This window comes from Marinovum sp. (assembly GCF_034669705.1).
Taxonomy (GTDB): Bacteria; Pseudomonadota; Alphaproteobacteria; order Rhodobacterales; family Rhodobacteraceae; genus Marinovum.
In genome coordinates this window covers 54,549-110,791 of record NZ_JAXMOR010000010.1, presented here as the reverse complement: position 1 = coordinate 110,791, position 56,243 = coordinate 54,549, and the positions used below count along the sequence as shown (strand labels likewise).

Below are 56,243 nucleotides of genomic sequence, written 5' to 3'. Positions count from 1 at the left end.
GAGAAAGTCGATGTAGCGGGTGCCGTCCTCGGCCGTCATCTCGGAGCCGCTGGCCTTGGTAAAGACGGCGGGCATCGAGCGGCAGTAGGAACGGGCGGCGCTCTCGCGGCGTTCGAAGATGGTCTGTGTGTCTGTCTCTGTCATGTCTTTGGGCATGAGGTATCCTTTCGCACTTGGTGCGTTGGTAAATTCCGGGAATGTCGGTGTGCTTCAGGCAGCGCGTGCCAGCATTTCGGGCGCCGGCAGGGTGATCGTCACCATGTGCTCGGTGTCGTGATGCCCGTCGAAATGCGCATCGCGTTCGAAATGCGGTTCATCTGCCAGTTCGCCGCCGATTTCGCGGGCAAAGCTCTTGAAGAGCCCCCAGGATGCGGCGTTGTCCTTGGTGATCGTGGTCTTGAGATGGTCGGCGCCGTCGCAGGCGTCGCGCTGGACCAGTTCCAGCAACATCTTCTTGCCGAGACCGAGGCCCCGCGCGGTCGCGCTGACCGCGACCTGCCAGACGAAGAGCTCGTCCTTGGCAGGAATCATGTGGCCGGAGATCCAGCCGACGATTTCGCCGTCGAGCTCTGCCACCACGCAGGTATCGCGGAAGTGATCCGCCTGGATCAGGTTCGCGTACATGGAATTCTCGTCGAGCGGCTTGCAGCTTTTGACAAGCGCCCAGATGTCGGCTCCGTCCGTCGCGTCGGGCTTGCGCAAACGGAGCTTACGCGTTCGGGGTTCGGTCATGTCTTTCGGCATTGGGCTTTCGCCTCCCTGATCGTTCGAGACTTTAAATAGCTGCAGAGCAGCAAAACTTCAACATGCGAAGTAGATTTATCTGGGTTTGCGGCGCTCATAGCGGGCTTTGCGGCAAATATGTGCCGAAACTGGAAAGGCTATCGAAGGAGGTTGACCCGTGGTTTCTTCGCCACGTGAACGAATATCCCATGATAGTTTGCCGATTGAAGCAACGGGCCGCTTCATGCGACACTGTGCGCCATGACAGAGCTGCCGCCCATCCGTGTCGACGAATGCCTGATCGCCCTGCGGCGAATCCTGCGGGCAACGACGCTTTATGAGCGCAATCTCGCGCTGGCGGCGGGAATCACCCCGGCGCAGCTGCGGGTGCTGCAGATCCTGCACGGCCAGCGCGACGGCAGCACCACGCCCAAGGTGCTGGCCACCCAGATGGGGGTGGTGCAGGCGACGGTGACCGCGCTGATCGACAAGCTCGAGGCCGGCCGGATGGTGTCGCGGCAGCGCTCAGAGACTGACCGGCGCCAGACCCATGTGGTGATCACCGACAAGGGCCGCAGCGTGGTCAAGGACGTGCCCGATGCACTGCAACAGCGATTCGTCGGCGCCTTCGAGCGGATGCAGGACTGGGAGCAGGCGCAGCTCTTGTCCTCGCTCGAGCGGGTCGCCGCGATGCTCGATGCCGAGGATATCGATGCCTCGCCGGTGCTGGCCGCCGGCGATTTCCACGCGACGCCGAAGCCGCAATAGCCTCAGGTATCGCGGAAGGCGCGGTCAAAGTAGTGCTTGATCGGCCGCAGCACGTATTGAATGGCAATCTGGCTGTTGGTCGACATGAACGCCTCGACCGGCATGCCGGGCACAAGGTCACGGTCGCCCAGCTTGGCCATCTCCGGCGTGCGCAGGGTGACCTTGACGTCGTAGTAGAAGGATTTGGTCACCGGGTCCGAGATCGCATCGGCCGAGATGCGCGCCACGTCGCCGAGGATGATCGGCAGTTCGCGCTGGCTGAAGGCCTTGAACTTGATCGAGGCCTCCTGACCGACATGCACCTGATCGATGTCGGTGGCATCAACCCGCACCGCCACTTGCACCGGTTCGCTGCTGGGCACGATCATCATCAGCGGCTTGGCCGCTACTACCACAGAACGTGCGCCAAACAGCGCCGACTGGTGGATCGTGCCATCGACCGGCGCGCGAATTTCCAGTTTGCTCAGCGTGTCGGTGAGCTGCAGCCGCTTTTCCATGTAACGGGTGCGCAGGGGTCGCAGCTTGCTCAGCGCATCCTCGGCCTTTTCCTGCGCCACCGGCACCACCGCCAGCCGCTTGAGCGTCAGCTCCGAGATCTTGCCGCGCAGCTCGGCGATCTTGGCCTCGAGCCGACCAATGTCGCCCCGCATGGCGACGTCTTCCTTCTTGAGCTTGTAGACGTCAGAGCCCTTGATCAGATTGCGTTCAGCGAGGATGTCGGCGTTGGCGATCTCCTCGGCCAGCAGTGTCAGCTCGTCGCGGGTCGCCTCCAGTTGCGAGGTGACACCGGCGATCTCGGCGCGGATCTGCTGGGCCTGTTCGTCGAGCAGTCCCATGCCCGAAGTCACCGCCTCGAAATGCGCGGTCAGCTGGCGGTGCTGGCGTTCCACCAGCAGGGCGATGTCCTCGCGCGCGGCTGCGGCCTCGGTGAGCAGCGGGTGCAGATCGAGCCGCTCGCGGTTGTCGATCACCGCCTCGAGCCGGGCGATATTGGCCAGCGTCTCGAACAGCTCGCCCTCGGTGACGGTGAGATCAGAGCGCGGCTGGCTGCTGTCGAGCCGCACCAGCAGGTCGCCGGCGTGCACCCGGTCTCCGTTGCGGGCAAAGATCTGGTCGACCACGCCACCCACCGGATGCTGCACCGCCGTCATGGTGGTCGAGACCTCGAGTGCGCCCTTGCCGATCACCGCGCCGGAGATGCGCGCCTGGGTCGACCAGTAGCCCAGCCCGGCCAGCCCGAGGATCATCGTCAGCACCACGATGGTGAAGGGGCGGCCGGTGGTCCAGGTTCGGCGGCTGCGGTCCGGGGTGTCGGTCATCGCCTAGCGCCTCGCGATCTTGGGCTTGGCCCGCGCGTCTTCGTCCGGCGCGCTGCTGACCGCCACCACATGCGGCCGTTGCGGGCCGGCGGCGGGTTTGGCCTCGGCCATCTTGCGGTTCTGGTTCGACGAGGCCGATCCTCTGGTCTCGGTCAAACGGCCATCCTTGAGCTGGAACTGCCGGTCGACATAATCCAGACCCAGCGGCGCGCGGGCGGTCATCACGATCAGCGCACCCTCGTCCTTGAGCGCGGTCAGGGTCTGCTTCAGCTTTCTCGGGATGCGGACCAGCATATCGGAATCGAGCTGGTCGATGATCAGGATCTCTGGGTTGTGATAGAGCGCCCGGGCCAGCCCCAGCTGATAGCGCTCGAAGGACGAGAAACAGGTGCCGCGGGCATCGATCTGGGTCTTGAAACCTTCGGGCAGCGAGCAGATCGAGGCGTGCATCCGCGCCCGCCTTGCGGCATCGCCGACCCGCTCGGCATCGGGGTTGGCCTCAAAGCCCGAGATGTTCTCTTCGATGGTGCCGGCAACGAAGCCGGGGGCCTCTGGCGCATAGCCGAAGATCCGCTGCGCCTCGGCATCGGTCAGCCGCGCGGTGTTGCGACCGTTGATCAGGACCGCGCCGGCGCTCTGCTGCCAGATGCCGAGGATGGTTTCCATCAGCACCGTCTTGCCCTGGCTCGACAGCCCGTTGATCTCGATCACCTCACCGGCATTGGCGGTCAGCGAGACCGACCGCAGGATCAGGTCGCCGGTCAGCGGCGAGCGGACCGAGAGGTTCTGCAGCACCATCCGGTAGGGCGCGCCGGGCTGTTCGGCGTAGTCATCCTCAAGCTCCTCGGCGCGATTGGCGAGGATGCGGGTCAGCCGCTGCCAATGCTGCCGTGCCTCGATCATGCGCGGGAACTGGGTGAAGAACCGGTCGACCGGCCCGAGGATTCGGGTCACCAGGAAAGTGGCGGCCACCATCGCACCCACCGTCAGCTCGCCCTGCAGGGTCAGCAGGGCCCCGGTGGCCAGCACCGCGTAGCGCACCAGCATGGTGGTGATCCGCGACATGGTCTCGAACCAGCTTGTCCAGTCGCGCAGGGCAATGGAGTCGTCGCGCGCCTGGTTGCGGGCCTGCTGCCAGCGCGGGTTGAAGCCGACGCCCATGTCCTGCGACCGGACGGTATCGCGCGAGGCGATGAGCACGTTCTTGAGCTGGTTGACAAGGCCGCCGGCGGCGCGAGAGCGTTCCTGCCGCCCGCCCATGAAGATCGCCTGCAGCGCCGCCAGCAGGGCAATGATGCCGACCCCGGCCATGCAGGCCCAGCCCAGCAGAGGGTGCAGCACAAAGACCACTGCGACGAACATCGGCGCCCAGATGAAATCGAAGATCGCGATCAGCGAACCGGAGTGGAAGAAGCCGCGCAGCCCATCGACCTCGTCGAGCCCGACGGCGGGCTTGGCCTTGTTGTGCTGGAACACGTGGTTGCGGCCAGAGTGGCGCAGCAGGGTCTGTTCCATCTTTTCCTGGAACTGCGCGCCGAACCGCGCCAGCAGCCGCTTTCGGGCGTAGTCGAGCACGCCGAGCACCAGCAGCAGCCCCATCACCAGCACCACCAGCGCCACCAGCGTCTCGACCGAGCGTGAGGTCAGCACCCGGTCGTAGATCAAGATCATGAACATCGGCCCGGCCAGCCGCAGCACATTGACCAGAAAGCTGAGCAGGAAGGAGGACGTGAGGATGAACCCGCCCTTGCGGACGGCGGCGCGCGCCGATCCTCGGAGTGCCTTGGCTGAATTCACCGTTCAAAGTCCTTCCGTCGTTGCCGAACCGGACCGGACCGCCTCGGACGATCCCATGTGGGGCCGTGCCGCATGGCACCGCCGCGCAGGTGCTCCGGAAGAGCTATGTCTTCTTGTTCGGCTTCTTCACCTGGTTGAGGTTGAAGCTGATGATGATGCGGTTGGCGTCGTTGCCCTCGGCCTTGGATTCGTTGATGTCGACCGAGTGATAGAGCCAGCTGGGGAAAATCAGCATCCGACCTGCGACCGGCGTGAAGCGGACCTTGGTCCAGCATTCCTTGGGTCGTTTCTTGTTCGGCTGAAATTTCGCCTGGTTCATCAAATGCACCGTTCGGGGTTCAATGAACTCGATGTTACCACAATTCTCGGGTGCCTGGATATAGTAGACCCCGCTCCACATGCAGCCGGGGTGGACATGCGCCTTGTTCACGCAGCCCGGCGGGTTGATGATCGACCACATGGTGCCGATCTTCATCTCGTGGCTGTCGGCATATCCCATGTTGGCCGACATCTTGGCCGTGGCCCGGTTCACCTTTTCCACCAGCGGGGCGTAATCCTCGGACTTGTGCAGGTCGTTGTGACTGTGCCAGCCGCCGAGCGCGGTGATGTTCGACCGGCTGATGCCTTTCTGGTCGCGCATGCGTTCGGTGTAAATGTTTTCAATCAGGGTTTCGTTCAGCGTTTCGGGGTTTTTCACATCGATTTGAAAAACCATTGTCGGAAAGTACATGCGCCGTGTGAAATCGAGGTCGTCGTTCGCCATTCCATCTCTCACTTGTTTTCAAATACAGCATCTTGGTAGCATGGCGGCCTGTTTCCGCCGGCTTCGATCATACCAGCGAAGCGCTCCAAACCAATTGGTTATTTTCACGTGTCAGAAATGCAACTTCAGGGTGAATTGCCGCGCCGGGTGGTCCGGGAGTTTGTGTCGGGTTCTCCTGACGTTACGGCAGGCTGCTCTGCTTGTGGTTGCGGGTTGGGACGGTGAGTGCCGCCTCGCCCCCCAACCTGCAGGACTGGCTTGCGCTGCACGGGCTGACGGTGCAGAACTGCGCCGATCTGCTGGCGCTGACCCCTCCGATGCCCGCGCCCGTCGCACCGGCCGGGGCGGCTGCGGCGGGGCTGGACGGTCCGGCGCTCTGGGCGCTGGTTGCCAGCGCTTTGGCCGAGGCCCTGCCAGAGCTTGCCCCCGAGATCGCGCGAACCGCCGCTGAAACGGTGGTGAACTTTGCGCCTGACAGGGCCCGTCACCCCCGGCCCTTCGCGCTTTATATCGAGAAAAAAGCCATGGTTTACGTCTCTTGCCCGCTGTCAGGGGGGGCTAGGGACATGGTCATTGCGGCCCATGAATTCGGACATGCGCTGCAACTGCACTGTATCGCCGGGGCACCGGTGGCGCCCGTTCTGCGCGAAACCTGCGCCTTCCTCGCAGAGGAACTCCTGCCCCAGGCGCTGACCGGCACCGCGCCGGAGCAGGCCGGCGCGGCAGCCGAGGTACTGGTCCGGTCTCGCCGCCGCAACCTCGGTCCGATGCGCCGGGATTTGCTGGCCAGCCTCGCCGAGGGCGCGGCCCTCTACGACTACGGATGGAACTACCCCCCGGCCCGGATCCTGGCGCTCTTCATGCAGCGCGACGCCCCGGCGAGCCTGCGCCGAGCCGTGTTTCACGGCAGGGTGACGGTATCCGAACTCATCGCAGAGACACACGTTTAACGATAGTTGCGCGTCACGCCGGAGGCACGGACCCGCCTGAGGATCGGCCGGGTGACGCAGCGAATTTTGCCATGATTTACCGGATCTGCTGCGATGCAGGAATTCGGAGAACCCTAATTTTACGTTGACAGAACGCCGATTCGTACCGAACATTGGACCCAAATATGCATTACTTGGGGCCGTGGCGTCTTCGCATCACTTTGGTCCGCATTTGATGAATTATCTATTCCGTTGATTTCATAGTTCAAATGCACATCAGCAATGCCTTTCGCAAACATCTGCATTTTTGAATTCTTTCGGCGACTCGCGCCGACTCCAAAACGACTTCCGTTTAATCACCGCCTGCACGGCAGGTGCAATTTTACAATCTCACCAAGAGATTTTCCCAGGAGACTACCCATGACCGCCATCATCGCCACCCCCGCCTCGCTGACCGCCGCTCTGACCGAAGAGCTTGCCGCGCTGATTGATGTGGCACTCGAGGCGCGTGACCTCTCGGCCTCGCTGAGCTTCGTCGATTACTTCGACGGCGACGAAGGCAACGAACACGATGAAGGCAACGAAGGCGACGAACACGACGAAGACGACGAGGGCGATGAGTTCGACGAAGGCGACGAGAACGACGAAGGCAACGAGGACAACGAAGGCAACGAAGGCGACGAACAGAACGAGCCCGATGGCGGCAATGAGGGCAACGAGGGCGACGAGGGCAACGAAGGCAACGAAGGCAACGAGGACAACGAAGGCAACGAAGCTGACGAAGGCGACGAAGGCAACGAAGGCGACGAAGGCAGCGAGGACGACGAGGGCAACGAAGGCGACGAGGGCAACGAAGGCAACGAAGGCGACGAGGCCAACGAAGGCAACGAGGGCAACGAGGACGACGAAGGCAACGAAGGCGACGAGGACTTCGAGGGCAACGAAGGCAACGAGGGCAACGAAAACAACGAGGGCGACGAGGGCAACGAGGACGACGAAGGCAACGAAACCTCGGCCAACGGTGACGAAGGCAACGAAGGCAACGAGGACAACGAAGGCAACGAAGCCGACGAAGGCAACGAGGGCAACGAAGGCAACGAAGGCAACGAGGGCAACGAAGGCGACGAGGACGACGAAGGCAACGAAGGCGACGAGGCCAACGAAGGCAACGAGGGCGACGAAGGCGACGAAGGCAACGAGGGCGACGAAGGCAACGAGGACAACGAAGGCAACGAGGGCGACGAGGGCAACGAGTCCGACGGCGACGAAGGCAACGAGGGCAACGAGCAGGACGAGCGTGACGAAGGCGACGAGCACGACGAGGGCGACGAAGGCAACGAGGCCGACGAAGACGATGAGGGCAACGAGGACAACGAAGGCAACGAGGGCGACGAGGACTTCAACGAGGGTGACGAGAGCAACGAGGGCGACGAGGGCGACGAAGGCAACGAGGACGACGAGGGCAACGAGAACAACGAAGGCAATGAGGGCGACGAGGGCAACGAGGGCGACGAAGACGACATAAACCCCCAGGATGAGGGGGATGAATACAACGAAGGCGACGAACACGACGAGGACGACGAAGGCGACGAGGGCGGCGAGGCCGACACGCTCGACGACGAAGGCGACGAAGGCAACGAGGACGACGAAGCCGACGAGGGCGACGAGAACAACGAAGAAGACGAGTACGACTTCAACCGCGACGACGACGGTGACGAAGGCAACGAAGGCGACGAAGGCAACGAAGTCGCGGGCCAGGAAGACGACGAAGACGACGAAGGCGACGAGGGCAACGAAAGCAACGAAGCCGACGAGGATGACGAAGGCGACGAAGCCAACGAAGGCGATGAACTCGACGAAGACGACGAGGGCAACGAAGCCGACGAAGGCGACGAGGACGACGAAGGCGACGAGGGCGACGAAGGCGACGAAGTCGAAGGCAACGAAGGCGACGAAGGCGACGAGGACAACGAAGGCTTCGAAGACGACGAAAACAACGAAGACAACGAAGGTAACGAAGGCGACGAACTCGACGAAGGCAACGAAGGCGACGAAGCCAACGAAGGCGACGAGGATGACGAATTCGACGAGGGCACTGTCCCCAACAACAACAATGAAGGCGACGAAGCCAACGAGGACGATGAAGGCGACGAGAACGACGAGAATGACGAGGACGACGAAGGCGACGAAAACGACGAAAACGACGAATGGGACGAAGACAACGAGTACGACGAGAACGACGAGGATGACGAAGGCGACGAAGGTGACGAATTCGACGAAGGCGACGAATACGATGAGTACGACGAAGACAACGAGAACGACGAGAACGACGAGGACGATGAGGGCGACGAAGCCAACGAAGCCAACGAAAACGACGAGGTTGACGAGGGTGACGAAGGTGATGAAGAGGACGAGGGCAACGAAGGTGATGAGCCCGAAGACAGTGACGGAGATGAAGGCAACGAAGCCAATGAGGGCAATGAGCCTGGCATAGACAACAACGGCGACGAAGCCGACGAGCACGACGAAGGCGACGAAGCCGACGAGCACGACGAAGGTGACGAACACGACGAGAACGACGAAGGCGACGAACACGACGAATACGACGAAGGCAACGAGGACAACGAGGGTAACGAAGAGGACGAAGACGACGAGGACAACGAAAGCGACGAAGCCGACGAGGACAACGAGGGTGACGAACACGACGAAGGTGACGAAGGCGACGAAGCTAACGAATACAACGAGGGTGACGAATACGACGAAGGTGACGAGTCTGACGAGGATGATGAAAACGATGAGGGCGATGAAGACGACGAGTACGACGAGAACGATGAAGACAACGAAGGCGACGAGATAGCCGGCGACAACGGTGACGAAGGCGACGAGAGCGACGAGGACAACGAAGCGGACGAGGGCGACGAATCGGACGAGGGCGACGAAGGCGACGAAAGCGACGAAGGCGACGAGGGCGACGAAGGCGGCGAAAACAACGAAGGCGACGAAAACGACGAAGAGGACGAAGGCAACGAGAACGACGAACACAACGAGGATAACGAATACGACGAAAACGATGAAGGCGACGAAGAAGACGAAGCCAACGAAGGAGACGAGGACGACGAAGGCGACGAAGATGATGAGTACGACGAAGCCGACGAAGGTAACGAGGGCGACGAAGGTGACGAAGGCAACGAAGGCGACGAAGCCGACGAAAACGACGAAGGCGACGAATTCGACGAGAACGATGAGTTGAACGAGGAAGACCTCGGCGACGAGGGCGACGAAGGCAACGAAGGCTTCGAAGGCGACGAGGGCGACGAGGGCGACGAAGCCAACGAAGGCGACGAAAACGACGAAGGCGACGAAGGTGACGAAGTCGGCAACGACGAAGACGACGAAGGCGACGAAGACGACGAAGCCGATGAGGGCGACGAAGGCGACGAAAACAACGAAGGCAACGAAGGCGACGAAGACGACGAAGACGACGAAGGCAATGAAAACGACGAAGGCGATGAGGGCGACGAAGGCAACGAAGCTCCCTGATCACCCTCCCCTGCCTGCGGCCCCCTTCGCGCAGGCAGCCTGACCGAAACCACAAAAAGGCGGCGCAACCAGCGCCGCCTTTTCTCTTGCGGTCCCGGCGCCCGTCGCGGGGCGCGCAGGATCGGGCGCGGTGGTCGGTTGGCCTTGGCGGCACTGCGAGAGCCGGGCTGCGGGGCTTGGCGTTGGGCCGTGTGCTAGCGCGCGCGCAGCAACCTCAGCTGTGTCAGCCCGACACCCGACAGGATGATCGCCGCGGCGACATAGGTGCTGGGCCGCAGGGATTCGCCCAGCAGGAGGACGCCCAGCAGCACCGCCCAGAGCGGCACGACATAGGCCACGAGGCTCATGAACACCGGCCCCGCAGATCGGATCAGCACCACCCGCAGCAGAAAGGCCAGCCCGGTGGGCAGTATCCCGGCATAGAGCAAGGCCCAGGTCGCCCGCGTGGCGGTGATCTCGGGCCGCCCCTCCAGCAACAGCGCCAGCGGCGTCAGAACAAGCGCCCCCGCCGTCAGCATGCCGGCGGTAAAGACCATCGGCGGCACCTGCGGCGCGCGGCGGATCAGGATGGCGCCGACCGAATAGCACAGCGCCGCCCCGACGCAGGCGATGCGTGCGGCAACCGTTCCGCCCTCGCCAAGATTGGCCGAAGCGCCCGGCAGGATCAGCACCAGCAGCCCGGCAAAACCGAGGATGACGCCGGCAATCCGGCGCGGGCCGATCTCCTCTTCCGGGACGAAGAGATAGGCCAGCAGCAGCACAAAGATCGGCGAGGCGCCCATGGCGATGCCGGCAAAGGCCGAGGGCACCTGTTGCAGCCCCCAGGCCAGCAGGCTGAACGGCAGGGCGAAATTGAGAACCCCCAAGAGGAGGATGAAGCCCAGCGTCCTGAGGTCGCGGATCGCCAGGTCGCCGGGGCGGGTGACCGCGACGATGACCAGAAGCGCCAGCGCGCCGATGCCGATCCGGCCGGCCGCCACGGTGAAGGGACCGTAGTGTTCCAGCGCCACCGCCATCGACATGAAGGCCCCGCCCCAGACGAAGCTGAGAAACAGGAGCAGCCCCCAGTTGCGGGCGGCGGGCGTGACTTTGGGGGTGGCGGTCATGGCGTGGCACTCGTGTCGGGTCTGCCGACCCTATGACCTGTTTCCCGCCCGCCCGCCAGCCCGGAGGTCCACAGGCACCGGACGCGCCCGTTGCATCGGTCCGGGGCCTCGCCTAGAGCTTGGGCGTATCTGCGGAGCCTCTCCATGCTGACGATCTTCCTGGCGATTGCACCGGTCTTCGTGCTGATCCTGATGGGCTATGGCCTGCGGCGCGGCGGCATCCCCTCGACCGAGTTCTGGAACCTCAACGACCGGCTGGTCTACTGGGTCCTGATGCCGGCACTGTTCTTTGCCAAGATCTCTGCCGCCGACCTGAGCGGGGGCTTGGGGGATTATGCCGTGCTGCTCTATGCCGGGTTCCTTGCCGCGATCTTCTGTGGCTGGCTTCTGGGCCGCGGCATCGCGCCGCCGCAGGCCAGTTCGCTGATGCAGGGCAGCGCGCGGTTCAACACCTTCGTCGGGCTCGCCATCGCCGAGGCGCTGTATGGCGCGCCGGGGTTGCAGATCGCGGTGCTGGGCTCTGCGCTGCTGGTGCCGGGGGTGAATGTCGCGGTGGTCATGCTGATGACCCGGCAGCTGGGTGGCGGCGGCAAATCCGTGGTGTTCGGACTGGTCAGAAACCCGCTGATCCTCAGCATCTGTGCCGGCGCGCTGTTCAACCTTGCCGGGATGGGCGAGGTGCCGGTGCTGCATGAAATTGCCCGCATTCTGGGCGATGCCGCGCTGCCGATCATGCTGCTCTGCGTCGGCGCCAATCTCAAGCTGCGCGGGCTGGGCGGGTCGCGCCGGACCATCGGGCTGGCGATGATCGGCAAGTTCGTGATCAACCCCGCCGCGATCGTTCTTGCCGCGCTGATCCTCGCGCCCGATCCGCTGGTGGCCCAGATCGCCCTGATCTTTGCGGCGCTGCCGACCGGCGTGGCCGCCTATACGCTGGCCCGCGAGATGCAGGGCGACGCGCCGCTGATGGCGGCGATCATCACGACGCAAACCCTGGTCAGTTTCGTCACCTTGCCCGTGACGCTGCTGATCGGACGGGCGCTGCTGTCAGGCGGCTGACCGGGGCCAAGCCGCGCTGCAGAGCTGCTGGCGTCACTTGCCCATCTCTTCCAGCAGGGCCGAGATCTCGCGTACCACGTCGCCTGTCGCCTCGCCCAGTCCGTTGCCGCGGCAGATCGAGAGGCTCAGGGTCTCGGTCAACCGGCGGTTCTCGAGCGGGCGGAAGACCAGCCTGCCCTCAGTCACGTCGCTGCAGACATCCGCCCAGGTCAGAAACCCAACGCCCTTGCCCGCGCGCAGATAGGTCAGCAGCGCACCGATCGAATTGCTGCTGACATTGACCCGGGGGTTGACACGGACGCTGAGGATTTCTGCCAGAAGCCGGGTGTGCATCGACAGGGCAGACGACGGCAGGCAGAGTGGATGCTGCAGCGCCTCCGCCAGCGAGATCGGACCCTCGCCCGTGATCGGAAACCCGGCGGCATAGACCGCGCCGAGATGGTATTCCTCGGTCTGCACCACCACCAGCCGCGACAGCCGCGGCATGTTGAAGGCGACGATCAGGTCAAGCGCCAGCGCCTCGGCCCGGTCGATGATGTCATGGGTGGTGCCCACCGCAAGCTCCAGCTCCACCACGCCGAAGCGCTGTTCCAGCCGTTCGGTCAGCCGCGGGATCAGCGTGCCCACGAGCCCCTCCATCACGCCGATGCGCAGCCGCAGGTCGGTGGCGTTGCGCTGCTGGCGCAACCGCTTGGAAAACGCCGCGTCGGAGGCCATCCAGCGCATCGCCTCGTCGCGCAGCGCCTCGCCCTCGGCGGTGAGAGCAACCCCGCTGGCACTGCGTACCAGCAGCTGCGTGCCGTAGCTGCGCTCCAGCAGTTGCAACTGTCGGCTGAGTGCAGGCGCGGACATGTTCAGCCGGTCTGCCGCCGCCCGGATCGAATCCGATTGCGACACCACCAGAAATGACCTGATTTCACGGGAAAAAGCTGACATGGGTCTCCGGGTGTAAGGTTTTTTGCACGGCCATGTGAGATTCTTTCTACTTTTTCTTACAGCAGGCAATCCCTTAACCTCTGTGCAACTGCAGAAAGACAGGGCTGCCCATGACCCGCGACCACGCACTTCTTCTTGAAACCGTCAAACTGGCCGAGCAATCGCGGGCCGATGGCAACCATCCCTTCGGGGCGCTGCTGGCCGATGCCGAGGGGGCAGTCCTGCTGACCAGCGGCAACACCCACGCCACCGACGGCGGCACCGGCCATGCCGAGCTGAACGTCGCCCGCGCCGCGGCGGCCAAATACCCTCCCGAGTTCCTCGAAAGCTGCACGCTCTATACCTCGGTCGAGCCCTGTTCGATGTGTTCCGGCGGGCTTTACTGGGCCGGGATCGGCCGGCTTGTCTATGGCATGTCCGAGGTCCGGCTGGCCGAGCTGACCGGCGACAACCCCGAGAACCTGACCATGTCGCTGCCCTGCCGCCAGGTGCTGGGTGCCGGTCAGCGCGAGATCGCGGTCGAAGGGCCGTTTGCCGATCTCGAAGACGCCATCGTTCACGCGCACCGGGATTTCTGGTGACCCCCGTTTTCCACTTCCCTGAAAGGTTTTTATCTATGACAACGCCCCCCCGCACCTTGCTCGCCTCGGCAGCGCTTGCCGCCGGCCTCGCCCTGCCGGCCGCGGCACAGGACCAGGTGACCTATCAGCTCGACTGGCTGCCCGGCGGTGACAAATCGCCGATCTACGTCTGCATCGAGGAAGGCTTCTGCGCCGAGGCCGGCATCGAGGTGAGCATCGAGCCCGGACGCGGCTCCTCAGAGGCAATCACCAAGATCGCCACCGGCTCGTCCGACATCGGCAGCGCCGGGATGGGCGCGCTGATGGCAGCGGTCTCTGGCGAGAATGTGCCGGTGACGGCCGTCATGTCGATCTTCAACACCGGGCCGCATGCCTTCTACACCACGGCAGACTCCGGCATCACCACGCTGGCCGACATCAAGGGCAAATCCGTCGCCACCTCGCCCTTCACCTCGTCGAATGTCTTTCTGCCGCTGGTGCTGGCCGACAACGGCCTGAGCGAAGACGACATCACGCTCACCAAATCCGATCCCGGCGCGCTGGGGCCGCTGCTGATGACCGGACAGGCCGACGCGATCATCGCCTGGCTGACGGATGTGTCGCGCTACACCGGCCAAGCCGCGGAAGCCGGCAAGGAGATCGTGATCCTGCCTTGGTCCGACGCCGGGCTGGAGCTTTATTCCGCCGCACTCGTCGCCAATGACAGCTTCCTGGCCGACCGCCCCGACGTGGCGAAACGGTTTGTCGCGGCGTTCCAGAAATCGCTCGTCTTTGCCTACGAGAACCCCGACAAGGCCGCCGCAGCGGTGGCGGCACAGGTGCCCGAGCTTTCGGCAGAAGACGTCAAGGGCAGTTGGCTCGACGCCTCCAAGCTGGCCTTCAACGAGGTCTCCGACGAATTCGGTCTCGGCACTTTTGACGCCGATCGGCTGGCCGCCACCTGGACCCGCGTCTCGGCGGCGCAGGGGCTCGATCCGGCCTCGCTCGACCCCGAGAGCGTGGTCAACCGTTCCTTCCTGCCGGCGGAATAAGCGCATGGCCCTCGTCAAGGATGCGATTTCGTTCAATGGCGTGGGCCAGACCTTCGCCACCGAGAGCGGGCCTCTGACCGCGCTCGATGGCGTCGATCTCACCATTGCCCAGCACCAGTTCGTCGCGGTGCTGGGGCCGTCGGGCTGCGGCAAGTCCACCCTGCTGCGGCTCACCGCCGGGCTGATGGCCGCCACCAGCGGCACCGTGTCGGTCCACGGCCTGCCGGTGACCGCGCCGCGCGACGACGTGGGCATCGTCTTTCAACAGGCGACGCTCCTGCCCTGGGCCACGGTCGCGGACAACGTGACCTTTCCGGCCCGCCACAAACGCGGCCGGGTCGATGACAAGGACCGCGCCCGCGCCGCCGAGGTGATCGCCGCCGTGGGCCTCTCGGGGTTCGAAAAACGCCTGCCCTCCGAACTTTCGGGCGGAATGCAGCAGCGGGTGGGCATCGCGCGCGCGCTGTTTCTCAACCCCGACATCCTGCTGATGGACGAGCCGTTCTCGGCGCTCGATGCGCTGACCCGCGATGCCATGGGCTATGAGCTGCTCAAGCTCTGGCAGGCCAGCCCCAAGACGGTGATGTTCATCACCCATTCCATCCCCGAGGCCGTCCTGCTGGCCGACCGCGTCGTGGTGATGAGCGCGCGCCCCGGCCGGATCATCGCCGACCTCGAGGTGCCGCTCGGCCGGCCGCGCGACGAGGCCTCTTTGCGCGCGCCGGAGGTGCAGGATTTTGCCGCCCATCTGCGCGAGCTGCTGATCGCCAAGGAGCCTGTTCTTTGACCACCTCTGCCGATATCGCCGCCCCCGAGGCGCAGCGCACCCGCCCGCCACGGCTGCCCCTGGGCGACCGGCTGATTGCCATGCCGGTGGCGCTGCCGCTTCTGACCTTTGCCACGATCCTGATCGTCTGGGAGGCCGCCGCGCGGCTCTTTGCCATCCCCAGCTTCATCCTGCCCGCGCCGACCCGCATCCTGCAGGGCTTCGGCGCCGTCGACGTCGGGCGCTGGGTGGAGCACGTCTGGGCCACCTTGCGGGTGGCGCTGATCGGCTATGGCGTGGCCATCGCGGTATCGCTGCCGATTGCCGTCGGGCTGGCGAAATCCAGGCTCTTGAGCCGGGCGCTCTATCCGCTGCTGGTGGTGATCCAGTCGGTGCCGGTGGTGGCGGTGGCGCCGATCATCATCGTCGTGCTGGGCACCGATGATGCGCCGCGCGTGGTCATCACCTTCATGATCGCCTTCTTCCCGCTGGTGGTCTCGATGACCACCGGGCTGATGGCGACCCCGCCCGAGCTGATCGAGCTGTCGCGCTCGCTGCGCGCGCCGCAGCATCGCGAGATCTCGCAGATCCGGCTGCCCTACGCAGTGCCCTATATCTTCTCTGGCCTCAAGATCTCGATCACCCTTGCGGTGATCGGCGCGGTGGTCTCGGAATTCGTCGCCGCCGATGTGGGGATCGGCTATTTCATCCAGTTTTCCACCTCGATGTTCAAGCTGCCGCAGGCCTGGGCCGGGCTGGTGATCCTCGTGGCGCTGTCGCTGAGCCTGTTCCAGCTGGTCAGCCTGGCACAGCGGCTGTTGTTTCCCTGGTCGTTGCCGAAAGCGCGCACATGAGCCTGCTGATCGCCAATATCGCCCACGGCTGGATCGGCGATGCCGCCGGCACCCGTCTGACTGGCGCCATCCGCGTGGCGGACGGCCGGATCGCCGAGATCGGCGCGCTCACCCCGCGCCCCGGCGAAGAGGTGCTGGATGCCACCGGCTGCGTGGTGGCGCCGGGGCTGGTGAACACCCATCACCACCTGTTCCAGTCGGCGCTCAAAGGGCTGGCCCTCAACAGTGCGCTCGATGCCTGGCTCGAGGCGGTGCCCTATACCTATTGGCCGCGGCTCGACGAAGAGGCGCTGCGGATCTCGGCACGGATCGGTCTGGCCGAGCTGGCGTTGAGCGGCGCGACCACGGTCTGCGACCATCACTACGTGTTCTCCGACCGCTACGATTATGACCCGGCAGAGGTGCTGTTTGACGAGGCCCGGCGTCTGGGCCTGCGTTTTGTGCTGGCCCGTGGCGGCATGGCGCGGGGCCGCGATTTCGGGCCCGGCGTGCCACCCGCCCCGACCGAGAGCGTGGCGGCCTTTCTCGACGGGATCGCCCGCGCGGCGGGGCGCTGGCATGACCCATCGGAGGCGGCACTGACGCGGGTGGCCTGCGCCCCGACGACGCCGAATTTCAACTTCGCGCCCGACGCCTTGCCCGAGATCGCGCAGGAGGCCCGCCGGCTTGGCCTGCGGCTGCACGCGCATCTGTCGGAAAACACCGCCTATGCCGCCCAGACCCTGCGCGCGTTCGGCCAGCGCCCGGTGCCGTGGCTCGCAGATTGCGGCTGGCTGGGCGAGGATGTGTGGTTCGCCCATCTGGTCGATCTCAGCCCCGAGGAGGTCGCGCTGCTGGCCGAGTCCGGCACGGCGATGGCGCATTGCCCGCAGGCCAATGCGCGCCTCGGCTCGGGGATCGCGCCTGCTCCGGCCCTGCACCGCGCCGGCGGCGTGGTGTCGCTGGCGGTGGACGGTGCCGGCGCCAACGAGGCCGCCGACATGGGCGCCGCGCTCTACAGCGCCTTCACGCTGCACCGCGCCTCCCAGGGTGTGCCGGCGATCGACCCGGCGACCGCCCTGCACTGGGCGACGATGGGCGGCGCGCGGGCGCTGGGGCTGCCCGCCATCGGCGCGCTCGCGCCCGGCATGGCGGCCGATATCGCGCTCTTTGATCTGTCCGCGCCGCGCAACTTCGGCCTGCACGACCCGGCCACCGCCCCCGTGGTGACCGGCGCCGCCCGGGTCCGCCACAGCCTCATCGGTGGCCGCATTGTGGTGCGCGACGGGCAGCTGCCCGGCCTCGACCTCGGCACTCTGTCCGAGGACGCGGCCCGCCTTACCGCCCGGCTCGCCCGCGCCCCGGAACCGGAGCCCGCCTGAATTGACCCGGAGTAGAAGCTGTCAGCGCCACGGTGGCGTCGGTCATTGCTCCCCTTACCCCAAGGAGACCAAGGAATGAGCACAGCGAAACAACATGATCTTGCCGAGCTGACCAAAGAGGCCGGCATGGGCGCCTATGGCGAGGAGATCAACCGGGACATCCCGCAGATCGACATGTCCGACTATTTCAACCGCCGCGACGAGATCACCGACGCGCTCTGGGAGGCCGCCACCGGCATCGGCTTTTTCCAGCTGGTGAACCACGGCATCCCGCAGGGCCTGATCAATGACGCCTTCGCCTTGTCAGAGGGCTTCTTCGAGATGCCCACCGCCACCAAGGAGCAATATCCGCTCAAACCCGGCACCAACGCCGGCTGGGAATACATGGCGCAGGTGCGCCCCTCGACCGGCACCGCCGACCGCAAGGAAAGCTACCAGATCACCCTGCCGCGGATGCGCGACCTCTGGCCCACTGGCAAGGAGCTGTTCGGCTTCAAGGAGACCATGCTGGCCTTCGAGCGGCACAACTGGGCGGTGGCGATGAAGGTGCTCGACTGCTTCGCCGCGCGGTTGTCGTTTCCGCCGGGGTTCTTCACCGACGGCCACACCCCCGACACGCCCGAATACCAGTCCACCCTGCGGCTGATCCACTATCTCGGGATGGAAGACGCCAAGCCCGAGGATTTCCGCTTCTGGCGCGCCGGGGCGCATACCGATTTCGACTGCCTGACGCTGCTCCACCAGAAGCACGGGCAAGGCGGGCTTCAGGTCTGCCCCGGCAAGGACGAAAAGGGCCGTGCCACGCAATGGACCGACGTGCCGCCGATCGGCGGGGTGATCACCTGCAACATCGGCGACATGCTGATGCGCTGGTCGGATGACAAACTGCTGTCGAACCTGCACCGGGTGCGGATGCCCAAGCCGCAGGAGTCGCTCGGCCCGCGCTATTCCATCGCCTATTTCGCCCAGGCGAACATGGACACGATGCTGGCAGGCCCCGAAGGGAAATACGAACCGATGACCGCGCATGACTATATCCAGATGCGGCTGGGGGCGAATTTCGGCAAGAAGTGAGCCGCGCCGAGGCTGGCCGTGACACGGGCTGCGACCGGCCACCAACGGGCCGGTCTTCTGCGGTCGCCGGGATGTGATCGCGGTCCCGAAAGGCTCTTGCCGATCCTGCGACACGCCGGGCAACCCGCAGGGGCCCGGTCACCTCACGGCTCTTCGCGAAGCGCAGCTGTGCGCGCTGCACCGAAAAGTCCCGCTTGATCGCACGCTCGGGCGGGACATCGCGGCTTTGCAGCTCCTGACGCGCTCCGGCTGAAGGCGCAGCGGCGTCAGCCGACCCCGGCGGCTTACTCGCAGGCCAAACGGCGCAGGTGTCGTAAGAGCGTCTCCAAAGGCTCCCGACTTTGCCGGGCGCGGCTTTCGCACCGGGTTTGGCGTGAGCGGCACGGCAGCGGACGGTACATGCGGCCGGTGGGGCGGTGGGTGGACCGCGTGGGAGGAGGCTTGGTGATGACGCATGACCTGATACGCGCCGAAAGGCCCGCCGATCACGACGCGGTGCGCGCCTTGCATGTCGCGGCGTTCGACGGGGATGCCGCCGTCTCCGACCTTGTCGACGACCTGAGGCATCTGGACGCGGCCTTTCCTGTCGTGTCGCTCGTTGCCGTCGACGAGAAGGATACGGTCAAGGGCCATGTCATGCTGTCTCACGCCTGGCTCGATACCTGGGAGCGGCTGCTCGACGTGACGGTGCTGACACCGCTGGGCGTCCGTCCCGACGTTCAGGGCAACGGCCTTGGCACCCGCCTGATCGAGGCCGCGATGGGCGAGGCGGAACGGCTTGGCGCGCCGATGGTCTTTCTGGAAGGCAACGATCGGTACTACGGTCCCAGGGGCTTTGACCCGGCGGTGAAATTCAATATCCGGCGCCCGTCGCTCCGGATGCCGGAACGGGCCTTTCAGATCAGGCGGCTCAGCGGCTACAGCCCCGAGATGACCGGCACCTTCGTCTATCACGATGTGCATTGGATGCATGGCGTCGGGCTCTACCGGTAAGTCTTGTCACCTCGGGGGCCAAGGCACGCGCCCCCGTCGAGCCGACCCCTCGGCCCGCCAAGGCGAGGCGCCTACCGCCGTGACAGCACGTGGTAGATATGGGTGAAGGTGGCGGCGCCCAGGATCGGCACCAGCAGGTTGACGATCGGCACGCTGAGCGGCATCGCCATCAGGATGCCGGCAATCCAGATCGTCGAGGCGTGCTTGCGGCGCATCGTCCGCGCGCCCTCCCGGCCGATCCGGCGCATGGCGGCGAGGGTGAAATACTCCCGCCCCAGCAGAAAGCCGTTCATCCCCCAGAAGATGAAGGGCGTCGCCGGCGGAAAGAAGACGTAGAGCACGAAGGCCAGCAGGTTGGCCCCGATCAGCAGCCCGAGAAAGCTGATGGTGTCGCGCGCCGCATCGGCGAAGGGCACCGGGGTGGCAGGGGGCAGGCCGGGGTAGTGGCGGTCTTCGACCGCCTGCGCCACCTCGTCGAGAAACAGCGAGGTGATCGCCGAGGCCACCGGGATCATCAGAAAGACCGAGAGCACGATCATGAAGATCAGCGAGCCGACGCCGAGCAGGTCGCCCACCCAGGTGACCTCGCCGACCAGCGGCAGGGTCATGCTCTCGCCGGTGAGCCATTCGATCACCCAGAGCAGCCCGGCATAGGCCCCAAAAAGCAGCGCCACGGTCAGCCCGATGCCCATCCACAGCACCTTGCGAAAGCGCGAATCGCTGAGCTGGCTCAGTGACTTGAGGAAGGCGGCGAAGATCATTGGTCCATCCAGGTGATCTTGGCGGCGGGGTCGGGGCGTGGCCGTTCGGGCGGGGCGGCGCGCTCGGTGCCGATGTGGATGATGCCGGCGACGCTCTCGCCAGGCGCCAGCTGCAGGCCCGCTTCGACGAAGCCGCGGTCATGGCTGGCCCAGCCCGAGAGCCAGTTCGCCCCCCAGCCCGAGGCCAGCGCCGCGTTGAGCAGCGCCAGACAGACGGCGCCGGCGGAATAGAGCTGTTCGACCTCCGGCACCTTCTCCGACGCCACCGGGCAGGACACCACGGCCACCGCCAGCGGGCTGTCGGCATAGCTGGTGCGGGTCTTCTCGACCTGCTCGGGGTCGAGGCCGAGCGCCCTGCCGCGTGCCACCGCGAGGTCGGCCAGCCGGGCCAGCGCGGCGCGCTCCAGCACGATCAGCCGCCAGGGTTCAAGCTTGCCGTGATCGGGGCTGCGCAGGGCGGCGGTGAGCATCGGCGCCAGTGCCGCGCGGTCCGGCGCCGGCGCCTGCAGCGTCTTGGCCGGGCGCGAGCGGCGGCTGAGCAGAAAATCGACGGCGGCGGGGTTGGGATCGGGCATGCGGCTCTCCTGACGTGTCGCCGCTTATGTCACCTGTCGGGGCGGGGTTTTCAAGCCCGGGCGTGGTGCCGCGGCCCGCTCACTCGGCTTTGCCGGCCCGGCGATAGACGCCTTCGGGCAGGTCGATGGCGGTGGCCAGATCGCGCATCTGGGCAATCGACAGGGTGATCGTGTGAACACGGTCCTCGCGCGGGTCGTATTGCTCGACGGTGATGCATTCGGCAAAGCCGTTGACGACGACATCCTCCTGCAGCGGTGCCGCGCCCTCATCCACCAGCGTGACCACCGTGGCATCGAATTCGTGCTCGATCGTGAACATGGCCCCAGACTAAAGGCTGGCAGGGCATTTGCAACCGGATGCGGTGCCGGAACAGGCAATTCCCCGCCTTGCGCATTTTTCCTGTCTGGTCCCTGCCGGTGCCGCGCCCTAGGTTCTGGGTGATATGACTCGTTTTTCGCTTCTCTTCTTCACCCTGTTTCTCTCGGCCTGTGCCGCGATTGCGCCTCTGCCGCCGCTGCCGGACGAGGCCGACGCGCCGCTGAGCGATGCGCAGGTGCAGCGACGCGCCGATGCCGCGGCGCGGCAGTTCGTCGCCGTGGTCGAGGCCGTCGAGCCGGTGGCCGAGGCCGAATGCCGCCGGGTGCGCCGGCGCGGACCCTGCGATTTCCAGATCGTGGTCGACGATCGGCCGGGCCAGGCCCCCAATGCCTTTCACACGCTCGACCGGCAGGGCCGGCCGATCATCGCCTTCAACCTCGGGCTGATCCTCGCCGTGCGCAATGCCGACGAGCTGGCCTTTGTCATGGGGCACGAGGCGGCCCATCACATCGGCGGCCATATCGAGCGAGCGCAGCGCAATGCGACGCTGGGTTCGGAGATCTTCGGCCGCGCGGCCGGGGCGATCTCTGGCGGTGACAGTGGCGCGATCTCGGCCGGGCTGGAATTGGGGGCGGCGATCGGACGGCGCAGCTTCACCAAGGATTTTGAGCTCGAGGCCGATGCGATCGGCACCATCATCGCCCACAAGGCCGGCTTCAACCCGGTGCGCGGGGCCGAGTTCTTTACCCGCATCCCGGACCCCGGCAACCGGTTCCTCGGCACCCATCCGCCCAATGGCGCGCGGATCGAGACCGTGCGCCGGGTGGCCGCCGGGCTGAGATGACCTCTGAAACGAAAAAGCCCCGCGGGATTCCGCGGGGCTTTCGGTGTCCGAGAGGCGCGGCTCAGTCGAGCCTGGCGTCGCGGTGCAGCAGCGGCGTGATCCGGCGCACGGTGGCGCGGCGGTTGGCGCGCTCCGGGCCTTCGCGCGGCACCAGCAGGTCGCTTTCGCCATAGCCCTGGATCACCAGGTTTTCCGGCGGCACGTTGAAATATTCCACCAGCGCGAGAGCCACCGATTCCGCCCGACGGTCCGACAGGGCAAGGTTGTAGGCCGCGTCGCCCACGGTATCGGTATGACCTTCGACGAGGAACAGCTCGTCGGGGTTGGCCGCGATGAAATCCGCCAGCTGGGTGCCCAGGTCGGCCAGTTCCTCGGCCTCCACCGGCTGGATCACCGCCGAGCCGGTCTGGAAGTTGACCGCGTCCAGCGTGACTTCGGGCATCAGGTGGCGCACTTCGCGGATCTGTCGCACCTGGCGCAGGGTAAAGCGCCGGTCGACATCAGCCGCGAGTTGCGCATTCAGTGCCGCCTCGAGCGCAGACCGGCCGTTGGTGGTAACCTCCGGGGCGCGGCGCGGCTCTGGCAGGGTGCTCACATCGACCGGGGCGGTGTCTTGTTCGGTGTCGTCGAAGATCACGATGCGGGTGCCGTCTGCACGCACCTGAACCCGGCGCACGACGGTACCGTCTGCCGAACGCACGGTGATCACCTGGCTGCCATCGGGGCGGGTGACGACGACGCGCGACGAGCCATCGTCGAAGTTGCGGGTCTCGACCTCGGCGCCGGGGCGACGCAGCAGCACATCATCATCCTTGATGACCTCGAGATCATTGCCGCGGCGCACGACCACGCGGTCGCCGGAGTTCGACACCACCTCGTCGGCGCTGCCGAGGATCTGGCTCAGTGCCAGCACACCAAGGCCCAGCGCGGCGGCGGTTTCGGCATTGCTCAGCCCACGTCGGTCATCGTCATCGTCATCGTCGTCATTGGAGGTGCCGGATTGTTCCGGCTGCTCGACGATGACCTCGGACTGGAATTCCTCGCTGCTCGAGCGCACGTCATCCTCGGTCAGGGTCTCGACCACGACGTCGCCCTCGGCCGTCGCGGCGTCGTCCTCGGCCGCCATTGGCGTGCCGTCGGTGACCACCGGCTCCGGTTGGCTGTCGTCGACTACTTCGACCGGCATGCCGAGCGCGGCTTTCACCTCGGTGCGCAGCTGCGCTTCGGTCAGGTCCTCGGTGGCGCCGATGTCGAGCGAGAGGTCTGAGGCCAGTGCCAGCAGTTGCTCCCGGCCCATGGCGTCAATGTCGCTTTCGCTGACCAACCCGGTGGTCGCGGGTTCGCTCTCGGCCGGGGTTTCAACGTCGACTTCGGCCGTGGTTTCGGTGTCCACCTCGGCTTCCGCTTCTGCCTCGGCTTCCGCTTCTGCCTCGGCTTCAGCTTCTGCCTCTGCCTCTGCCTCGGCTTCCGCTTCTGCCACGGCTTCCGCCTCAGCTTCCGCCTCCGCTTCAGCTTCTGCTTCAGCTTCTGCTTCTGCCTCGGCTTCTGCCTCGGTGTCGGCATCCTCCTGCGCCGCGTCGCGCGCTGCTTCGAGCGACTCGCGCAGGCCATCGACCTCTTCGGCCGCCTGTTCGGCGACCTCCTCGGCCTGCCCGGCGGCATCGTCTGCCAATTCCTCGGCCTGTTCGACGGCTGGCTCAACGGCCTCCTCGGCCTGCGCTGCCGCGGCCTCTTCGGCTTCGGCAGAAACCTCGGCACCCTCTCCAGCGGCCTCGGCGGCCGCCTCGTCAACCGGCAAGCCAAGCTCCGTCTTCACAGCGATGCGCAGCTCTTCGAGCTCCATTGCGGCCATCGCGTCACCGTCGAGCCCGAGCACCACCGCCAGCCGCTCCAGCAAGGCGCGGTCCATGTCGTTGATCTGTTCGACCGACGGCGCCGCGCCGCCCTGAAGGGCATTCAGGTCAATGTTCTGGGCCGGGGCGACCGAGGGAACGGTCAGCGCAAGGCACAGCGCCATGGCGGTGCTTTTCATCAGTGTCGTTCTGGTCATATCGGTTCCTCTTCTACGCTTGGCGGCACAACGCCTTGTGCGCGCGCATGTTCCACCGCGCCGCGCCACGGCGCGCAATTCGGCGTGATCGGGCTGCGGAGGCGCGCTGCGCGAGGCTGTCGCGCCGGACCCAAACGCCGGGCGAGAGAGGCAGGGAAACCTGCCACCGACAGAGGCTGTCCGTCGGGATAGGTCGCATTTTCCCCAATTTTCTCTGACAGATGCGGGTTTACATGTTATGAAGAGATCCGGGTGCCGAGGATGCATTCAGGAGGTCGCCGCCAGATCGGCGGTCGGTCCTGCGACCCGCGTCTGGCCACGAGCGCTTGCAACGGCCAGCGAGGGTGCGGCGCGCGATATCATTGCGCGCATTGCCCAGGGTCGCTTTGGCAGCACGGCGCGTCTTGCGTGCCCTGCGCACCGCGCGCAGGCCCGGGGTGGTGGCGCCCGTTCGAGGGGAGCGGACGCCACTTCCACCTTCGGGCGCATTTCCGTCGGGTTCATTTAAGTCTGGCGTGTACATGTCCGGTGGCATCACGCCCGGCGCATGCTCGTCCGGTGTGAGCCGACAGGCTTTAAGTGCGTCTGGCTGCCGATTGCCGAGGCGGTCAGCGCGTCAGGCTCAGGCGGTCGTCAGGCTGCACTTCCCGCAGACGCCCTCCGCGGCCCGCCCTCAGTCCGCCTCGACCGGGCTCATGCGCTGGTACATCCAGCCGTCGATGTCACGCACGGTGATCACCTCGAACTGGATCACCACGAGGGCCACCGCCCAGATCGCGACCGAGATCACCGTGGTCAGCCACGCCTTGCGGGTGAGGTTGTGCACCTGCGGCGCGCCGGCATGGGTGCCCTCGACCACCTCGCCCAGATCGCCCTGGGTCTGGATGCGAAAGGGAATCACCACCAGAAAGGTGAGAAACCAGATGACCGCGAAAAGCACGATGCCCGAGGTAATGCCCATGTCGTTCTCCTTTGTGACGGACCGACCCGCCTAGACCTGTTCCAGCTCGATCAGGCAGCCGTTGAAATCCTTGGGATGCAGGAACAGCACCGGCTTGCCATGGGCGCCGGTCTTGGGCTCGCCGCTGCCCAGGACCCGGGCGCCGGTGGATTTCAGATGGTCGCGCGCCGCCAGGATGTCATCGACCTCGTAACAGACATGATGGATGCCGCCAGAGGGATTCTTGTCGAGAAAGCCCTGGATCGGAGAATTGTCGCCCAACGGGTAGAGCAGCTCGATCTTGGTGTTCGGCAGCGCGATAAAGACCACCGTGACGCCGTGATCGGGCTCGTCCTGCGGCGCACCGACGGTGGCGCCAAGCGCGTCGCGGTACTGCGCCACGGCGGCGTCGAGGTCGGGAACGGCAATGGCAACGTGGTTGAGACGTCCGATCATGTGAGGCTCCTGGATTGCGGTGTCGCGGGCTTTATCGCGCGGCCGGGCAGGGGGCGCAATCGGACAGGAGCGCGCATTAAAGACTTGGTAACCTCCATTGGCGAAAGTGACGGTGAAAGCCTGGAGGGATCGCCGTGGAAGACCTTGAAGACCTGAGCCGGACACCTGCACCATCCGCCGACAGGCCCCTGTTGGGGCTCACCATCCTCGTGGTCGAGGACAGCCGGTTCGCCTGCGAGGCGATGCGCCTGCTTTGCCTGCGCTCAGGCGCGCGGATCAGGCGGGCCGACTGCCTGCGCTCGGCGCGGCGCCATCTCAGGGTCTACCGGCCTTCGGTGGTGATCGTCGACCTCGGGCTGCCGGATGGCTCCGGCGCCGACCTGATCAGCGAACTCAACGCGGCCTGCCCGCGCATCCCGGCGATCCTCGGCACCAGCGGCGATGATTTCTCCGAGGATCTTGCGGTCGCCGCCGGCGCAGACGGGTTCCTGCGCAAGCCGATCACTTCGCTGCTCATCTTTCAGGAGCATATCCTGTCGCTGCTGCCACCCGAACGCCAGCCGCTCGGGCCACGCCCGCTCAACGAGATCGAGGTCATCCCGGACCGCATCGCCTATCAGGACGACATGGCGCATATCGCCGGCATCCTTTGCGATGACACCGACGAGCGGACCATCGATTATATCGGCCAGTTTCTCAGCGGCGTGGCGCGGATCGCCCATGACCAGACGCTCAGCGATGCCGCCGACCGGCTGATCGCGCTGCGCCGCAAGGGCCAACCCACCGGCTCTCAGGCGGCACGGATCGCCGGGCTGGTTCAGGAACGGCTGACCCAGCGGGCGGCGATGTAGGCGCCGATGGCGCGGGGGGGGCAGTCAGAGCGTCGGGTCGCTGCCGGGGCGGACCAGTCGGGTCAGGTCGCTCAGCCGCTCCCTTTGCCGGCCGTCCGGATCGAAGTTCGTGGGCGAGAGCCAGGCGGCAAAGGCCTCCTGCAGGGCCGGCCATTCCTTGTCGATACAGGCAAACCAGGCAGTGTCGCGGTTGCGCCCCTTGACCACCATCGCCTGCCGGAAAACGCCCTCGTAGCTGAACCCCAGTCGTTGGGCGGCCCGCCGCGACGCCCGGTTCAGCGCGTTGCATTTCCATTCGTAGCGGCGATAGCCGGCGTCGAAGGCCCAGCGCATCATCAGGTACATCGCCTCGGTTGCGGCCGGTGTGCCGGCAAGACCGGGGGCAAAGTGGATATTGCCGACCTCGATCGACCCGGCCTCGGGTGCGATGCGCAGGAAACTGGCGACCCCGCCGAAACCGCCGGTGGCCCGATCCTGGATGGCATAGAAACTGTGCTCCGGCCTGGCCACGGTCTCGCGCACCCAGCGGTGAAACTGCGCCGAAGAATGGAACGGACCATAGGGCAGGTAGGTCCAGCGGTCGTCATGCCCCTCAAAGGCCTGGAACAACAGCGCCGCGTGAGGCTCGGCCTCCAGCGGCTCGAGCCTGGCAAAGCGGCCCTGCAGCACTGCGCCGCTCGGGTGCGGCGGCGCCGACCAGTTCGGCACGGTCTCCCCGACGGGGAACAAATCGTTCATATCTCGGGCCTTTGCACGGATTTCCGCAAGGATAGGCGCTTGCTGCGAAAAGGGAAACCGCAAGATCGCCGCCGCCGGGGAACCGCGGCGCGGCTGCGGCGTTGGACCTGCGTCCAGACAGGAGATCCGACAGATGAGCGATATCTATTCCGCCTTGAAATCCGACCACGACCGCCACCGGGAGCTGCTCGACACGATCGAGAACACCGAGGGCGCCTCGGACAAACGCAAGGACGCCTGGGAGGAATTCTATCGCGACGTCAAGGCGCATGGCGCGGCGGAAGAGGAGACCTTCTATTCCAAGCTGATCTCCAAGACCTGGGGCCAGGACAGCGCGCGCCATTCGGTGCACGAACACCAGCAGATCGACGACCTGCTGGAAGAGTTGCGCGAGATGGAAATGAGCGAAGGTGCCTGGCTGCAGAAGTTCAAGCAGTTGCGTCACGACTACGAGCATCACATCGACGAGGAAGAGGACGAAGTGTTCTCTCGCGCCAAGGAGGTGATCCCCGAGGACGAAATCAACGGCTACGGCGAGCGGTTCCGCGACCGCAAGTCCAAGGAGCTGAAGATCATCGAGGAAAAACGCGAAGACTCCCTCGAGGATTGAGCCATGTCTGACAAGCCGCGCCTGGTGGGGGTCAATCACATCGTGCTCGAGGTCGGTGACATCGAGCATGCCATGGCCTTCTGGCACAATATCTTTGCGTTCGAGGTGCGCGGCACCGGCGACGGGCATGTATTTCTCGACCTCGGCGATCAGTTCATCGGGCTGGTCGAGGGCAAGAGCCAGCCGGCAGATGTGGAGCGCCACTTCGGCCTTGTGGTCGATGACCGCAGCCGGGTGATGGCGCTGGCCGAACAGGCCGGGGCGCAGATCATGGACACCGGCTTCATGGATTTCCGCGACCCCTGGGGCAATCGCATTCAGGTGGTGGAGTACCGCGACCTGCAGTTCTCCAAGACGCCGGCGGTGCTGCGCGGCATGGGGCTCGATCTGGACAAGACCGAAGACGCCAGGGACGAGCTGCGCAAGAAGGGGATGGGATGACGCCAGGCGCGCCGGGCATGCACCGGGGCAATAAAGACGAAAGGCCGGGACTGTGCCCGGCCTTTGTCATCTGCGGCGAAAGAAGCGGCGAAACAGCTTCCAGAGCGCCATGTATTTCAACAATCGTCTCATCTTGCGTCCTCCATGAGGAGGTAACGCCGTGATGGCCGATTGGTTTCCGGGTTATTCCTGCGGAATGACCCGCAGCCCCAGTTCCATCAGCTGGTCCGACATCGGCTCTGAGGGTGCCTGCATCATCAGGTCCTCGGCGCGCTGGTTCATCGGGAACATGATGACTTCGCGGATGTTCTCCTGCTCGGCCAAGAGCATGACGATGCGGTCGATGCCGGCGGCGCAGCCGCCGTGCGGCGGGGCGCCGTACTGGAAGGCGTTGACCAGCCCGCCGAAGCGCTTGCGCACCTCATCCTCGCCATAGCCCGCGATCTCGAAGGCCTTGAACATGATCTCGGGCTTGTGGTTCCGGATCGCGCCGGAGACCAGCTCGTAGCCGTTGCAAGCCAGGTCGTACTGGTAGCCCTTGACCTCGAGCGGATCGCCCTCGAGCGCCGCCATCCCGCCCTGCGGCATGGAAAACGGGTTGTGTTCGAAGTCGATCTTGCCGGTCTCCGCATCCTTTTCATAGATCGGGAAGTCGACGATCCAGGCAAAGGCGAAGCGGTCCTTGTCGGTCAGGCCAAGCTCCTCGCCGATCACGGTGCGGGCGCGGCCGGCGACCGCCTCGAAGGTCTTGGGTTTGCCGCCGAGAAAGAAGGCGGCATCGCCGACCTCGAGACCGAGCTGCTGGCGGATCGCCTCGGTGCGCTCGGGGCCGATGTTCTTGGCGAGCGGGCCGGCTGGCTCTACTCCGCTTTCCAAGAGCTTAGATAGAAGTTCAACTTTTTCCGAGTTGTTTTTGTCTTTGGCCTCTTCAAGCAGGGCGATTACGTCCGGCCAGTAGTTTTGCGGCAGTGCGTCCTCAAACCAGATACCCCATGCTTTGTCCTTCACCTCCGCTGCCGGAAGCTCTCGGATCTTTTTCATCCTCTCCTCAGCGTCAGACGATGAAACCTTGGAGCCCCTTTCACGCCAGAAGATATAGCCCATGCCGGGCAGGCCCTGCTCCTGGGCGAACTTGTTCATGCGGTCACAGAACTTGCGGCTGCCGCCCTTGGGCGCGGGAATGGCGCGGATTTCGGTGCCCTCCTGCTCCAAGAGCTTGGCAAAGATCGCAAAGCCGGAGCCCGCGAAATGCTCGGAGACCACCTGCATCTTGATCGGGTTGCGCAGGTCGGGCTTGTCGGTGCCATACCACAGCGCGGCGTCCTTGTAGGAGATCTGCGGCCAGTCCTGGTCGACCTTGCGGCCGCCGCCGAACTCCTCGAAGACGCCGGCCAGCACCGGCTGGATGGTGTCGAAGACATCCTGCTGGGTGACGAAGCTCATCTCCATGTCGAGCTGGTAGAAATCGGTGGGCGAGCGGTCGGCGCGCGGGTCCTCGTCGCGGAAACAGGGGGCGATCTGGAAATACTTGTCGAAGCCAGAGACCATGATCAGCTGCTTGAACTGCTGCGGCGCCTGCGGCAGGGCATAGAACTTGCCGGGGTGCAGCCGTGACGGCACCAGGAAGTCGCGCGCGCCCTCGGGCGAGGAGGCGGTGATGATCGGGGTCTGGAACTCGCGGAAATCGGCCTCCCACATCCGGCGGCGCATCGCGGCCACCACGTCCGAGCGCAGCTTCATGTTGCGCTGCATCACCTCGCGGCGCAGGTCGAGATAGCGATAGCGCAGGCGGGTTTCCTCGGGGTATTCCTGATCGCCGAAGACGATCAGCGGCAGCTCGTCGGCGCTGCCCAGCACTTCCATGTCGCGGACATAGACCTCGATCTCGCCGGTGGGCAGCTTGGGGTTGACCAGGCTCTCGTCGCGCGCCTTGACGGTGCCGTCGATGCGGATGCACCACTCGGAGCGGACCTTTTCCATCTGGCTGAACACCGGGCTGTCGCTGTCGCAGAGCACCTGGGTGATGCCATAGGTGTCGCGCAGGTCGATGAAGAGCACCCCGCCGTGATCGCGCACGCGATGGACCCAGCCGGACAGGCGGACGGTCTCGCCGACGTTGGATTTGTTCAGTTCGGCGCAGGTATGGCTGCGGTAGGGGTGCATCTGGCGGCTCCGGGGGTCATTCGAGGTTCGCGCCGATACACCTTGCCTGTGGCTGAAAGTCAAGCAAAGAGGGGCTCCTCCGCCCCGGTGGGGCGTCCTCGCGAGGAGGGCCCCCCAAGGGGCCCGAGGAGCGCCCGCCTCACATCTCCATGATCGGGGCGATCTCGATCGTGCCCTTGCCGCCCTCGAGGATCGGGCAGCCCTTGCCGAGTTCGGCGGCCTCTTCGACCGAGCCGGCCTCGACGATCGACCAGCCAGAGAGCGGATTGGCCCCGCCGCCATCCTTGAGCCCGCCGTCGGTCAGGGTCGAGGACATGCCCACCGGGTTGCCGCCTTCGACCAGCTTGTCGCCCAGCCCTTCCATCCAGGAGCCCCAGGCCGCCATTGCCTTCTTGCCCTCTTCTTCGGTCTCCGGCATGCCGCCACCGTGATAAGCAAACATGTATTTCGTCATAATGACCTCCTTTTTGATCGGTCGGGTTGAAATCAGTCGGTAAACTGCCGCTCCAGCCGCGCCAGCACCGCAGCCCAGCCGCCCGCGTGAGAGCTTGCGGTCTCGGCGTCCGGCAGGCCGGTGTGATGCAGGGTAAAGACCGTGACATCACCGGCCGGCGCGATGGTGAAGCTGACCCGGCTTTCATGCCCGCGGGCGCCCAGGGCATCATGCCAGGCCCAGGTAAAGGCCACGTGACGCGGCGGCGAAACCTCGGTCACCGCGCCGCTGACGTCGAAACGGTTGCCCTCGGCGCTGCGCATGAAGGCGTACCAGGGGCCGGGGCGGGTGAAATCGAGATCGTGGCTCTCCATGGTCCAGCCGTCATGGCCGAACCAGAGCACCATGGTCTCGGGCTGTGTGACCACCTCCCACACCCGGTCCACCGGGGCCTTGAACCGCCGCTCCAGCGTCAGTTCGGTTCTCTCGGCGATGTCACTCATTCTTCTTGGCCTCCTTGCCCAGTACCTTTTCCAGCCGGTCGAGGCTGGCCTCCCAGAACCGCCGGGCCTCATCGGCCCAGTTGGCCACCGCCAGAAGCCCCTCCGGCCGGATCGAATAGAGTCGTTGCTGCGCTCTGGCGCGACGGTTGACCAGCCCGGCCTCGCGCAGCACGCCCAGGTGTTGCGACACCGCCGGTGCCGAGATGTCGAACCCCTCGCCCAGCCGCCCGGCCGGCAATTCACCCTCGGCCAGCAACCGCTCGACCATGGCAAAGCGCACCGGGTCGGAGAGGGCGGAAAAGGTCTGCGGCAGGGCGGTCATGGTCAGCCTGTCTCTGTTCGGTGAGTCGGTACAACGGATTATCCGGCCGGCTCTTATTTAAGTAAAGCCTTAATTAAAGGCACAAGCCGGTCGTTTTGTCCGCGGAACGACCGGCTTTCGGCCTTGAACCCCGGCGGCGCATGTCTATAACCCACGACAATTTGCGCCCTGCGCCCACTCTCCCCCGCGCTGAACCCCGAGGACCGATATGCCCAAAAGAACCGATATCCAGTCGATCATGATCATTGGCGCGGGGCCGATTGTCATTGGACAGGCCTGCGAGTTCGACTACTCCGGCGCCCAGGCCTGCAAGGCGCTGCGCGAAGAGGGCTACCGGGTGATCCTGGTGAACTCCAACCCGGCGACGATCATGACCGACCCGGGACTGGCGGACGCCACCTATATCGAGCCGATCACCCCGGAGGTCGTCGCCAAGATCATCGAGAAGGAGCGCCCCGACGCGCTGTTGCCAACCATGGGCGGCCAGACCGGGCTGAACACCTCGCTGGCGCTGGAAGAGATGGGCGTGCTCGACAAGTACGGCGTCGAGATGATCGGCGCCAAGCGCGAGGCCATCGAGATGGCCGAGGACCGCAAGCTGTTCCGCGAGGCGATGGACCGGATCGGGCTCGAGAACCCCAAGGCCACCATCATCACCGCGCCGAAACGCGCCAATGGGTCTGCCGACCTGGACGCCGGGGTGCAGATGGCGCTCGACGAGCTGGAAGAGATCGGCCTGCCGGCGATCATCCGGCCTGCGTTTACGCTCGGCGGGACCGGTGGCGGCGTGGCCTATAATCGTGAGGATTACATCCACTATTGCCGCACCGGCATGGATGCCTCGCCGGTCAACCAAATCCTCGTCGACGAGTCGCTGCTCGGCTGGAAGGAATTCGAGATGGAGGTCGTCCGCGACAAGGCGGACAATGCGATCATCGTCTGCGCCATCGAGAACGTCGACCCGATGGGCGTGCATACCGGCGATTCGATCACCGTGGCGCCGGCGCTGACGCTGACCGACAAGGAATACCAGATCATGCGCAACGGCTCCATCGCCGTGCTGCGCGAGATCGGCGTCGAGACCGGCGGGTCCAACGTGCAATGGGCGGTCAACCCCGAAGACGGCCGCATGGTGGTGATCGAGATGAACCCGCGGGTGTCGCGGTCCTCGGCGCTGGCATCGAAAGCCACCGGCTTCCCGATCGCCAAGATCGCCGCCAAGTTGGCGGTGGGCTATACGCTCGACGAGTTGGACAATGACATCACCAAGGTCACGCCCGCGTCCTTCGAGCCGACCATCGACTATGTCGTCACCAAGATCCCCAAGTTCGCCTTCGAGAAGTTCCCCGGCTCCAAGCCCTACCTCACCACCGCGATGAAATCGGTGGGCGAGGCGATGGCCATCGGCCGCACCATCCACGAGTCGCTGCAAAAGGCGCTGGCCTCGATGGAATCGGGCCTCACCGGCTTTGACGAGGTCAAGATTGCCGGCGCGCCGGAGAAATCGGCGGTCATCAAGGCGATCAGCCAGCAGACCCCGGACCGGATGCGCACGATTGCCCAGGCGATGCGCCACGGTCTGTCAGACGAGGAAATCCACGCCACCACCATGTTCGACCCCTGGTTCCTTGCCCGCATCCGCGAGATCGTCGAGGCCGAGGAGCGCGTGAAGGCCGAAGGGCTTCCGAGCGATGAGGCCGGCCTGCGCCATCTCAAGATGATGGGCTTCACCGACGCGCGGCTGGCCAAGCTGACCGGCTTTTCCGAGAAGGACGTGCGCAACCGGCGGATTTCCAAGAACGTCGTCGCCGCTTTCAAGCGGATCGACACCTGCGCTGCCGAGTTCGAGGCACAGACGCCCTACATGTATTCGACCTACGAGGCCCCGATGATGGGCGAGGTGGAATGCGAGGCGCGGCCGTCGGACAAGAAGAAGGTCGTCATCCTCGGCGGCGGTCCCAACCGGATCGGGCAGGGGATCGAGTTCGACTATTGCTGCTGTCACGCCTGTTTCGCGCTGACCGACGCGGGCTACGAGACCATCATGGTCAACTGCAACCCCGAGACCGTGTCGACCGACTATGACACGAGCGACAGGCTGTACTTCGAGCCGCTGACCTTCGAGCACGTGATGGAGATCCTCCGCGTCGAGCAGGACAACGGCACCTTGCACGGTGTCATCGTCCAGTTCGGTGGGCAGACGCCGCTGAAGCTGGCCAATGCGCTGGAATCCGAGGGCATCCCGATCCTCGGCACCACGCCGGACGCCATCGACCTGGCCGAGGACCGCGAGCGCTTTCAGGCGCTGGTCAACGAGCTGGGGCTGAAGCAGCCGAAGAACGGCATCGCCTCGACCGACGCGCAGGCATTGGCGATTGCCGAGGATATCGGCTTTCCGCTGGTGATCCGCCCGTCCTACGTGCTGGGCGGCCGCGCGATGGAGATCGTCCGCGACATGGCGCATCTCGAGCGCTACATCGCCGAGGCCGTGGTGGTCTCGGGCGACAGCCCGGTGCTGCTCGACAGCTACCTGTCGGGGGCGGTGGAATTGGACGTCGACGCGCTCTGCGACGGCGAACAGGTGCACGTTGCCGGCATCATGCAGCACATCGAAGAGGCCGGCGTGCACTCGGGCGACAGCGCCTGCTCGCTGCCGCCCTATTCGCTGTCGAAAGAGGTGCTGGCCGAGATCAAGGTGCAGACCGAGGCGCTGGCCCGCGCGCTCAACGTCGTCGGGCTGATGAACATCCAGTTCGCGATCAAGGACGGCGACATCTACTTGATCGAGGTCAACCCGCGCGCCTCGCGCACGGTGCCTTTCGTCGCCAAGGCCACCGACAGCGCCATTGCCTCCATCGCCGCGCGGGTGATGGCCGGCGAAAAGCTTTCGGCCTTTCCGATGCGCCCGCCCTATCCGGAGAACGCCGATTACGACACCGTGCTGCCGCTGGCCGATCCGATGACGCTGGCCGATCCGGACATGCCGTGGTTCTCGGTCAAGGAGGCGGTGCTGCCCTTTGCCCGCTTCCCCGGCGTCGACACCATCCTCGGGCCGGAAATGCGCTCGACCGGCGAGGTCATGGGCTGGGATCGCAGCTTTGCCCGCGCCTTCCTCAAGGCGCAGATGGGCGCCGGGATGGTGCTGCCAGAGGGCGGCCCCGAGGCCGGCAAGGTGTTCTTCTCGATCAAGGACGCCGACAAGACGCCGGAGCTGGTGGAGACCGCGCAGATCCTCGACGGATTGGGCTTTTCCCTTGTCGCGACCGCGGGCACGGCAAAGTTCCTCGCCGAGCACGGGATCAAGGCGGATCTGGTCAAGAAGGTCTACGAGGGCCGGCCGAACATCGTCGACATGCTCAAGAACGGCGAGATTTCCGTGGTGATGAACACCACCGAGGGGGCGGCTGCAGTCGAGGATTCGCGCGATATCCGCTCGGTCGCGCTCTATGACAAGATCCCCTATTTCACCACGGCCGCCGCCGCCCATGCCGCGGCGCGGGCGATGCAGGCCCGCTCGGAAGGCGAGCTGGTGGTGAAGTCGCTGCAGGGGTAGGGTGCGGCGGGCGTGGCAGGTGCGGTGGGTTGCAAACCCACCCTACGCGTGCCGCGCCTCTTCATCGCCCCGTAGGGTGGGTTTTTAACCCACCGCCACCGACCGTCCCGTAGGGTGGGTTTGAAACCCACCCTCGCCAGGGTCAGAACCGCCAGTCGAACTGCCGGATCAGCGACACGCCGACGCGCACCTGATCGCGGCTGCCGGCGCGGGTGACCGGGCTGTCCTCGAAATCGTTCGTCAACCGCTCGTAGCCGAGCGAGCCTTCGATCGACCAGATGTCGGTCAGCTCGCGCCGCGCGCTGATCTCGGCACCGACGGATTTCAGTCCGCCCTCGGCAGAATAGGCGCTAAGGTTGCGGGCGGCGGCCGGCACCGAGAAATAGGTGTCGGCATATTCGTCATTGGCCAGGCTCAGCCGTGGGCCGACCCGGATCGTGGTGCGGGCATCGGGACGCAGGATGGCATCGGCGGCCAGGTCGGCCACCACGCCCTCATGGCCGTTGAACCCCTTGCGCACCGCGGCCGAGACCTCGGCGCTGTCCCAGGTGTATTTCGCCTTGAGCCCGACCTCGACGGTCCAGTCGACATCGTCCATGCCCTTCAGCTCGTCGTAATCCGACGAGTCGCGGGCGCCGACATAGCCGAAGGAGGGCGCGATGCCGAACCCGGTGGCATCGCCGCCGCCAAGTGCCATCGAGCCGAAGCCCAGAGACTGCAGGCTGCCCTGGAAGCTCGGCGTCGAGCTGTACTCGTCAGAGCCCTCATAGGCCGGCGCGTAGGCCAGACCGCCTCCGAGTTCGAAGGCGAGGTGGCGGTCCTGGGCGGCCAGGGTGGCCGGCCCGGCGGCCAGCGTGGTGGCGGCGAGGGCCGCCAGCAGCGGCCGGCGGATGTCCCGTCCTGTCATGGTGGTGTCCTTTCAAATGCAAGAGGGCCCGGTTGCCCGGGCCCGTTCACACCGATCTGCGCGGATTATTGCGCCGGTGTCAATGTCAGCGAGGCCAGCGCCAGCGCCATGTTCACGCCCGAGACGGTCTCGACGCTGACCGGCTGCAGACCGATCTGCTTGCCCGAGCCGCCGACCAGCGCATTGGCGCCAAGGCCGATGCCCAGCGACGCCCCGGCCGAAACGCCAAGGTAGGTGCCGGCCAGCGCCATGTCGCCGGGCTTGTTCTCGGCGGTGGTGAAGACGACCCAGGTCATGTAGCTTTTCTCGGTCATGCCGATGTCGAGCCCTAGCTTGTCCATCGAGCCGGCGTACATCTCTTTCGAGCCGTCACGGTGTTCGAAGGCGCAGTTGACCGCCTTGGACGAGCCGAGGATCATGCCCCAGCCACCCTCGATGGTGCAGTCGAGCATGCCGATCTGCTGGCCACCGACCTCAGAGGCCGGCTTGATCGTGGTCATCTTGTCCTCGACCGTGCCCTGGGCCAGGGCGCCGCCGGCGAGCGAGGCGGCGAAAAGGGCGGCAGTCGCGAAAGTCGAAATCTTCATTGTGATCTCCATGGCGTGCGATTGGTGCGTTTCCATCAGAGGCCACACCAGAAACCCTGCCGTCCATGTACCGCAAAGCCATGCAACAGAATAATTCAAAATAATCACGGTTGAGGTGAGAAATTCTTGTACGTACCAGCGCGCGGTGTCTGGTCAGGTAGTATAGCCCAGCCAGATCAGAAGGATGCCCAGCACGACCCGGTAGACCACATAGGGCGTGAAGCTGACCGAGCGCAGCAGCCGCATCATCAGCGCCAGCGCCAGCAGCGCCGAGACAAAGGCGAAGGCTGCGCCGATGCCGGCAAGCCGCAGCATCTCCCAGTCGGCCTCGCCCACCACCTCGGCGCCGAGCAGGGCGCCGGAGGCGAGGATCGTCGGTATCGACATCAGCATCGACAGCCGCGCCGCGTCTGAACGCGCATAGCCCAGCGCCCGCGCGCCGGTGATCACGATGCCCGAGCGCGAGGTGCCGGGGATCAGCGCCACCGCCTGCCAGAGCCCTAGGATCCAGGCGTGGCGGGTCGTCCAGTCCTCGGCGCGGCGCTCCGAACTGCCCTTCTGGTCGGCCCACCAGAGCACGAGGCCAAAGATCAGCATGGTCCAGCCGATCACCGTGACCGAGCGCAGGGCGTCATCGAGACCGGTGAGCTTGAGCAGCAGTCCCGCGATGATCACCGGCACCGTCGCGATGATCAGCAGACAGGCAAGCCGCGCCCCCGGCGTGTCGGTCCGGCCACGCATCAGGCGGGGCAGCCCGGCCAAGGCAATCCGCACGTCTGACCAGAAATAGAGGATCACCGCGCCCAGGGTGCCGACGTGCACCGCAACGTCGATCGCCTGGCCCTGGTCTGCCATGCCGGTGAGATTCGGCAGCAGGATCAGGTGGCCGGAGCTCGAAACTGGCAGGAATTCGGTGATGCCCTGAATCACGGCCACAATCAGAAGATGAAAAAGCGTCATGCGGGCTGGCCCTGCTGAAGAAACACGGCCTCTATAAACCCATAGGAAAACAGAGGGAAACGGGAATATAGGTCCGTATCGGACCGGAAATTTCTGCCTTGCGGCAAAATTTCCTGCGTGAAACCACGATTCACATGATAATAGGTCAGCACTCCTGCCTTTTCATGGCGGAAACCCTGATGTAAAAAGCGCAGCAACAGCCACCACAACCCGGAGCTCCAGCGATATGGCCAAGCAGCCCATGTTGAAATTCGTGCAGATCGAGCGCGACATGCCGGAAAAGCGCGATGCGAATGTGCGCAACAGCGATTTTGACGAAATCTATGCCGAGTTTGCCCGCGCCAAGGCCGAAGAGCAATCGTCGCGGTGCAGCCAATGCGGCGTGCCCTATTGTCAGAGCCACTGTCCGCTGCACAACAATATTCCCGACTGGCTCAACCTGACCGCGACCGGGCGGCTGAAAGAGGCCTATGAGATCTCTCAGGCCACCAATACCTTCCCCGAGATCTGCGGCCGCATCTGCCCGCAGGACCGTCTCTGCGAAGGCAACTGCGTGATCGAGCAGTCTGGCCACGGCACCGTGACCATCGGCTCGGTCGAGAAATACATCACCGACACCGCCTGGGAAAACGGCTGGGTGCTGCCCGCCAACCCGGCGCAGGAGCGCACCGAGAGCGTTGGTATCATCGGCGCCGGCCCGGGGGGCCTCGCGGCCGCCGACATGCTGCGCCGTGCCGGCATCCAGGTCACCGTCTATGACCGCTATGACCGCGCCGGCGGGCTGCTGACCTATGGCATCCCGGGCTTCAAGCTGGAAAAGCACGTGGTCATGCGCCGCAACAAGCAGCTCGAGGCCGGCGGCGTCACCTTCAAGCTGAACTGCAACGTCGGCGAGGATATCTCCTTTGAAGAGATACGCGCCGCCCATGACGCGGTGATCATCGCCACCGGGGTCTACAAGTCGCGCGACCTCAAAGGCCCCGGCTCTGGCGCCAATGGCATCGTCAAGGCGATCGACTATCTCACCGCCTCGAACCGCGCCGCCAACTTCGGCGACACGGTGCCGGAATACGAGAGCGGCGAGTTGAACGCCAAGGGCAAGAAGGTCGTCGTCATCGGCGGCGGCGACACCGCGATGGACTGTGTCCGTACCGCGATCCGCCAGGGTGCCGAGAGCGTCAAATGCCTCTATCGCCGCGACCGCACCAACATGCCGGGCTCGCAGCGCGAGGTCGCCAATGCCGAGGAAGAGGGCGTGCAGTTCGAATGGCTGACCGCGCCGCAGGGCTTTGCCGGCGATGACGTCACCGGTGTCATGGTGCAGCGCATGCGCCTGGGCCACCCCGATGCCACCGGCCGTCAGGCGCCCGAGGTGATCGAGGGCTCCGACTATGTCGAGGATGCCGATCTGGTGATCAAGGCGCTGGGGTTCGAGCCCGAAGAGCTGCCGACGCTGTGGAACGCGCCCGAGCTGTCGGTCACCCGCTGGGGCACCGTCAAGGCCGAGTTCGAGACCGGCGCGACCGATCTCGAAGGGGTCTACGCGGTGGGCGACATCGTGCGCGGCGCCAGTCTCGTCGTCTGGGCGATCCGCGACGGGCGCGACTGCGCCGCCGCGATCCTCAAGCGGCTCGACGCCAGGCTGACCTCGCCGATCGCGGCGGAGTGAGGCCGGTGCCCGCGCGTCGGACCGGCCAGTGTCTTTGCGGGGCGGTGTCCTTCACCGCCACCGTGCCGGAAACGTTCCACGTCTGCCATTGTGAGATGTGCCGCCGCTGGGCTGGCGTCGCCATGGCCGCGGTCTCGGTGAAGGCGGCCGAGATCGAGATCGAAGGGGCGGAGCATATCCGCGCCTTCCGCTCCTCTGAGTGGGCCAGCCGCTGCAGCTGCGCGGAATGCGGCAGCGCACTGTGGTATCGCTATGACGAGGGCCAGGACGGCGCCGGAGATTACGAAGTCGCACTTGGCCTGCTCGACGATGTCAGCGGGCTGGAGCTGGAAAAAGAGATTTTCTTTGACGAACACGCCGCCGGCTTCGAGCTGGGCGGAGAACATCAGCGGCTGACGAAGGCAGAGACGCTCGCCTCGTTCGGTGCCAATGTGGAAGGATCCTGAACCATGACAAAATATGATGCCGAATGGGTGCGCGCCGAGGAAGCCAAGCGCAAGTGGATGGAAGACAACGGCATGTTCCGCGAAGAGCATGAGCATTCCTCCTGCGGCGTGGGCCTCGTGGTGGCGCAGGATGGCAAGCCGTCGCGCAAGGTTGTCGAGAACGGCATCAACGCGCTCAAGGCGATCTGGCACCGCGGTGCTGTCGACGCCGACGGCATGACCGGCGATGGCGCCGGCATCCACGTGCAGATCCCGGTGCCGTTCTTCTATGACCAGGTCCGCCGCACTGGCCACGAGCCGCGCGAAAACCAGCTGCTGGCGGTGGGCCAGGTGTTCCTGCCGCGCACCGATTTCGGCGGTCAGGAGATCTGCCGGACCATCGTCGAGACCGAAGTCCTGCGCATGGGCTACTACATCTATGGCTGGCGCCACGTGCCGGTTGATATCTCGGTGCTGGGCGAAAAGGCCAATGCCACCCGCCCCGAGATCGAGCAGATCCTGATTTCCAACTCCAAGGGCGTCGACGAGGAGCAGTTCGAACGCGAGCTCTATGTCATCCGCCGCCGCATCGAGAAGGCCGCCGCCGCGGCCGGCGTGGCGCAGCTCTACCTCGCCTCGCTGTCGTGCCGGTCGATCATCTACAAGGGCATGATGCTGGCCGAGCAGGTCGCCGAGTTCTATCCCGACCTCAAGGACGCGCGCTTCGAATCCGCCTTTGCGATCTATCACCAGCGCTATTCCACCAACACCTTTCCGCAGTGGTGGCTGGCGCAGCCGTTCCGCATGCTGGCGCATAACGGCGAGATCAACACGCTCAAGGGCAACCTGAACTGGATGCGCAGCCACGAGATCCGCATGGCCTCGGCGACCTTTGGCGACTTTGCCGATGACATCAAGCCGATCGTGGCACAGGGCTCGTCTGACTCGGCGGCGCTGGATGCGGTGTTCGAGGTGCTGGTGCGCGCCGGCCGCGACGCACCGATGGCCAAGACCATGCTGGTGCCGGAGTCCTGGTCCAAGCAGGCGGTGGAACTGCCGCAGGCCTGGCGCGACATGTACTCCTATTGCAACTCCGTCATGGAGCCGTGGGACGGCCCCGCGGCGCTGGCGATGACCGACGGCCGCTGGGTCTGTGCCGGTCTCGACCGCAACGGTCTGCGCCCGATGCGCTATGTGGTCACCGGCGACGGGCTGGTGATCGCCGGTTCAGAGGCCGGCATGGTGCCGGTAGACGAGGCCACCGTGGTGGAAAAGGGCGCGCTTGGCCCGGGGCAGCTGCTGGCCGTCGACATGAAAGAGGGCAAGCTCTACCACGACACCGAGATCAAGGACAAAATGGCCAATGCGCGGCCCTTCGGCGAATGGGTCGGCAAGATCAGCGAGCTCGACGACGCGCTGTCGCAGGTCACCGAAACGGCGCTGCATGAGGGCGACGACCTGCGCAAGCGCCAGATCGCGGCCGGCTACAGCATCGAAGAGCTCGAGCAGGTGCTGGCGCCGATGGCCGAGGACGGCAAGGAAATGATCGCCTCGATGGGCGACGACACGCCGTCGGCGGTGCTCTCGACCAAGTACCGCCCGCTGAGCCACTACTTCCGCCAGAACTTCAGCCAGGTGACCAACCCGCCGATCGACAGCCTGCGTGAATACCGGGTGATGAGCCTCAAGACGCGGTTCGGCAACCTCAAGAACGTGCTCGAGGAATCCTCGGCCCAGACCGAGATCCTGGTGGTCGACAGCCCGTTTGTCGGCAATGCGCAGTTCGAAGAGCTGAAGACGCATTTCAACGCCGACATGGTGAGCATCGACTGTACCTTCCCGGTCAATGGCGGCGACGGTGCCCTGCGTGTCGGGCTCGAGCGCATCCGCGCCGAGGCCGAAGATGCGGTGCGCTCGGGCGCGGGCCATCTGGTGCTGACCGACGAGGGGCTCGGCCCCGACCGGATCGGCATGCCGATGATCCTGGCCACAAGCGCGGTGCACAGCCATCTGACGCGCAAGGGTCTGCGGACCTTCTGCTCGCTCAACGTGCGCTCTGCGGAATGCATCGATCCGCATTACTTCGCGGTGCTGATCGGCTCGGGCGCGACCATCGTCAACGCCTATCTCGCCGAGGACAGCCTTGCCGACCGCATCGGCCGCGGCCTGCTCGATGGCACGCTGACCGAGAATGTGGCGCGCTACCGCAATGCCGTCGACCAGGGCCTGCTCAAGATCATGTCCAAGATGGGCATCTCGGTGCTGTCGTCCTATCGCGGCGGTCTCAACTTCGAGGCGGTGGGCCTGTCGCGCGCGATGTGTGCCGAATATTTCCCCGGCATGCTGAGCCGGATCTCCGGCATCGGCGTCTCCGGCATCCAGAAAAAGCTCGAGGCGGTCCACGCCCTGGCCTTCAAGCAGGGCCGTGACGTGCTGCCGATCGGCGGTTTCTACAAGGCGCGCAAATCCGGCGAGACCCATGCCTGGGGCGCGCAGACCATGCACATGATGCAGATGGCCTGCAACACCGCGTCCTACGGGCTGTGGAAGAAGTACAGCCAGGCGATGCAGTCGAACCCGCCGATCCACCTGCGCGACCTGCTGGCGATCAAGCCGCTGGGCGAGGCGATCGCGGTGGAAGAGGTGGAAAGCGTCACTGCGATCCGCAAGCGCTTCGTCACCCCCGGCATGTCGCTCGGCGCGCTCAGCCCCGAGGCGCACAAGACGCTGAACGTGGCGATGAACCGCATCGGCGCGCGCTCCGACAGTGGTGAGGGCGGCGAGGATCCGGCGCATTTCGTGCCCGAGCCCAACGGCGACAACCCCTCGGCCAAGATCAAGCAGGTGGCCTCTGGCCGCTTCGGCGTCACCGCGGAATACCTCAACCAGTGCGAAGAGCTCGAGATCAAGGTGGCGCAGGGTGCCAAGCCCGGCGAGGGCGGCCAGCTGCCCGGCATGAAGGTCACCGACCTGATCGCGCGGTTGCGGCATTCGACCAAGGGCGTGACGCTGATCTCGCCGCCGCCGCACCACGACATCTATTCGATCGAGGATCTGGCGCAGCTGATTTACGACCTCAAGCAGATCAACCCGCGCTGCAAGGTGACGGTCAAGCTGGTGGCCTCTTCCGGCGTCGGCACGATTGCCGCCGGCGTGGCCAAGGCCAAGGCCGACGTGATCCTGATCTCGGGCCACAATGGCGGCACCGGGGCCTCGCCCGCGACCTCGATCAAATACGCCGGCCTGCCGTGGGAGATGGGCCTGACCGAGGCGCATCAGGTGCTGGCAATGAACAACCTGCGCTCGCGCATCACCCTGCGCACCGACGGCGGGCTGCGCACCGGGCGTGACATCGTCATGGCGGCGATGATGGGGGCCGAGGAATACGGCATCGGTACCGCCGCGCTGATCGCCATGGGCTGCATCATGGTGCGCCAGTGCCAGTCGAACACCTGCCCGGTGGGCGTCTGCACCCAGGACGAAAGCCTGCGCGCCAAGTTCTCCGGCAACGCCGACAAGGTGGTCAACCTGATCACCTTCTACGCCCAGGAAGTGCGCGAGGTTCTGGCTTCTATCGGTGCCACCTCGCTTGACGAGGTGATCGGCCGGGCCGACCTTTTGACCCAGGTCTCGCGCGGTTCAGACCATCTCGACGATCTCGACCTCAACCCGCTGCTGATCACCGTCGATGGCGCGCATGCGATCAAGTACGACCGCAACAAGCCGCGCAACGCGGTGCCGGACACGCTCGATGCGGAAATCGTGCGCGATGCGCAGCGCTTCCTCGAGGATGGCGAGAAGATGCAGCTGCAATACGCGGTGCAGAACACCCACCGCACCGTCGGCACGCGGACCTCGAGCCATATCGTCAAGAACTTCGGCATGCGCAACGTGCTGCAGCCCGATCACCTGACGGTCAAGCTGCAGGGGTCGGCCGGCCAGTCGCTGGGCGCCTTTGCGGCGCCGGGACTCAAGCTCGAGGTCTCGGGCGATGCCAATGACTATGTCGGCAAGGGCCTGTCGGGCGGCACCATCGTGGTGCGGCCGCCGATGGTCAGCCCGCTGACCGCGCGCGACAACACGATCATCGGCAATACCGTGCTCTATGGGGCCACCGACGGCTATCTTTTTGCCGCCGGCCGCGCGGGCGAGCGGTTCGCGGTGCGCAACTCGGGTGCGAAGGTGGTGATCGAGGGCTGTGGCTCGAATGGCTGTGAATACATGACCGGCGGTGTCGCGGTGATCCTCGGGTCGGTCGGCGCCAACTTCGGGGCCGGGATGACCGGTGGTATGGCCTATATCTACGACCCCAAGGGCGCCACCGACAAGCTGATCAACATGGAGACGCTGACCGTCAACCCGGTGAGCGTGGAGCACTGGGAAGCGCAGCTGCGTGGCTTGATCGAGCGCCATCTGCAAGAGACCGGCAGCCGCGCCGCGGCCGACATCCTGCAGCACTGGGAGGCCGAGAAGGGCAACTTCGTCCAGGTCTGTCCGCTGGAGATGCTCGACAAGCTGCCGCATCCGCTGACCGTGGAAGAGGCGGCGGTGCCGGCGGAATAAGCGGCTCCGTCAGAGATCAAGAGACGCGCGCCGGGGGAGACCCCGGCGCGCTATTTCGTTTGGACCTGCCTTGCGCAGGCCGATCAGGCTTGGGGATCTGTGCGCCGTCCATCGGACTCGCACCGATGGCGCTGAGATTGCCGTCCATCGGGCTTGCCCGAGGGCGCCAGCATGACCGTCCATCGGGCTTGCACCGATGGCGCTACGATAGCCGTCCGCCTGAGGTTTAGTGCGCAAGATGAAGGCGCAGGGGGGAGATTGTTGGCCTAGGATTGCGTTTGATCCGGGGGTAATGTGCGCGCATGGCAGGCAAGGCAAAATCAAAACAACCGGCGGCGAAACGCGCGCCCTTTCGTCCGCACCGCTGGATCCGGCGCTGGGTGCTGCGGACGATCTCGGTGGCCTTCCTGATCATGGCTTTCGCGGTGATCCTGTTCTCGGTCTTCAACCCGCCGAAGACGCTCTATATGCGGCAGGAAAGCGCCCGGCTGGGCGGCATCGACCATGTCTGGGTGCCGATGGATCATATCGCGCCGGTGATGGCGCGCGCGGCGGTGGCGGCCGAGGATGCCAACTTCTGCCAGCATTGGGGGTTCGATGTCGCCGCGATCAAGGCGGCGATGGCCGAGGGCGGCACCCGCGGCGCCTCGACGATCAGCCAGCAGGTGGTGAAGAACGTCTATCTCTGGCACGGCCGCAACTGGGCGCGCAAGCTGCTCGAGGCGGCGATCACGCCGCTGGTCGAGGCGGTCTGGTCAAAGCGCCGCATTCTCGAGGTCTATCTCAACGTCGCCGAGTTTGACGAGGGGGTCTTTGGCGTCGAGGCGGCGGCACGGCATTACTTCGGGGTCGGACCCGGCCAGCTGACGCCGACCCAGGCGGCGCGGCTGGCCATGGTGCTGCCCAACCCCAAGGAGCGTTCGGCCAGCAAGCCCACGGCCGGGCTGCGCAAGCGCTCGGCCTCGATCCTCGACGGGGCGGCGACGATCGAACGCGACGGGCGCGCCGCCTGCTTCCAGTAGCTCAGCTCTTGAACGGCGCCATGCCGGCGCGCGCCAACTCGTCGGCGCGTTCGTTCTCGGGGTGGCCGGCGTGGCCCTTGACCCATTCCCAGGTCACGTCGTGGCGCGCCTGCGCCTCGTCCAGCCGCTGCCAGAGCTCGACGTTCTTGACCGGCTTCTTGGCGGCGGTCTTCCAGCCGTTGCGTTTCCAGCCGTGGATCCAGCCGGTGACGCCGTTTTTGACATAGGCGCTGTCGGTGACGACGGTGATCTTCGACGCCCGCTCCAGTGCCTCGAGCGCGTGGATCGCCGCCAGAAGTTCCATGCGGTTGTTGGTGGTGCGCGCCTCGCCGCCCTTGAGCTCGCGCTCCTTGACGACCGTGCTGCCCTCCTTGGCCTGCATCAGCGCACCCCAGCCGCCGGGGCCGGGATTGCCGGAACAGGCGCCGTCGGTATAGGCGAAAAGCTCGGTCATCTGGCACTCCTTGGCTGTGGTCTGACGCCAGATGACAAAGCCGGCGGCAGGTTGCAAGGGCGATGCGCGCATTCGCGCCCGAGACGGCGGCGGCGACCGGTGCGAAGGGTGTCAGGCGCGGTCGAGCGCCAGCCGTCCGGCGAGCAGTGTGAAGACCCCGGCGAAGCTGCGGTTGAGCCAGGCCATGGTGCGCCGGGAGCCAAGGATCAGCCGGCGGGCGGCGGCGGCAAAGGCGCCGTAGAGCGCGAAGACTACGAAGGTGAGCGCCATGAAGACACCGCCGAGCAGAGCAATCTCGGCGGTTGCCGTGGCCGGATTGCCTGACAGGAACGGCGGCAGCAGCGCGAGGAAGAAGATCGAGAGCTTGGGGTTGAGCGTGTTGATCAGCACCCCCCGCAGGGCAATGTGGGGTCCGCTCTCGACGCTGTCGCTGGCGCGGACCTGCAGCGCGCCACCGGATTTCAGCGACTGCCAGGCGAGCCAGAGCAGGTAGGCGACACCGGCGTATTTCACCAGATTGAACAGCAGGGCGGAACTGTGCAGCAGCGCCGCCAACCCCAGCGCCGCCGCCAGCAGTGCCGGCAGGATGCCGAACGTACAGCCCAGCGCCGCCCAGAGCGCGGCCCGGCGGCCTTGTCCGAGACCGAGCGCCACGGTGTAGATCACCCCGGTCCCGGGGGCGAGCACGACGACGAGGGCGGTGAGCAGGAATTGCGGGCTGAGCATGGCGGGTCTCGCGGTTTGGTCGCACGAGGGTGCCCGATGGCGGGCGGGCTGTCAAAGGCCGGATGCCTTGGGGGCGCGCGCAACGGGGCGCGGCCTTATCACGGTCGAAGCTCTTCAGGGGGCTGGCGTCAAGGTTGATCCCTGTCAGGGCCGAAATCGTTAAGGTTAACCGGCGTTAAGGTTAGTCGCTGTTAAGGGTGAGCTTCGAATGGGATGCCCGGCGCTGGGGGGACCGGCGCTGAGGGGGGACCGGCGACAGCGAGCGCTGATGTTAACTCCAACCTCGGTAAGATTAACCGGGATTAGGGTTGATGCCGGTGACCCTTATCGCCCATGGGCCTGGCGGCAACACCAGATGGAGGGGGTGGCGACCGGCCGGTGGCGGCAAAGCTGGCCGCGAGAGGAACAATGGAGTGCAAGGTGCCCCGCGGGAGGCGCAACGCAGACGCGGCCGGCCACGGGAGTACCTCTGAGGTGCCGGGGCCGCCACGGGACTATTCAAAGGGTCCGCGGCCGGCGACGGGAGTGGCAAACGGCTTCGCTCGCCGCGCCACCGTCTGACGCCGCCATCCCCCGGCGGTCTCAGGCCGGCTGGCGCAGCACGCGGGGCACCTTGAACTCGACGTTCTCGCGGGCGGTTTCGACCTGCTCGACGGTGACGTCATAGCGCGCGCTGAAGGCGTCGATCACCTCGTTCACCAGCACTTCCGGAGCCGAGGCACCGGCGGTGATGCCGACCGAGCGGATGCCGTCCAGCGCCCGCCAGTCGATGTCGGTGGCGCGCTGGACCAGCTGCGAATAGCCACAGCCGGCACGGCGGCCGACCTCGACCAGCCGGCGCGAGTTCGAAGAGTTGGGCGCGCCCACCACCAGCATGGCGTCGCAGCGTGCCGCCATCGCCTTGACCGCCTCCTGGCGGTTGGTGGTGGCATAGCAGATGTCTTCCTTGTGCGGGCCGACGATGGCCGGAAACCGCGCCTTGAGCGCTGCGACAATCTCGGCGGTGTCATCCACCGACAGGGTGGTCTGGGTGACGAAGGCGATCCGCCCGGGGTCGCGCACCGCCACTTCGGCCACGTCGGCGACGGTCTCGACCAGCAGCACCTCGCCCTCTGGCAGCTGGCCCATGGTGCCCACGGTCTCGGGATGGCCGGCGTGGCCGATCATGATCATTTGCAAGCCGTTCTCGAAATGGCGCTGGGCCTCGATATGGACCTTAGACACCAGCGGGCAGGTGGCATCGACAAAGACCATCTCGCGCGCCGCGGCCGCCTGCGGCACCGATTTCGGCACGCCATGGGCCGAGAAGATCACCGGCCGGTCATCGGGGCACTCCTCGAGCTCCTCGACAAAGACCGCGCCCTTGGCCTTGAGGTCGTCGACCACAAACTTGTTGTGCACGATCTCGTGGCGGACAAACACCGGCGCACCCCACTTCTCCAGCGCCATCTCGACGATCTTGATCGCCCGGTCGACGCCTGCGCAAAAGCCGCGCGGCGCGGCGAGATAGAGCGTAAGCTGGGGCAAGGCGGTCATGGCGGTCTCCGGGACTGTTGCGGTCGAGGTAATGGTTCCGGCGGCCTGCGTCCAGTGGCGGCGAAGATCACGCGGCGGTGATTTGACCTTCCGGCGCAGGAAGCCCCGAGGCGGGGCACAAAGATGGAGAGACAGGCATGATGAAACCGGGCATTCCCCTCGCGCTGACCCTGGCACTGGCCGCCGCGCCGCTCGCCGGCGCCGACCGACCCGAGGATGCGGCAGGGCTGTTTCCCTATTGGGACAGCGCCGCCGTCGCGCAGGGCGCGGCGCTCTATGCCGAAAACTGCGCCGCCTGCCATGGCGCGGCGCTCGAAGGCGAAGAGGACTGGCGCGATCGCCGCGACGACGGCGGTTATCGCGCGCCGCCGCATGACGAGACCGGCCACACCTGGCATCACTCCGATGCCCAGCTCTTTGCCATCACCAAACAGGGCACCGAGGCGGTGACCGGCGGTGCGATTGTGTCCGACATGCAGGGCTTCGGCGATCTGCTGAGCGACGATGAGATCCGGGCGGTGCTGGCCTTCATCAAGGCGCAATGGCCCGAGGAGATCATCGCCAGGCACAACGACCTCAACCGCCGCGTCGAGGCGCAGCAATAGCGCTCAGATCTGCGCCGTGGCCCAGGCCAGCACGATGTAGCGGCCGGTCTTGGCAAGGGTGACCAGCAGCAGGAACAGCCAGAACCGGGTGCGCAGCACCCCGGCGACGACGGTGACGCCATCGCCGAAGGGCGCCCAGCTGAGCAGCAGGGTCCAGTAGCCCCATTTGGCGTACCAGCGCTCGGCCCGCGCCATCACGTGGCGCGACACCGGAAACCAGCGCCGGTCCTCGTATTGCGCGGCGAAACGGCCGATCAGGTAATTGACGCAGGAGCCCAGCACGTTGCCAAGGCTGGCCCAGAACAGCAGCAGGCCCAGCGGCGCGGTTTCGCGCAGCTGCATGCCGACAAAGACAACTTCCGACTGGAACGGCAACAGGGTTGCCGCCCCGAAGGCCGCTGCGAACAGCGTGATCAGTGAGGCCAGTTCGCTCAAGCCCGAGCGCCGGTGTCAGCCGGCGGCGGCCGAGGCGGTGCGGTCTTCCTGGTGTTCGCGCGGCGGCCGTCCGATCACCTCGCGCAGGCCGTCGAGCTCGATGAAATTATCGGCCTGACGGCGCAGCTCATCGGCGATCATCGGCGGCTGGCTGCGAATGGTCGACACCACCGAGACCCGCACGCCCTGACGCTGGAGGCTCTCCACCAGCGGCCGGAAATCCCCATCCCCGGAGAACAGAACGATGTGATCCACACGCGGCGCCAGTTCCATGGCATCGACGGTCAGTTCGATGTCCATGTTGCCCTTCACTTTTCGGCGACCCTGGCTGTCGGTGTATTCCTTGGCCGGCTTGGTCACCATGGTAAAGCCATTGTAATGTAGCCAGTCGACAAGCGGGCGGATCGGTGAGTACTCTTCGTTCTCGAGCAGGGCCGTGTAATAGAACGCCCGCAAAAGCTTGCCGCGTCGCACGAACTCCTGTCGGAGAAGCTTGTAGTCGATGTCAAATCCCAGCGCCTTTGCCGCCGCATAGAGATTGGATCCATCGATGAACAGCGCAAGCCGTTCGTCCTTGTAAAACATTAATTGCCCTTCCAATAAATGGCCCAGGCCCGCTCCGTGAGTGAAAATTTGCGGCTGAGCTGCACAATAGGGTAGTGGAAAAGTCCCGCCCCGCAAGGCTTACTTGAAGGAAAAACAGTCATCGCGCACAATCATAGCGGGAAAGTTGCATTGATTGCGTTGGGTGCGAACCTGCCGCTCCCCGAAAAAACGCCGCTCGAGACGCTTCAGGCTGCGATAATTAGCCTTCAGGAGCGCGGTCTCGTGATTCGCATGGTCTCTCGATTTTATGAAACGCCCTGTTTTCCGCAAGGGGCGGGGCCCGATTATGTCAACGCTGCGCTCTGCGCGCAGTGGGACGGGCCGCCGGAGGCGCTGCTGGCGCTTTTGCACGCGGTCGAGGCCGGATTCTCGCGCACCCGAGGGGTCCGCTGGGGGATGCGGACCCTCGATCTCGATCTGATCGGACTGGGCGACGCGGTGCTGCCCGACCGCGAGACCTGGGCCGCATGGCGCCGCCTGCCGCTTGACGAGCAGATGCAACTGGCGCCCGACCGGCTGATCCTGCCGCATCCGCGGCTCGAGGATCGCGGCTTCGTGCTGGTGCCGCTGGCGGATGTGGCACCGGAGTGGCGTCACCCGGTCACCGGCGCCAGCGTGGCGGAGATGTGTGCCGCCCTGCCAGAGGCGGCGCGCGCCGAGGTCAAACCCCTGTGAACGCCTGTGAAGCCTGTCCGCCCCGATGCGCCAAAAAACCTGCTTGTCAAGCGTTTTGATCCGCTTTAAGACCTGACCTTTCTGACAGAACTCGCCAGACGGAGATTCCCCATGGCCCGCGTGACGGTCGAAGATTGCGTTGACAAAGTCCCCAACCGGTTCGAGCTGGTGATGCTGGCCGCCCATCGGGCGCGCGAGATCTCCTCTGGAGCCGCGATTACCGTGGATCGTGACAACGACAAAAACCCGGTTGTCTCGCTGCGCGAGATCGCCGAGGAAACCCAGAGCGCCGACGAGCTGCGCGAGCGGATGATCGAAAGCAACCAGACCCAGATCGAGGTCGACGAGCCGGAAGAGGACGCCATGGCGCTTCTGATGGGTTCCGAACCCGACAAGCCGCAGGACGACGACATGTCCGAAGAGAAGCTGCTCCGCGCGCTGATGGAGGCACAGGGCCAGGGGTAACCCTGGTCTGCGGTGACAAGGGTTTGCGATGATTTCTGCCGACGACCTCATCGCGCTTGTCCGCAATTACAATCCGAAGACCAACGAGGCATTGATTCACGCGGCCTATGACTATGGCCGCGAGATGCACGAGGGGCAGTTCCGCCGCTCGGGCGAGCCGTATTTCACCCATCCCGTCGCCGTTGCCGCCATCCTGACCGAGCAGCGGCTCGACGATGCCACGATCGTCACCGCGCTCTTGCACGACACGATCGAGGACACCAAGAGCACCTTCAAGCAGATCTCCGAACGCTTCGGCAACGAGATCGCGGTGCTGGTGGACGGCGTCACCAAGCTCACCAACCTGCAGCTCAACTCGACCGAGACCAAGCAGGCCGAGAACTTCCGCAAGCTGTTCATGGCGATGTCGCGCGACCTGCGCGTGATCCTCGTCAAGCTCGCCGACCGGCTGCACAACATGCGCACCATCAAGGCGATGCGGCCGGAAAAGCAGGTGCAGAAGGCGCGCGAGACGATGGACATCTATGCGCCCCTTGCCGGGCGCATGGGCATGCAGTGGATGCGCGACGAGCTCGAGGACCTGGCCTTCCGGGTGCTCAACCCCGACGGCCGTGCCTCGATCATCCGCCGCTTCATCACGCTCCAGCGCGAGACCGGCGACGTGATCCAGAAGATCACCGGCGACATGCGGCTCGAGCTCGACCGGGCCGGCATCGAGGCCGAGGTCTTTGGCCGCGCCAAGAAGCCCTATTCGATCTGGCGCAAGATGCAGGAAAAGGAGATGGGCTTCTCGCGCCTCTCCGACATCTACGGCTTTCGCATCATCACCGACACCGAGGCCGATTGCTACGGCGTGCTGGGCGTGATCCACCAGCGCTGGCGCGCGGTGCCGGGGCGATTCAAGGATTACATCAGCCAGCCGAAATCGAACGGTTACCGCTCGATCCATACCACGGTGTCGGGCCGCGACGGCAAGCGGGTCGAGGTGCAGATCCGCACCCGCCAGATGCACGACGTGGCCGAGACCGGCGTCGCGGCGCATTGGTCCTACCGCGACGGTGTGCGCAGCGAGAACCCCTTTGCCGTCGATCCGGCAAAATGGATCTCCTCGCTCACCGAGCAGTTTCAGGACGACGAGGATCACGAGGATTTTCTCGAGGCGGTCAAGCTCGAGATGTATTCCGACCAAGTGTTCTGTTTCACCCCCAAGGGCGACGTGATCAAGCTGCCGCGCGGCGGCACGCCGCTGGATTTCGCCTATGCGATCCACACCCGCATCGGCAACGCCTGCGTCGGCGCCAAGGTCGACGGGCTGCGGGTGCCGCTCTGGACCCGGCTCAAGAACGGCCAGTCGGTCGACATCATCACCGCCGATGGCCAGGCCCCGCAGGCGACCTGGCTCGACATCGCGATCACCGGCAAGGCCAAGACCTCGATCCGCCGCGCCCTGCGCGAACAGGACCGCGAGCGCTTTGTGCGGCTGGGCCGCGAGCTGGCCCGCGCGGCCTTTGAGCATGTCGGCCGCAAGGCCAAGGACAAGGTGCTGGAAACCGCCGCCCGCAACCTGCGGCTCGACGGGGCGGAAACCCTGCTGGCGCGGCTCGGCTCGGCCGAGTTGACCACCCGGGCGGTGGTCGAGGCGGTCTATCCCGACCTCGTGACCGAAGAGGGCGATGAGATCGACACCAAGCGCGCGGTGATCGGCCTTGAAAAGGGTCAGAGCTTCCGCCGCGCCCCCTGTTGCCAGCCGCTGCCGGGCGAGCGCATCGTCGGCATCACCTTTCGCGGCCAGGGCGTGGTGGTGCATACCATCGACTGCGAGACCCTTGCCGATTACGAGGACCAGCCCGAACGCTGGCTCGACCTGCACTGGTCAGAGGGCAAGCACCCGGCGGCCTATGCGGTGACGCTCGAGGTGACGATGAGCAACGATGCCGGCGTGCTCGGCCGGGTCTGCACGCTGATCGGCGGCCACAAGGCGAATATCTCCGACCTCGAATTCATCGACAGGAAACCGGACTTTTACAGGTTGCATGTCAACGTGGAACTGCGCGATGCCGAGCATCTCCACTCCCTGATCACCGCTCTCGAGGCCGAGAGCGATGTGGCCGCGGTGGCGCGAATGCGCGAAGTCACCCCGATCGCCGCCAGGGCCGAGGCGAACTGAAAGGATTACCCTTCCCGTGGTTTTCAAGCGTCGCGACAGAAAGCCGACCCTGCGCGCCATGTGGGAGTTCTTCTGGCCTCGCGGCGGCTGGGCGCGGGCGGCCCGCTATGTGAAACACCGGCTGCGCCGTCTGCCCGACCCGCCCGAGAAGATCGCCCGCGGCATCTGGGCCGGGGTCTTCACCACCTTCACACCGTTCTACACCCTGCATTTCCTCGTCGCGGCCTTTCTTGCCTTCATCATGCGGGGCAATATTCTGGCCGCGCTGCTCGGCACCTTCTTCGGCAACCCGCTGACCTATGTGCCGATCGCCGTGGTGTCGCTGCAGACCGGCTATTTCCTGCTCGGCCACGAGTTCTCGCCGCATATCGAGCGCACGCTGACCGGCAAGTTCGTCGACGCGGGCGAAGACCTGACCCGCAACTTCTGGGCCTGGGTCAAAGGCGTGCCGCAGGACTGGCACGGGCTCGAGGTGTTCTGGGACGATGTCTTCTACCCCTACATGATCGGCGGCATCATTCCCGGCATCATCGCCGCCACCGTGGCCTACGCCGTGGCCGAACCGCTGATCCGCGCCTACCAGGCCCGCCGCAAGGGGGCGCTGAAGAAACGCCTTGAGGCGATCCGCGCCAAGGCCGCCGCCAAAAAGGCCGCCGCCGCCGAAGAGGCGCGCAAGAAGGCCGATTGATTAGCGGTTTCCCCCGCCTGCGCGGGAGGTTAGCCTGTGGCCGACTGCAACCGGGGGTTCTCATGCAAAAACTCAGGCTCGGCGTGAACATCGACCACGTGGCCACCGTCCGCAACGCCCGCGGCGGTGCCTTTCCCGATCCGCTGCGCGCCGCGCAGCTGGCCGAGGCGGCCGGCGCCGACGGCATCACCGCGCATCTGCGCGAAGACCGCCGGCATATCTCCGACGCCGATATTGACGGGCTGATGGAGGTGCTGACGGTGCCGCTGAACTTCGAGATGGCGGCCACCGAGGAAATGCAGGCGATCGCCCTGCGCCACAAGCCGCATGCGGTCTGCATCGTTCCGGAAAAGCGCGAGGAGCGCACCACCGAGGGCGGTCTGGAAGTGGCGCGCGAGGAAAACCGCCTGGCGCATTTCATCGCGCCGCTGCGCGACGCCGGCTGCCGGGTGTCGATCTTCATTGCCGCCGACCGGGCCCAGATCGAGGCCGCGCATCGCATCGGCGCGCAGGTGATCGAGCTGCACACCGGCGCCTATTGCGACGCCCATGCCGAGGGCCGGATCGACGACCGCGACGCCGAGATGGCGGCGATCCGCGAGATGGCAGACTATGCGGCCTCGTTGGGCCTCGAGGTGCATGCCGGCCACGGGTTGAGCTATGACACGGTGGCGCCGGTCGCCGCCCTGCCGCAGGTGGCCGAGCTCAACATCGGCCATTTCCTGATCGGCGAGGCGATCTTTGTGGGGCTCGAAGCGGCGGTCACCGAGATGCGTGCCCGGATGGACGCGGCCCGCGCCGGCTGACCGCCCACGCGGAAAATCACCCATGTTGCATTCGGTTTGGACCCAAAGCCGCTCTTCCGCGTTGGGAGGGCAGATTGGTAACCAGACCGAGGAGGCACCCATGAGCGATCATATCGACACGCTGAAGAAACTGCACACCCGCCTGATCGACAGCCGCAACGGCTATCAGGAATCCCGCAAGGAGGTGTCGGACGAAGCCGCCTTTGTCGGTTTCTTCGACCGCCGCATCGCCGAGCGCGAAAGGTTCCACACCGAATTGCACCAGCAGCTCGGCAAGGAAGGCGTCGACGTCTCCGAATCCGGCTCCGCCGCCGCCACCGCGCACCGCGGCTGGCTGAAGCTGCGCGACGCCATCACCGGCGACGACGAGGCCGTCTATGACGAGATCATCAACGGCGAGACCGCGCTGCTCGAGAACTACGACGACGCGATCAAGGCGACCGCCGGTCATGCCGGCTATGGCTTCCTGAGCCAGCAGCGCGCCGACGTGCAGCGCGCCATCGACGAGGCCAAGGCAGAAAAGGCCCGCCACGCCGCCACCTGACGCCGTTGCATCGCTTGACGCTTCCGCCGCCCCGCTCCTCGCGGGGCGGCGTTCTTTCGTGGCGGGGATGCTTTTCCTCGGGCCGGACGCGTGATCTATTGGCCGGACGCGGACAGAGGGCGCCGCAGGCGGCAAGGACTGACACCCGGATGATCCTCGGCATCGGCACCGACCTGTGCAACATCGAGCGCATCGAGGCGATCCTCGCCCGTTTCGGCGACCGCTTTCGCAACCGGGTCTACACCCCACGCGAACAGGCCCGCGCCGCCCGCCGCCCGCATGAGGCGGCAACCTACGCCAAACGCTGGGCGGCGAAGGAAGCCTGCTCCAAGGCGCTGGGCACCGGGCTGCGCATGGGCATCGCCTGGCGCGACATGTCGGTCACCAACCTGCCCACCGGCCAACCGGTGATGCATGTCACCGGATGGGCCAAACGCCGGCTCGACGAGATGACTCCGCCGGGCCACGAGGCGATCATGCATGTCACCCTGACCGACGACCACCCCTGGGCCCAGGCCACGGTGCTGATCGAAGCCCGCTCCTTGCGCTGACACGCCAAGCTCCTGCGTCATCTTGCCAGAGGGCTCCGCCCGTTTGGAGGCTCCCGCACTCTCGGCCGGCGGAGCGTCTGCAGCGACGCGTGCGCAGGAGGGGCCAGCCCCTCGGCCTGCGGCCTCACCCCGGAGGTTTATTTGGCAAGATGAAGATGGGAGCCTGTCATTCGCCGCGGGGGAAGCGCTGGTTTTCCTCGACCTGGTTGAGGTCCATGTGGTTGCGCATGTAGCGCTCGGAGGCCTTTTGCAGCGGCTGGTGGTCCCAGGGGTAATAGGCACCGTTGCGCAATGCGTCATAGACCACCAGGCGGCGGGCCTGGCTGCGGCGGACTTCGGCGTCGAAGGCCTCGAGGTCCCAGCGGGTGGCGGCCTCGACGCGAAAGCGTTCCAGCACCTCGGCGTGGTCGGAGCGCGGGGCGAGGTTGACGCGCTCCTGCGGGTCGTCGTCGAGGTTGAAAAGCTGCTCCGGGTCGCGGGCGCAGTTGGTGTATTTCCAGGGGCCAGCGCGCAGGGCGACGAGCGGAGAATATGAGGCCTCGGCGGCGTATTCCATCGCCACCGGGCTCAGACGGGTGGCACCGTTGCCGAGCGGCACGAGACTTTCCCCGCCGGTCCAGGGCAGGACCTCGGCCATGCTCACCCCGGCAAGCTCGCAAAGCGTGGGGCAGACGTCGAGGGTGCTGACCGGCG

General features: G+C 65.6%; 55 protein-coding genes (2 of these 55 cut by a window edge). 28 read left to right on the top strand and 27 right to left on the bottom strand.

Annotated elements, in window-relative coordinates:
* Together ectB and ectA are read right to left on the bottom strand one after the other, a co-directional pair.
* Positions 1-156, bottom strand: partial view of a diaminobutyrate--2-oxoglutarate transaminase gene (ectB, locus tag VOI27_RS09625; protein WP_323765120.1) — the 5' end (the start) only. It extends 1,143 nt beyond the left edge of the window; 156 of the gene's 1,299 nt are visible here — the first part of the coding sequence; its start codon is at positions 154-156; its stop codon lies off the left edge, out of view.
* A gap of 54 nt (positions 157-210) precedes the next feature.
* A complete protein-coding gene (gene ectA / locus VOI27_RS09620) occupies positions 211-744 on the bottom strand; it encodes a diaminobutyrate acetyltransferase (RefSeq protein ID WP_323765119.1) in 534 nt (177 codons plus the stop codon).
* Between the two features lie 240 nt (positions 745-984).
* Between ectA and VOI27_RS09615 the strand changes: the two genes are divergently transcribed.
* Complete coding sequence (locus VOI27_RS09615) at positions 985-1,491, top strand: MarR family transcriptional regulator (protein ID WP_323765118.1); 507 nt, start codon at positions 985-987, stop codon at positions 1,489-1,491.
* Between the two features lie 2 nt (positions 1,492-1,493).
* On the opposite strand, the gene VOI27_RS09610 is transcribed toward VOI27_RS09615, so the two are convergent.
* From VOI27_RS09610 to VOI27_RS09600, 3 genes are all read right to left on the bottom strand, one after another.
* Positions 1,494-2,810, bottom strand: a complete 1,317-nt coding sequence (locus VOI27_RS09610) for an HlyD family type I secretion periplasmic adaptor subunit (protein ID WP_323765117.1) — start codon at positions 2,808-2,810, stop codon at positions 1,494-1,496.
* Between the two features lie 3 nt (positions 2,811-2,813).
* Positions 2,814-4,607, bottom strand: coding sequence for a type I secretion system permease/ATPase (locus tag VOI27_RS09605; protein ID WP_323765116.1), 1,794 nt, complete (start codon positions 4,605-4,607; stop codon positions 2,814-2,816).
* Positions 4,608-4,710: 103 nt separating this feature from the next.
* Complete coding sequence (locus tag VOI27_RS09600) at positions 4,711-5,370, bottom strand: TIGR02466 family protein (protein WP_323765115.1); 660 nt, start codon at positions 5,368-5,370, stop codon at positions 4,711-4,713.
* Between the two features lie 221 nt (positions 5,371-5,591).
* Between VOI27_RS09600 and VOI27_RS09595 the strand changes: the two genes are divergently transcribed.
* Both VOI27_RS09595 and VOI27_RS09590 read left to right on the top strand, forming a co-directional pair.
* Positions 5,592-6,320: a hypothetical protein gene (locus tag VOI27_RS09595; protein ID WP_323765114.1), complete on the top strand. Its 729-nt coding sequence runs from the start codon at positions 5,592-5,594 to the stop codon at positions 6,318-6,320.
* Between the two features lie 399 nt (positions 6,321-6,719).
* On the top strand, positions 6,720-9,839 hold the full coding sequence (locus VOI27_RS09590) for a hypothetical protein (protein ID WP_323765113.1): 3,120 nt from the start codon (positions 6,720-6,722) through the stop codon (positions 9,837-9,839).
* Between the two features lie 194 nt (positions 9,840-10,033).
* Here the strand turns inward: VOI27_RS09590 and VOI27_RS09585 are convergent, their stop codons facing one another.
* Entirely contained in the window at positions 10,034-10,945 is a 912-nt protein-coding gene (locus VOI27_RS09585) for a DMT family transporter (protein WP_323765112.1), read from the bottom strand.
* 144 nt (positions 10,946-11,089) lie between these two features.
* On the opposite strand from VOI27_RS09585, the gene VOI27_RS09580 reads away from it, so the two are divergent.
* The gene (locus VOI27_RS09580; RefSeq protein ID WP_323765111.1) at positions 11,090-12,004 is read left to right on the top strand and encodes an AEC family transporter; all 915 of its coding nucleotides are present in this window, start codon (positions 11,090-11,092) and stop codon (positions 12,002-12,004) included.
* A 33-nt stretch (positions 12,005-12,037) separates the two neighbouring features.
* Here the strand turns inward: VOI27_RS09580 and VOI27_RS09575 are convergent, their stop codons facing one another.
* Positions 12,038-12,940 (bottom strand): LysR family transcriptional regulator, encoded by a 903-nt coding sequence (locus VOI27_RS09575; protein ID WP_323765110.1) that lies wholly within the window; start codon positions 12,938-12,940, stop codon positions 12,038-12,040.
* A gap of 110 nt (positions 12,941-13,050) precedes the next feature.
* Here VOI27_RS09575 and VOI27_RS09570 point away from each other — a divergent pair, with 110 nt between their 5' ends.
* From VOI27_RS09570 to VOI27_RS09540, 7 genes are all read left to right on the top strand, one after another.
* The gene (locus VOI27_RS09570; protein ID WP_323765109.1) at positions 13,051-13,521 is read left to right on the top strand and encodes a nucleoside deaminase; all 471 of its coding nucleotides are present in this window, start codon (positions 13,051-13,053) and stop codon (positions 13,519-13,521) included.
* A gap of 35 nt (positions 13,522-13,556) precedes the next feature.
* Entirely contained in the window at positions 13,557-14,552 is a 996-nt protein-coding gene (locus VOI27_RS09565; RefSeq protein WP_323765108.1) for an ABC transporter substrate-binding protein, read from the top strand.
* A gap of 4 nt (positions 14,553-14,556) precedes the next feature.
* Positions 14,557-15,339, top strand: coding sequence for an ABC transporter ATP-binding protein (locus VOI27_RS09560; RefSeq protein WP_323765107.1), 783 nt, complete (start codon positions 14,557-14,559; stop codon positions 15,337-15,339).
* The gene (locus VOI27_RS09555; RefSeq protein WP_323765106.1) at positions 15,336-16,172 is read left to right on the top strand and encodes an ABC transporter permease; all 837 of its coding nucleotides are present in this window, start codon (positions 15,336-15,338) and stop codon (positions 16,170-16,172) included. Before VOI27_RS09560 ends, VOI27_RS09555 begins: the two co-directional genes overlap by 4 nt.
* Positions 16,169-17,533, top strand: a complete 1,365-nt coding sequence (locus VOI27_RS09550; RefSeq protein ID WP_323765105.1) for an amidohydrolase family protein — start codon at positions 16,169-16,171, stop codon at positions 17,531-17,533. The genes VOI27_RS09555 and VOI27_RS09550 overlap by 4 nt, the downstream gene beginning before the upstream one ends.
* 75 nt (positions 17,534-17,608) lie before the next feature.
* On the top strand, positions 17,609-18,607 hold the full coding sequence (locus VOI27_RS09545) for an isopenicillin N synthase family dioxygenase (RefSeq protein ID WP_323765104.1): 999 nt from the start codon (positions 17,609-17,611) through the stop codon (positions 18,605-18,607).
* A 447-nt stretch (positions 18,608-19,054) separates the two neighbouring features.
* Positions 19,055-19,600: an N-acetyltransferase gene (locus VOI27_RS09540; protein WP_323765103.1), complete on the top strand. Its 546-nt coding sequence runs from the start codon at positions 19,055-19,057 to the stop codon at positions 19,598-19,600.
* A gap of 71 nt (positions 19,601-19,671) precedes the next feature.
* Here VOI27_RS09540 and VOI27_RS09535 read toward each other — a convergent pair whose 3' ends face one another.
* From VOI27_RS09535 to VOI27_RS09525, 3 genes are all read right to left on the bottom strand, one after another.
* Positions 19,672-20,361 (bottom strand): EI24 domain-containing protein, encoded by a 690-nt coding sequence (locus tag VOI27_RS09535; protein ID WP_323765102.1) that lies wholly within the window; start codon positions 20,359-20,361, stop codon positions 19,672-19,674.
* Complete coding sequence (locus VOI27_RS09530) at positions 20,358-20,936, bottom strand: nitroreductase family protein (protein ID WP_323765101.1); 579 nt, start codon at positions 20,934-20,936, stop codon at positions 20,358-20,360. Before VOI27_RS09530 ends, VOI27_RS09535 begins: the two co-directional genes overlap by 4 nt.
* Positions 20,937-21,015: 79 nt before the next feature.
* Positions 21,016-21,255 carry a hypothetical protein gene (locus tag VOI27_RS09525; RefSeq protein WP_323765100.1) on the bottom strand — a complete coding sequence of 80 codons (240 nt, stop codon included), beginning with the start codon at positions 21,253-21,255 and terminating at the stop codon, positions 21,016-21,018.
* Positions 21,256-21,379: 124 nt separating this feature from the next.
* Here VOI27_RS09525 and VOI27_RS09520 point away from each other — a divergent pair, with 124 nt between their 5' ends.
* Entirely contained in the window at positions 21,380-22,099 is a 720-nt protein-coding gene (locus VOI27_RS09520; RefSeq protein WP_323765099.1) for a M48 family metallopeptidase, read from the top strand.
* Positions 22,100-22,160: 61 nt separating this feature from the next.
* Here VOI27_RS09520 and VOI27_RS09515 read toward each other — a convergent pair whose 3' ends face one another.
* The 3 genes from VOI27_RS09515 to mce form a co-directional block, all read right to left on the bottom strand.
* Entirely contained in the window at positions 22,161-24,149 is a 1,989-nt protein-coding gene (locus VOI27_RS09515; protein ID WP_323765098.1) for an OmpA family protein, read from the bottom strand.
* Between the two features lie 673 nt (positions 24,150-24,822).
* Complete coding sequence (locus VOI27_RS09510) at positions 24,823-25,110, bottom strand: DUF1467 family protein (RefSeq protein ID WP_323765097.1); 288 nt, start codon at positions 25,108-25,110, stop codon at positions 24,823-24,825.
* Between the two features lie 30 nt (positions 25,111-25,140).
* Complete coding sequence (gene mce, locus VOI27_RS09505; RefSeq protein WP_323765096.1) at positions 25,141-25,545, bottom strand: methylmalonyl-CoA epimerase; 405 nt, start codon at positions 25,543-25,545, stop codon at positions 25,141-25,143.
* 134 nt (positions 25,546-25,679) lie between these two features.
* On the opposite strand from mce, the gene VOI27_RS09500 reads away from it, so the two are divergent.
* Positions 25,680-26,396, top strand: a complete 717-nt coding sequence (locus tag VOI27_RS09500) for a response regulator (RefSeq protein WP_323765095.1) — start codon at positions 25,680-25,682, stop codon at positions 26,394-26,396.
* A 24-nt stretch (positions 26,397-26,420) separates the two neighbouring features.
* Here the strand turns inward: VOI27_RS09500 and VOI27_RS09495 are convergent, their stop codons facing one another.
* A complete protein-coding gene (locus VOI27_RS09495; protein WP_323765094.1) occupies positions 26,421-27,134 on the bottom strand; it encodes a GNAT family protein in 714 nt (237 codons plus the stop codon).
* Between the two features lie 133 nt (positions 27,135-27,267).
* Here VOI27_RS09495 and VOI27_RS09490 point away from each other — a divergent pair, with 133 nt between their 5' ends.
* Positions 27,268-27,744 carry a hemerythrin domain-containing protein gene (locus VOI27_RS09490; protein ID WP_323765093.1) on the top strand — a complete coding sequence of 159 codons (477 nt, stop codon included), beginning with the start codon at positions 27,268-27,270 and terminating at the stop codon, positions 27,742-27,744.
* Between the two features lie 3 nt (positions 27,745-27,747).
* Complete coding sequence (locus tag VOI27_RS09485; protein WP_323765092.1) at positions 27,748-28,185, top strand: VOC family protein; 438 nt, start codon at positions 27,748-27,750, stop codon at positions 28,183-28,185.
* A 183-nt stretch (positions 28,186-28,368) separates the two neighbouring features.
* Here the strand turns inward: VOI27_RS09485 and aspS are convergent, their stop codons facing one another.
* From aspS to VOI27_RS09465, 4 genes are all read right to left on the bottom strand, one after another.
* Positions 28,369-30,348, bottom strand: coding sequence for an aspartate--tRNA ligase (aspS, locus tag VOI27_RS09480; RefSeq protein WP_323765091.1), 1,980 nt, complete (start codon positions 30,346-30,348; stop codon positions 28,369-28,371).
* Between the two features lie 139 nt (positions 30,349-30,487).
* Positions 30,488-30,802, bottom strand: a complete 315-nt coding sequence (locus tag VOI27_RS09475; protein WP_323765090.1) for a hypothetical protein — start codon at positions 30,800-30,802, stop codon at positions 30,488-30,490.
* A 32-nt stretch (positions 30,803-30,834) separates the two neighbouring features.
* Positions 30,835-31,284: an SRPBCC domain-containing protein gene (locus VOI27_RS09470; protein ID WP_323765089.1), complete on the bottom strand. Its 450-nt coding sequence runs from the start codon at positions 31,282-31,284 to the stop codon at positions 30,835-30,837.
* Positions 31,277-31,606: a metalloregulator ArsR/SmtB family transcription factor gene (locus VOI27_RS09465; protein ID WP_323765088.1), complete on the bottom strand. Its 330-nt coding sequence runs from the start codon at positions 31,604-31,606 to the stop codon at positions 31,277-31,279. Before VOI27_RS09465 ends, VOI27_RS09470 begins: the two co-directional genes overlap by 8 nt.
* A gap of 208 nt (positions 31,607-31,814) precedes the next feature.
* On the opposite strand from VOI27_RS09465, the gene carB reads away from it, so the two are divergent.
* A complete protein-coding gene (gene carB / locus VOI27_RS09460) occupies positions 31,815-35,159 on the top strand; it encodes a carbamoyl-phosphate synthase large subunit (RefSeq protein ID WP_323765087.1) in 3,345 nt (1,114 codons plus the stop codon).
* 142 nt (positions 35,160-35,301) lie between these two features.
* On the opposite strand, the gene VOI27_RS09455 is transcribed toward carB, so the two are convergent.
* The 3 genes from VOI27_RS09455 to VOI27_RS09445 form a co-directional block, all read right to left on the bottom strand.
* Positions 35,302-36,066, bottom strand: coding sequence for a MipA/OmpV family protein (locus VOI27_RS09455; RefSeq protein WP_323765086.1), 765 nt, complete (start codon positions 36,064-36,066; stop codon positions 35,302-35,304).
* Positions 36,067-36,131: 65 nt separating this feature from the next.
* Positions 36,132-36,653, bottom strand: coding sequence for a DUF992 domain-containing protein (locus tag VOI27_RS09450; protein WP_323765085.1), 522 nt, complete (start codon positions 36,651-36,653; stop codon positions 36,132-36,134).
* Between the two features lie 153 nt (positions 36,654-36,806).
* Positions 36,807-37,613, bottom strand: coding sequence for an undecaprenyl-diphosphate phosphatase (locus VOI27_RS09445; protein WP_323765084.1), 807 nt, complete (start codon positions 37,611-37,613; stop codon positions 36,807-36,809).
* A gap of 226 nt (positions 37,614-37,839) precedes the next feature.
* Here VOI27_RS09445 and VOI27_RS09440 point away from each other — a divergent pair, with 226 nt between their 5' ends.
* The 4 genes from VOI27_RS09440 (at position 37,840) to mtgA (ending at position 45,292) form a co-directional block, all read left to right on the top strand.
* On the top strand, positions 37,840-39,282 hold the full coding sequence (locus VOI27_RS09440) for an NAD(P)-dependent oxidoreductase (RefSeq protein ID WP_323765083.1): 1,443 nt from the start codon (positions 37,840-37,842) through the stop codon (positions 39,280-39,282).
* 5 nt (positions 39,283-39,287) lie between these two features.
* On the top strand, positions 39,288-39,728 hold the full coding sequence (locus tag VOI27_RS09435; protein ID WP_323765082.1) for a GFA family protein: 441 nt from the start codon (positions 39,288-39,290) through the stop codon (positions 39,726-39,728).
* Between the two features lie 3 nt (positions 39,729-39,731).
* The gene (gene gltB / locus VOI27_RS09430) at positions 39,732-44,270 is read left to right on the top strand and encodes a glutamate synthase large subunit (RefSeq protein ID WP_323765081.1); all 4,539 of its coding nucleotides are present in this window, start codon (positions 39,732-39,734) and stop codon (positions 44,268-44,270) included.
* Between the two features lie 302 nt (positions 44,271-44,572).
* The gene (mtgA, locus tag VOI27_RS09425; RefSeq protein ID WP_323765080.1) at positions 44,573-45,292 is read left to right on the top strand and encodes a monofunctional biosynthetic peptidoglycan transglycosylase; all 720 of its coding nucleotides are present in this window, start codon (positions 44,573-44,575) and stop codon (positions 45,290-45,292) included.
* A gap of 1 nt (position 45,293) precedes the next feature.
* Here mtgA and rnhA read toward each other — a convergent pair whose 3' ends face one another.
* From rnhA to ispH, 3 genes are all read right to left on the bottom strand, one after another.
* Positions 45,294-45,746 carry a ribonuclease HI gene (gene rnhA / locus VOI27_RS09420; RefSeq protein ID WP_323765079.1) on the bottom strand — a complete coding sequence of 151 codons (453 nt, stop codon included), beginning with the start codon at positions 45,744-45,746 and terminating at the stop codon, positions 45,294-45,296.
* A 111-nt stretch (positions 45,747-45,857) separates the two neighbouring features.
* Complete coding sequence (locus VOI27_RS09415; RefSeq protein ID WP_323765078.1) at positions 45,858-46,472, bottom strand: LysE family translocator; 615 nt, start codon at positions 46,470-46,472, stop codon at positions 45,858-45,860.
* A gap of 582 nt (positions 46,473-47,054) precedes the next feature.
* Positions 47,055-48,008, bottom strand: a complete 954-nt coding sequence (gene ispH / locus VOI27_RS09410) for a 4-hydroxy-3-methylbut-2-enyl diphosphate reductase (protein WP_323765077.1) — start codon at positions 48,006-48,008, stop codon at positions 47,055-47,057.
* Positions 48,009-48,148: 140 nt separating this feature from the next.
* Between ispH and VOI27_RS09405 the strand changes: the two genes are divergently transcribed.
* Positions 48,149-48,613 carry a c-type cytochrome gene (locus VOI27_RS09405; protein WP_416374664.1) on the top strand — a complete coding sequence of 155 codons (465 nt, stop codon included), beginning with the start codon at positions 48,149-48,151 and terminating at the stop codon, positions 48,611-48,613.
* Positions 48,614-48,616: 3 nt separating this feature from the next.
* On the opposite strand, the gene VOI27_RS09400 is transcribed toward VOI27_RS09405, so the two are convergent.
* Both VOI27_RS09400 and VOI27_RS09395 read right to left on the bottom strand, forming a co-directional pair.
* Positions 48,617-49,048, bottom strand: a complete 432-nt coding sequence (locus VOI27_RS09400; protein WP_323765075.1) for a YqaA family protein — start codon at positions 49,046-49,048, stop codon at positions 48,617-48,619.
* 15 nt (positions 49,049-49,063) lie between these two features.
* Positions 49,064-49,633, bottom strand: coding sequence for an NYN domain-containing protein (locus VOI27_RS09395; RefSeq protein WP_048533233.1), 570 nt, complete (start codon positions 49,631-49,633; stop codon positions 49,064-49,066).
* Positions 49,634-49,783: 150 nt separating this feature from the next.
* On the opposite strand from VOI27_RS09395, the gene folK reads away from it, so the two are divergent.
* The 7 genes from folK to acpS all read left to right on the top strand — a co-directional run bounded on the left by folK (position 49,784) and on the right by acpS (position 55,550).
* Positions 49,784-50,329 (top strand): 2-amino-4-hydroxy-6-hydroxymethyldihydropteridine diphosphokinase, encoded by a 546-nt coding sequence (gene folK, locus VOI27_RS09390; protein ID WP_323765074.1) that lies wholly within the window; start codon positions 49,784-49,786, stop codon positions 50,327-50,329.
* A 111-nt stretch (positions 50,330-50,440) separates the two neighbouring features.
* Positions 50,441-50,794: a DNA-directed RNA polymerase subunit omega gene (rpoZ, locus tag VOI27_RS09385; protein ID WP_323765073.1), complete on the top strand. Its 354-nt coding sequence runs from the start codon at positions 50,441-50,443 to the stop codon at positions 50,792-50,794.
* Between the two features lie 28 nt (positions 50,795-50,822).
* The gene (locus VOI27_RS09380; RefSeq protein ID WP_323765072.1) at positions 50,823-52,961 is read left to right on the top strand and encodes a bifunctional (p)ppGpp synthetase/guanosine-3',5'-bis(diphosphate) 3'-pyrophosphohydrolase; all 2,139 of its coding nucleotides are present in this window, start codon (positions 50,823-50,825) and stop codon (positions 52,959-52,961) included.
* Positions 52,962-52,977: 16 nt separating this feature from the next.
* A complete protein-coding gene (locus tag VOI27_RS09375) occupies positions 52,978-53,649 on the top strand; it encodes a DUF2062 domain-containing protein (RefSeq protein WP_323765071.1) in 672 nt (223 codons plus the stop codon).
* 62 nt (positions 53,650-53,711) lie between these two features.
* Positions 53,712-54,455, top strand: a complete 744-nt coding sequence (locus tag VOI27_RS09370; protein ID WP_323765070.1) for a pyridoxine 5'-phosphate synthase — start codon at positions 53,712-53,714, stop codon at positions 54,453-54,455.
* 100 nt (positions 54,456-54,555) lie between these two features.
* Complete coding sequence (locus tag VOI27_RS09365; RefSeq protein ID WP_323765069.1) at positions 54,556-54,999, top strand: PA2169 family four-helix-bundle protein; 444 nt, start codon at positions 54,556-54,558, stop codon at positions 54,997-54,999.
* 149 nt (positions 55,000-55,148) lie between these two features.
* Positions 55,149-55,550: a holo-ACP synthase gene (gene acpS / locus VOI27_RS09360; protein WP_323765068.1), complete on the top strand. Its 402-nt coding sequence runs from the start codon at positions 55,149-55,151 to the stop codon at positions 55,548-55,550.
* A gap of 166 nt (positions 55,551-55,716) precedes the next feature.
* Here the strand turns inward: acpS and betC are convergent, their stop codons facing one another.
* Positions 55,717-56,243, bottom strand: the 3' end of a protein-coding gene (betC, locus tag VOI27_RS09355; RefSeq protein WP_323765067.1) for a choline-sulfatase. Its footprint extends 985 nt past the window's final position; 527 of the gene's 1,512 nt are visible here — the last part of the coding sequence; the start codon falls outside the window, past its right edge; its stop codon occupies positions 55,717-55,719.

Coding starts and splice junctions, on each gene's coding strand:
- aspS (WP_323765091.1), bottom strand. CDS start 30,348: ATGCACCCCTACCGCAGCCATACCTGCGCCGAACTGAACAAATCCAAC.
- VOI27_RS09395 (WP_048533233.1), bottom strand. CDS start 49,633: ATGTTTTACAAGGACGAACGGCTTGCGCTGTTCATCGATGGATCCAAT.
- VOI27_RS09415 (WP_323765078.1), bottom strand. CDS start 46,472: ATGCTCAGCCCGCAATTCCTGCTCACCGCCCTCGTCGTCGTGCTCGCC.
- VOI27_RS09535 (WP_323765102.1), bottom strand. CDS start 20,361: ATGATCTTCGCCGCCTTCCTCAAGTCACTGAGCCAGCTCAGCGATTCG.
- gltB (WP_323765081.1), top strand. CDS start 39,732: ATGACAAAATATGATGCCGAATGGGTGCGCGCCGAGGAAGCCAAGCGC.
- VOI27_RS09590 (WP_323765113.1), top strand. CDS start 6,720: ATGACCGCCATCATCGCCACCCCCGCCTCGCTGACCGCCGCTCTGACC.
- VOI27_RS09465 (WP_323765088.1), bottom strand. CDS start 31,606: ATGACCGCCCTGCCGCAGACCTTTTCCGCCCTCTCCGACCCGGTGCGC.
- VOI27_RS09440 (WP_323765083.1), top strand. CDS start 37,840: ATGGCCAAGCAGCCCATGTTGAAATTCGTGCAGATCGAGCGCGACATG.
- ispH (WP_323765077.1), bottom strand. CDS start 48,008: ATGACCGCCTTGCCCCAGCTTACGCTCTATCTCGCCGCGCCGCGCGGC.
- ectA (WP_323765119.1), bottom strand. CDS start 744: ATGCCGAAAGACATGACCGAACCCCGAACGCGTAAGCTCCGTTTGCGC.
- VOI27_RS09610 (WP_323765117.1), bottom strand. CDS start 2,810: ATGACCGACACCCCGGACCGCAGCCGCCGAACCTGGACCACCGGCCGC.
- mtgA (WP_323765080.1), top strand. CDS start 44,573: ATGGCAGGCAAGGCAAAATCAAAACAACCGGCGGCGAAACGCGCGCCC.
- VOI27_RS09485 (WP_323765092.1), top strand. CDS start 27,748: ATGTCTGACAAGCCGCGCCTGGTGGGGGTCAATCACATCGTGCTCGAG.
- VOI27_RS09550 (WP_323765105.1), top strand. CDS start 16,169: ATGAGCCTGCTGATCGCCAATATCGCCCACGGCTGGATCGGCGATGCC.
- VOI27_RS09515 (WP_323765098.1), bottom strand. CDS start 24,149: ATGACCAGAACGACACTGATGAAAAGCACCGCCATGGCGCTGTGCCTT.
- VOI27_RS09490 (WP_323765093.1), top strand. CDS start 27,268: ATGAGCGATATCTATTCCGCCTTGAAATCCGACCACGACCGCCACCGG.
- VOI27_RS09600 (WP_323765115.1), bottom strand. CDS start 5,370: ATGGCGAACGACGACCTCGATTTCACACGGCGCATGTACTTTCCGACA.
- VOI27_RS09510 (WP_323765097.1), bottom strand. CDS start 25,110: ATGGGCATTACCTCGGGCATCGTGCTTTTCGCGGTCATCTGGTTTCTC.
- VOI27_RS09470 (WP_323765089.1), bottom strand. CDS start 31,284: ATGAGTGACATCGCCGAGAGAACCGAACTGACGCTGGAGCGGCGGTTC.
- VOI27_RS09370 (WP_323765070.1), top strand. CDS start 53,712: ATGCAAAAACTCAGGCTCGGCGTGAACATCGACCACGTGGCCACCGTC.
- acpS (WP_323765068.1), top strand. CDS start 55,149: ATGATCCTCGGCATCGGCACCGACCTGTGCAACATCGAGCGCATCGAG.
- rnhA (WP_323765079.1), bottom strand. CDS start 45,746: ATGACCGAGCTTTTCGCCTATACCGACGGCGCCTGTTCCGGCAATCCC.
- mce (WP_323765096.1), bottom strand. CDS start 25,545: ATGATCGGACGTCTCAACCACGTTGCCATTGCCGTTCCCGACCTCGAC.
- VOI27_RS09575 (WP_323765110.1), bottom strand. CDS start 12,940: ATGTCAGCTTTTTCCCGTGAAATCAGGTCATTTCTGGTGGTGTCGCAA.
- VOI27_RS09525 (WP_323765100.1), bottom strand. CDS start 21,255: ATGTTCACGATCGAGCACGAATTCGATGCCACGGTGGTCACGCTGGTG.
- VOI27_RS09520 (WP_323765099.1), top strand. CDS start 21,380: ATGACTCGTTTTTCGCTTCTCTTCTTCACCCTGTTTCTCTCGGCCTGT.
- VOI27_RS09445 (WP_323765084.1), bottom strand. CDS start 37,613: ATGACGCTTTTTCATCTTCTGATTGTGGCCGTGATTCAGGGCATCACC.
- VOI27_RS09495 (WP_323765094.1), bottom strand. CDS start 27,134: ATGAACGATTTGTTCCCCGTCGGGGAGACCGTGCCGAACTGGTCGGCG.
- VOI27_RS09585 (WP_323765112.1), bottom strand. CDS start 10,945: ATGACCGCCACCCCCAAAGTCACGCCCGCCGCCCGCAACTGGGGGCTG.
- VOI27_RS09570 (WP_323765109.1), top strand. CDS start 13,051: ATGACCCGCGACCACGCACTTCTTCTTGAAACCGTCAAACTGGCCGAG.
- VOI27_RS09580 (WP_323765111.1), top strand. CDS start 11,090: ATGCTGACGATCTTCCTGGCGATTGCACCGGTCTTCGTGCTGATCCTG.
- VOI27_RS09380 (WP_323765072.1), top strand. CDS start 50,823: ATGATTTCTGCCGACGACCTCATCGCGCTTGTCCGCAATTACAATCCG.
- VOI27_RS09545 (WP_323765104.1), top strand. CDS start 17,609: ATGAGCACAGCGAAACAACATGATCTTGCCGAGCTGACCAAAGAGGCC.
- rpoZ (WP_323765073.1), top strand. CDS start 50,441: ATGGCCCGCGTGACGGTCGAAGATTGCGTTGACAAAGTCCCCAACCGG.
- VOI27_RS09615 (WP_323765118.1), top strand. CDS start 985: ATGACAGAGCTGCCGCCCATCCGTGTCGACGAATGCCTGATCGCCCTG.
- VOI27_RS09405 (WP_416374664.1), top strand. CDS start 48,149: ATGAAACCGGGCATTCCCCTCGCGCTGACCCTGGCACTGGCCGCCGCG.
- VOI27_RS09365 (WP_323765069.1), top strand. CDS start 54,556: ATGAGCGATCATATCGACACGCTGAAGAAACTGCACACCCGCCTGATC.
- VOI27_RS09475 (WP_323765090.1), bottom strand. CDS start 30,802: ATGACGAAATACATGTTTGCTTATCACGGTGGCGGCATGCCGGAGACC.
- VOI27_RS09530 (WP_323765101.1), bottom strand. CDS start 20,936: ATGCCCGATCCCAACCCCGCCGCCGTCGATTTTCTGCTCAGCCGCCGC.
- VOI27_RS09450 (WP_323765085.1), bottom strand. CDS start 36,653: ATGAAGATTTCGACTTTCGCGACTGCCGCCCTTTTCGCCGCCTCGCTC.
- VOI27_RS09540 (WP_323765103.1), top strand. CDS start 19,055: ATGACGCATGACCTGATACGCGCCGAAAGGCCCGCCGATCACGACGCG.
- carB (WP_323765087.1), top strand. CDS start 31,815: ATGCCCAAAAGAACCGATATCCAGTCGATCATGATCATTGGCGCGGGG.
- VOI27_RS09560 (WP_323765107.1), top strand. CDS start 14,557: ATGGCCCTCGTCAAGGATGCGATTTCGTTCAATGGCGTGGGCCAGACC.
- VOI27_RS09565 (WP_323765108.1), top strand. CDS start 13,557: ATGACAACGCCCCCCCGCACCTTGCTCGCCTCGGCAGCGCTTGCCGCC.
- VOI27_RS09455 (WP_323765086.1), bottom strand. CDS start 36,066: ATGACAGGACGGGACATCCGCCGGCCGCTGCTGGCGGCCCTCGCCGCC.